The 57,365-nt window shown below is 65.2% G+C and carries 55 protein-coding genes (1 of these 55 running past the window's edge); 33 read left to right on the top strand and 22 right to left on the bottom strand.

The annotated features are described in order from the left end of the window. Positions 1-133, bottom strand: partial view of a PilZ domain-containing protein gene (locus NTV05_01490; protein ID MCX6543068.1) — the 5' portion only. It extends 224 nt beyond the left edge of the window; the window shows 133 of its 357 coding nt (coding positions 1-133); it begins with the start codon at positions 131-133; the stop codon falls past the left edge of the window. A gap of 222 nt (positions 134-355) precedes the next feature. Between NTV05_01490 and NTV05_01485 the strand changes: the two genes are divergently transcribed. The 5 genes from NTV05_01485 (at position 356) to NTV05_01465 (ending at position 4,882) form a co-directional block, all read left to right on the top strand. Next, positions 356-1,417, top strand: coding sequence for an isocitrate/isopropylmalate dehydrogenase family protein (locus NTV05_01485; GenBank protein ID MCX6543067.1), 1,062 nt, complete (start codon positions 356-358; stop codon positions 1,415-1,417). A 136-nt stretch (positions 1,418-1,553) separates the two neighbouring features. Beyond that, positions 1,554-2,738, top strand: a complete 1,185-nt coding sequence (locus NTV05_01480) for an acetyl-CoA C-acetyltransferase (protein ID MCX6543066.1) — start codon at positions 1,554-1,556, stop codon at positions 2,736-2,738. A gap of 45 nt (positions 2,739-2,783) precedes the next feature. After that, positions 2,784-3,635, top strand: a complete 852-nt coding sequence (locus NTV05_01475; GenBank protein ID MCX6543065.1) for a 3-hydroxybutyryl-CoA dehydrogenase — start codon at positions 2,784-2,786, stop codon at positions 3,633-3,635. Between the two features lie 12 nt (positions 3,636-3,647). Further along, entirely contained in the window at positions 3,648-4,199 is a 552-nt protein-coding gene (gene folE, locus NTV05_01470; GenBank protein ID MCX6543064.1) for a GTP cyclohydrolase I FolE, read from the top strand. Continuing rightward, positions 4,199-4,882 carry a hypothetical protein gene (locus NTV05_01465; protein MCX6543063.1) on the top strand — a complete coding sequence of 228 codons (684 nt, stop codon included), beginning with the start codon at positions 4,199-4,201 and terminating at the stop codon, positions 4,880-4,882. Before folE ends, NTV05_01465 begins: the two co-directional genes overlap by 1 nt. A 3-nt stretch (positions 4,883-4,885) precedes the next feature. Here the strand turns inward: NTV05_01465 and NTV05_01460 are convergent, their stop codons facing one another. Then, positions 4,886-5,533 carry an LON peptidase substrate-binding domain-containing protein gene (locus tag NTV05_01460; protein MCX6543062.1) on the bottom strand — a complete coding sequence of 216 codons (648 nt, stop codon included), beginning with the start codon at positions 5,531-5,533 and terminating at the stop codon, positions 4,886-4,888. Positions 5,534-5,671: 138 nt separating this feature from the next. On the opposite strand from NTV05_01460, the gene NTV05_01455 reads away from it, so the two are divergent. After that, entirely contained in the window at positions 5,672-6,673 is a 1,002-nt protein-coding gene (locus tag NTV05_01455) for a threonine dehydratase (protein MCX6543061.1), read from the top strand. Here the strand turns inward: NTV05_01455 and NTV05_01450 are convergent. From NTV05_01450 to lipA, 4 genes are all read right to left on the bottom strand, one after another. Next, complete coding sequence (locus tag NTV05_01450; GenBank protein MCX6543060.1) at positions 6,636-7,892, bottom strand: dihydrolipoamide acetyltransferase family protein; 1,257 nt, start codon at positions 7,890-7,892, stop codon at positions 6,636-6,638. The two genes, NTV05_01455 and NTV05_01450, sit on opposite strands and share 38 nt — an antisense overlap. A 19-nt stretch (positions 7,893-7,911) precedes the next feature. Further along, entirely contained in the window at positions 7,912-8,892 is a 981-nt protein-coding gene (locus NTV05_01445) for a pyruvate dehydrogenase complex E1 component subunit beta (GenBank protein MCX6543059.1), read from the bottom strand. 2 nt (positions 8,893-8,894) lie between these two features. Next, on the bottom strand, positions 8,895-9,935 hold the full coding sequence (pdhA, locus tag NTV05_01440) for a pyruvate dehydrogenase (acetyl-transferring) E1 component subunit alpha (protein ID MCX6543058.1): 1,041 nt from the start codon (positions 9,933-9,935) through the stop codon (positions 8,895-8,897). 64 nt (positions 9,936-9,999) lie between these two features. Beyond that, positions 10,000-10,914, bottom strand: a complete 915-nt coding sequence (gene lipA, locus NTV05_01435; GenBank protein MCX6543057.1) for a lipoyl synthase — start codon at positions 10,912-10,914, stop codon at positions 10,000-10,002. A gap of 231 nt (positions 10,915-11,145) precedes the next feature. Between lipA and NTV05_01430 the strand changes: the two genes are divergently transcribed. From NTV05_01430 to NTV05_01415, 4 genes are all read left to right on the top strand, one after another. Further along, complete coding sequence (locus tag NTV05_01430; GenBank protein ID MCX6543056.1) at positions 11,146-11,853, top strand: metal-dependent hydrolase; 708 nt, start codon at positions 11,146-11,148, stop codon at positions 11,851-11,853. 64 nt (positions 11,854-11,917) lie between these two features. Beyond that, positions 11,918-12,178 carry a ferredoxin family protein gene (locus NTV05_01425; protein MCX6543055.1) on the top strand — a complete coding sequence of 87 codons (261 nt, stop codon included), beginning with the start codon at positions 11,918-11,920 and terminating at the stop codon, positions 12,176-12,178. 81 nt (positions 12,179-12,259) lie between these two features. Continuing rightward, entirely contained in the window at positions 12,260-12,796 is a 537-nt protein-coding gene (locus NTV05_01420) for an NADH-quinone oxidoreductase subunit B (GenBank protein ID MCX6543054.1), read from the top strand. Beyond that, positions 12,796-13,260 carry an NADH-quinone oxidoreductase subunit I gene (locus NTV05_01415; protein MCX6543053.1) on the top strand — a complete coding sequence of 155 codons (465 nt, stop codon included), beginning with the start codon at positions 12,796-12,798 and terminating at the stop codon, positions 13,258-13,260. The genes NTV05_01420 and NTV05_01415 overlap by 1 nt, the downstream gene beginning before the upstream one ends. 90 nt (positions 13,261-13,350) lie before the next feature. Here the strand turns inward: NTV05_01415 and NTV05_01410 are convergent, their stop codons facing one another. Continuing rightward, positions 13,351-16,494, bottom strand: a complete 3,144-nt coding sequence (locus NTV05_01410; protein ID MCX6543052.1) for a hypothetical protein — start codon at positions 16,492-16,494, stop codon at positions 13,351-13,353. Positions 16,495-16,681: 187 nt separating this feature from the next. On the opposite strand from NTV05_01410, the gene NTV05_01405 reads away from it, so the two are divergent. Beyond that, on the top strand, positions 16,682-17,257 hold the full coding sequence (locus NTV05_01405; protein ID MCX6543051.1) for a TlpA disulfide reductase family protein: 576 nt from the start codon (positions 16,682-16,684) through the stop codon (positions 17,255-17,257). Positions 17,258-17,269: 12 nt separating this feature from the next. After that, entirely contained in the window at positions 17,270-17,497 is a 228-nt protein-coding gene (locus tag NTV05_01400; GenBank protein ID MCX6543050.1) for a hypothetical protein, read from the top strand. 233 nt (positions 17,498-17,730) lie between these two features. Here NTV05_01400 and NTV05_01395 read toward each other — a convergent pair whose 3' ends face one another. Continuing rightward, positions 17,731-18,603, bottom strand: a complete 873-nt coding sequence (locus NTV05_01395; protein MCX6543049.1) for an SPFH domain-containing protein — start codon at positions 18,601-18,603, stop codon at positions 17,731-17,733. 316 nt (positions 18,604-18,919) lie between these two features. Here NTV05_01395 and NTV05_01390 point away from each other — a divergent pair, with 316 nt between their 5' ends. The 4 genes from NTV05_01390 to NTV05_01375 all read left to right on the top strand — a co-directional run bounded on the left by NTV05_01390 (position 18,920) and on the right by NTV05_01375 (position 22,475). Continuing rightward, complete coding sequence (locus NTV05_01390) at positions 18,920-19,168, top strand: hypothetical protein (GenBank protein MCX6543048.1); 249 nt, start codon at positions 18,920-18,922, stop codon at positions 19,166-19,168. Between the two features lie 133 nt (positions 19,169-19,301). Further along, positions 19,302-19,604 (top strand): hypothetical protein, encoded by a 303-nt coding sequence (locus NTV05_01385; protein MCX6543047.1) that lies wholly within the window; start codon positions 19,302-19,304, stop codon positions 19,602-19,604. Positions 19,605-19,636: 32 nt separating this feature from the next. Next, on the top strand, positions 19,637-19,966 hold the full coding sequence (locus NTV05_01380; GenBank protein ID MCX6543046.1) for a hypothetical protein: 330 nt from the start codon (positions 19,637-19,639) through the stop codon (positions 19,964-19,966). Between the two features lie 67 nt (positions 19,967-20,033). Beyond that, positions 20,034-22,475, top strand: a complete 2,442-nt coding sequence (locus NTV05_01375; GenBank protein MCX6543045.1) for a TonB-dependent receptor — start codon at positions 20,034-20,036, stop codon at positions 22,473-22,475. A gap of 74 nt (positions 22,476-22,549) precedes the next feature. Here the strand turns inward: NTV05_01375 and NTV05_01370 are convergent, their stop codons facing one another. The 5 genes from NTV05_01370 to NTV05_01350 form a co-directional block, all read right to left on the bottom strand. Beyond that, the gene (locus tag NTV05_01370) at positions 22,550-23,245 is read right to left on the bottom strand and encodes a hypothetical protein (GenBank protein ID MCX6543044.1); all 696 of its coding nucleotides are present in this window, start codon (positions 23,243-23,245) and stop codon (positions 22,550-22,552) included. Positions 23,246-23,251: 6 nt separating this feature from the next. Beyond that, the gene (locus NTV05_01365; protein MCX6543043.1) at positions 23,252-25,492 is read right to left on the bottom strand and encodes an acetate--CoA ligase family protein; all 2,241 of its coding nucleotides are present in this window, start codon (positions 25,490-25,492) and stop codon (positions 23,252-23,254) included. 15 nt (positions 25,493-25,507) lie between these two features. After that, a complete protein-coding gene (locus NTV05_01360; protein MCX6543042.1) occupies positions 25,508-26,086 on the bottom strand; it encodes an indolepyruvate oxidoreductase subunit beta in 579 nt (192 codons plus the stop codon). A 35-nt stretch (positions 26,087-26,121) separates the two neighbouring features. Further along, the gene (locus NTV05_01355; protein ID MCX6543041.1) at positions 26,122-27,735 is read right to left on the bottom strand and encodes a thiamine pyrophosphate-dependent enzyme; all 1,614 of its coding nucleotides are present in this window, start codon (positions 27,733-27,735) and stop codon (positions 26,122-26,124) included. A 221-nt stretch (positions 27,736-27,956) separates the two neighbouring features. Continuing rightward, the gene (locus tag NTV05_01350; GenBank protein MCX6543040.1) at positions 27,957-28,937 is read right to left on the bottom strand and encodes an alpha/beta fold hydrolase; all 981 of its coding nucleotides are present in this window, start codon (positions 28,935-28,937) and stop codon (positions 27,957-27,959) included. 129 nt (positions 28,938-29,066) lie between these two features. On the opposite strand from NTV05_01350, the gene NTV05_01345 reads away from it, so the two are divergent. Further along, the gene (locus tag NTV05_01345) at positions 29,067-30,698 is read left to right on the top strand and encodes an amidohydrolase (protein ID MCX6543039.1); all 1,632 of its coding nucleotides are present in this window, start codon (positions 29,067-29,069) and stop codon (positions 30,696-30,698) included. A gap of 44 nt (positions 30,699-30,742) precedes the next feature. Here NTV05_01345 and NTV05_01340 read toward each other — a convergent pair whose 3' ends face one another. From NTV05_01340 to NTV05_01330, 3 genes are all read right to left on the bottom strand, one after another. Continuing rightward, positions 30,743-32,260, bottom strand: coding sequence for a hypothetical protein (locus tag NTV05_01340; GenBank protein ID MCX6543038.1), 1,518 nt, complete (start codon positions 32,258-32,260; stop codon positions 30,743-30,745). 61 nt (positions 32,261-32,321) lie between these two features. Next, entirely contained in the window at positions 32,322-32,819 is a 498-nt protein-coding gene (locus NTV05_01335) for a DinB family protein (protein MCX6543037.1), read from the bottom strand. A gap of 68 nt (positions 32,820-32,887) precedes the next feature. After that, entirely contained in the window at positions 32,888-35,689 is a 2,802-nt protein-coding gene (locus NTV05_01330) for a hypothetical protein (protein MCX6543036.1), read from the bottom strand. Positions 35,690-35,853: 164 nt separating this feature from the next. Here NTV05_01330 and NTV05_01325 point away from each other — a divergent pair, with 164 nt between their 5' ends. From NTV05_01325 to NTV05_01305, 5 genes are read left to right on the top strand one after another with little or no spacing between them, the layout of a single operon-like run. After that, the gene (locus NTV05_01325) at positions 35,854-37,011 is read left to right on the top strand and encodes a 4Fe-4S dicluster domain-containing protein (GenBank protein MCX6543035.1); all 1,158 of its coding nucleotides are present in this window, start codon (positions 35,854-35,856) and stop codon (positions 37,009-37,011) included. A gap of 10 nt (positions 37,012-37,021) precedes the next feature. Then, positions 37,022-37,483: a cyclic nucleotide-binding domain-containing protein gene (locus NTV05_01320; GenBank protein ID MCX6543034.1), complete on the top strand. Its 462-nt coding sequence runs from the start codon at positions 37,022-37,024 to the stop codon at positions 37,481-37,483. Next, positions 37,467-38,336: an FAD/NAD(P)-binding protein gene (locus NTV05_01315; GenBank protein MCX6543033.1), complete on the top strand. Its 870-nt coding sequence runs from the start codon at positions 37,467-37,469 to the stop codon at positions 38,334-38,336. The genes NTV05_01320 and NTV05_01315 overlap by 17 nt, the downstream gene beginning before the upstream one ends. A gap of 1 nt (position 38,337) precedes the next feature. Further along, entirely contained in the window at positions 38,338-39,117 is a 780-nt protein-coding gene (locus NTV05_01310) for an oxidoreductase (protein MCX6543032.1), read from the top strand. Further along, positions 39,107-40,396, top strand: a complete 1,290-nt coding sequence (locus NTV05_01305) for a Ni/Fe hydrogenase subunit alpha (GenBank protein MCX6543031.1) — start codon at positions 39,107-39,109, stop codon at positions 40,394-40,396. Before NTV05_01310 ends, NTV05_01305 begins: the two co-directional genes overlap by 11 nt. Before the next feature lie 51 nt (positions 40,397-40,447). Here the strand turns inward: NTV05_01305 and glgX are convergent, their stop codons facing one another. From glgX to NTV05_01285, 4 genes are read right to left on the bottom strand one after another with little or no spacing between them, the layout of a single operon-like run. Further along, the gene (gene glgX, locus NTV05_01300) at positions 40,448-42,586 is read right to left on the bottom strand and encodes a glycogen debranching protein GlgX (GenBank protein MCX6543030.1); all 2,139 of its coding nucleotides are present in this window, start codon (positions 42,584-42,586) and stop codon (positions 40,448-40,450) included. Further along, complete coding sequence (locus tag NTV05_01295) at positions 42,583-43,140, bottom strand: LemA family protein (GenBank protein MCX6543029.1); 558 nt, start codon at positions 43,138-43,140, stop codon at positions 42,583-42,585. Before NTV05_01295 ends, glgX begins: the two co-directional genes overlap by 4 nt. Before the next feature lie 56 nt (positions 43,141-43,196). After that, entirely contained in the window at positions 43,197-44,024 is an 828-nt protein-coding gene (locus tag NTV05_01290) for a TPM domain-containing protein (protein MCX6543028.1), read from the bottom strand. A gap of 7 nt (positions 44,025-44,031) precedes the next feature. After that, a complete protein-coding gene (locus NTV05_01285; protein ID MCX6543027.1) occupies positions 44,032-44,766 on the bottom strand; it encodes a hypothetical protein in 735 nt (244 codons plus the stop codon). A 111-nt stretch (positions 44,767-44,877) separates the two neighbouring features. Between NTV05_01285 and NTV05_01280 the strand changes: the two genes are divergently transcribed. Continuing rightward, complete coding sequence (locus NTV05_01280) at positions 44,878-45,885, top strand: YvcK family protein (protein ID MCX6543026.1); 1,008 nt, start codon at positions 44,878-44,880, stop codon at positions 45,883-45,885. Then, on the top strand, positions 45,878-47,134 hold the full coding sequence (locus NTV05_01275; protein MCX6543025.1) for an MgtC/SapB family protein: 1,257 nt from the start codon (positions 45,878-45,880) through the stop codon (positions 47,132-47,134). The genes NTV05_01280 and NTV05_01275 overlap by 8 nt, the downstream gene beginning before the upstream one ends. Positions 47,135-47,332: 198 nt before the next feature. Here NTV05_01275 and NTV05_01270 read toward each other — a convergent pair whose 3' ends face one another. Together NTV05_01270 and NTV05_01265 are read right to left on the bottom strand one after the other, a co-directional pair. Beyond that, positions 47,333-47,521: a type II toxin-antitoxin system HicA family toxin gene (locus NTV05_01270; protein MCX6543024.1), complete on the bottom strand. Its 189-nt coding sequence runs from the start codon at positions 47,519-47,521 to the stop codon at positions 47,333-47,335. Next, positions 47,518-47,733, bottom strand: a complete 216-nt coding sequence (locus NTV05_01265) for a type II toxin-antitoxin system HicB family antitoxin (GenBank protein ID MCX6543023.1) — start codon at positions 47,731-47,733, stop codon at positions 47,518-47,520. Before NTV05_01265 ends, NTV05_01270 begins: the two co-directional genes overlap by 4 nt. A 312-nt stretch (positions 47,734-48,045) precedes the next feature. On the opposite strand from NTV05_01265, the gene cas3 reads away from it, so the two are divergent. The 9 genes from cas3 to NTV05_01220 all read left to right on the top strand — a co-directional run bounded on the left by cas3 (position 48,046) and on the right by NTV05_01220 (position 57,202). After that, positions 48,046-50,652, top strand: a complete 2,607-nt coding sequence (gene cas3 / locus NTV05_01260) for a CRISPR-associated helicase Cas3' (protein ID MCX6543022.1) — start codon at positions 48,046-48,048, stop codon at positions 50,650-50,652. Further along, the gene (casA, locus tag NTV05_01255) at positions 50,636-52,183 is read left to right on the top strand and encodes a type I-E CRISPR-associated protein Cse1/CasA (protein MCX6543021.1); all 1,548 of its coding nucleotides are present in this window, start codon (positions 50,636-50,638) and stop codon (positions 52,181-52,183) included. Before cas3 ends, casA begins: the two co-directional genes overlap by 17 nt. Further along, a complete protein-coding gene (casB, locus tag NTV05_01250; protein MCX6543020.1) occupies positions 52,180-52,701 on the top strand; it encodes a type I-E CRISPR-associated protein Cse2/CasB in 522 nt (173 codons plus the stop codon). The genes casA and casB overlap by 4 nt, the downstream gene beginning before the upstream one ends. Beyond that, positions 52,698-53,324 (top strand): type I-E CRISPR-associated protein Cas6/Cse3/CasE, encoded by a 627-nt coding sequence (gene cas6e, locus NTV05_01245; GenBank protein ID MCX6543019.1) that lies wholly within the window; start codon positions 52,698-52,700, stop codon positions 53,322-53,324. The genes casB and cas6e overlap by 4 nt, the downstream gene beginning before the upstream one ends. 70 nt (positions 53,325-53,394) lie before the next feature. Next, complete coding sequence (gene cas7e / locus NTV05_01240) at positions 53,395-54,516, top strand: type I-E CRISPR-associated protein Cas7/Cse4/CasC (protein ID MCX6543018.1); 1,122 nt, start codon at positions 53,395-53,397, stop codon at positions 54,514-54,516. After that, positions 54,509-55,231: a type I-E CRISPR-associated protein Cas5/CasD gene (gene cas5e, locus NTV05_01235; protein ID MCX6543017.1), complete on the top strand. Its 723-nt coding sequence runs from the start codon at positions 54,509-54,511 to the stop codon at positions 55,229-55,231. The genes cas7e and cas5e overlap by 8 nt, the downstream gene beginning before the upstream one ends. Before the next feature lie 5 nt (positions 55,232-55,236). After that, positions 55,237-56,079 (top strand): type I-E CRISPR-associated endonuclease Cas1e, encoded by an 843-nt coding sequence (gene cas1e, locus NTV05_01230; protein ID MCX6543016.1) that lies wholly within the window; start codon positions 55,237-55,239, stop codon positions 56,077-56,079. Next, positions 56,076-56,405: a type I-E CRISPR-associated endoribonuclease Cas2e gene (cas2e, locus tag NTV05_01225; protein ID MCX6543015.1), complete on the top strand. Its 330-nt coding sequence runs from the start codon at positions 56,076-56,078 to the stop codon at positions 56,403-56,405. The genes cas1e and cas2e overlap by 4 nt, the downstream gene beginning before the upstream one ends. Next, a complete protein-coding gene (locus NTV05_01220; protein MCX6543014.1) occupies positions 56,399-57,202 on the top strand; it encodes a ribonuclease H-like domain-containing protein in 804 nt (267 codons plus the stop codon). Before cas2e ends, NTV05_01220 begins: the two co-directional genes overlap by 7 nt. The last annotated feature ends 163 nt before the right edge of the window (positions 57,203-57,365 follow it).

The raw sequence follows: 57,365 nt of genomic DNA, 5'->3' as shown, positions 1-57,365 counted from the left end.
CGTGGATGGAATTGATGACCAGCGGGAACGCGGTATCGAGCATCACGCCACGTGGGCTGAACTCCCGGATCTCGGCCGGTGCCAGCACACTCACCTCGCCCGGCAAGCCACCGGGCACCTCAACACGCGCCACGGAGCGCTTCTCGTGTTCCATCGGGCCGAATATAGCACGGTGTCATAGGTTTCCGCGCCCATGGAGCGGCTGGCGGATCGGGAGGGCTGCGTCGGGAACTCGACCGCCGGGGCCGGATCCAGGCGTCGTCAGGCCACGCCGTGGATGGGGAAGGCGGGCCGGCCCATTCTGATAAGATGAACCACCCCCGCGATGCGGGTTGCGGCCCTTGAAGAGGATTGGATCATGCGCATTGCAGTCATCCCCGGAGATGGCATCGGCAAGGACGTCACAGCCGAAGCCGTCAAGGTGCTTCGCGCGGTCTCCGACGTGTTCGGTCGCGCGCTCGATCTCGAAATGTTGCCCTATGGCGCCGACTACTTCCTCGAGACCGGCATCAGCATGCCGCCCAACGGCTACACCATGCTGCGCGACGAGTTCGACGCGGTGTACATCGGCGCGCTCGGCGATCCGCGCGTGCCGGATATGCGCCATGCCCGCGACATCCTGCTCGGCACCCGCTTCGAGCTCGATCTCTACGTCAATCATCGCCCGGTCAAGCTGCTGGACGCGCGGCTGTGCCCGCTGAAGGACCGCGGACCGGCGGACGTCAACATGGTGGTGTTCCGCGAGAACACCGAGGGCATGTACGTGGGCATCGGCGGCCGTTTCAAGGCGGGCACCGACGACGAGATCGCGATCCAGGAGGACATCAATACCTACAAGGGCGTGCACCGGATCATCAGGCATGCGTTCGAGCACGCGAAAGCGAACGGTCTGACCCGGGTGTGCATGGCCGACAAGAGCAACGCGCTGACGATGGGACACGCGCTCTGGCAGCGCGTATTCTGGGAGGTGGCGCCGCAGTACCCCGGGATCGATCCGACGCATCTCTACATCGATGCGCTGACGATGCAGATGGTCAAGAACCCGGGGCAGTTCCAGGTGATTGTGACCAACAATATGTTCGGCGATATCATCACCGATCTGGGCGCGCAGCTGCAGGGCGGGCTCGGCATGGCCGCGTCCGGCAACCTGCACCCCGGTCGCACGTCGATGTTCGAGCCGGTGCACGGGTCGGCGCCGAAGTACGCCGGGAAGAACATCGCCAATCCGTTCGGGGCGATCCTGTCGGCGGCGCTGATGCTCCAGTATCTCGGACGAAGCGAGGAAGCCCGGGCGGTCGAAGCGGCGGTCGAACAGGCGGTCGTTTCTGGCCAGGGCCCGGCCGACATTGGCGGCACGCTCGGAACCAGGGAGACCGGGGATTTCGTGGTGAAGACGATTACGAGCCAAAGGAAATAGAGCGCAATACGACGGTAGGACAGCGTCGCGGCGGGCCCCCTTGGCGCGCCGTAGAGGCAGGCGAAGGCGGGCGTGCCCGCCCTGAGACCAGGGCAACCACACGAGGTTGCCCCTAAGGATGCAAGTGGCAACTCCCATGAACACCACACCCGTCTACATTGTGAACGGTGCCCGCACCCCGATGGCCGAGTATGCCGGGGCGTTCAAGGACATCTCCGCGCTCGATCTCGGCGCCCTCGCCTCGAAGGCTGCGCTGGCGCGCAGCGGCGTGGCGCCAGGGCAGGTTCAGCACGTCGTATTCGGCAACGTGCTGCAGACCAGCGCCGATGCGCTCTATGGGGCCCGGCACATTGGCCTCAAAGCCGGCCTGCCGATCGAAGTGCCCGCGCTGACCGTCAACCGGCTGTGCGGGTCGGGCATCCAGGCCGCGGTGTCGGCCGCGCAGCTCATCCAGTTGGGCGAGGCCGACGTCGTACTGGCGGGCGGCACCGAGAACATGACGCAGGCGCCGCACGTGATTCGCGGTCTGCGAAGCGGGCTGCGGCTCGGCCAGGGCAAGCTCGAAGACGCGCTCTGGGAGTCGCTGACAGACACGTACTGCGGCTGCAGCATGGCGATTACCGCCGAGAATCTGGCCGTCAAGTACGGCATTGCACGCGAGGAGCAGGACCGCTTCGCCCTGCGGAGCCAGCAGTTGGCGGCCAAAGCGTGGGAAACGGGACGGCTCGCCGAAGAGGTGGTGCCGGTCGAACTCAAGTCGCGGAAGGGGCCGCAGCAGTTCTCGCGCGACGATCATGTGCGCGCCGACACAACGATGGAGTCGCTGGCCGCGCTGCCGCCGGCATTCCGGAAGGACGGCGGCGTCACCGCCGGCAACGCCAGCGGCATCGTCGACGGCGCGGCGGCGCTCGTGCTGGCTTCCCAGCAGGCCGTGCAGACGCTCGGCCTCAAGCCGATCGGGCGCTTGATTGGATGGTCGGCCGTCGGCGTCGAGCCGAAAGAGATGGGGATTGGCCCCGCTCCGGCCACCCGCGCGGTTCTGGCCCGGACGGGATTGACGCTGGCCGAGATCGATCTGATTGAAGTCAACGAGGCGTTTGCCGCTCAGTATCTGGCGGTCGAGAAGGAACTGGGCCTGGATCGCGAGCGGGTCAACGTCAATGGCGGCGCCATTGCACTGGGGCATCCGCTCGGCGCGAGCGGGGCGAGACTTTTGCTGACCGTCTTGCTCGAGCTGCGCCGGCGAGGCCTGTCGCGCGGTCTGGCCACCGCCTGCATTGGCGGGGGACAGGGCATCGCGGCCATCGTTGAGGTGGTGTAGACGCGCTTGCGCTGGCGGCTAAGGTGGAAGCCGATGGAGGGCATCATGGAGATTCGTACGGTTGGCGTGCTCGGGTGCGGCTTGATGGGCAGCGGCATCGCGCAGGTGTCGGCGCAGGCTGGCTACAAGACTATCGTGCGCGAGGTTGAACAGCCGCTGCTCGACCGGGGTTTTGGGCGCATCCGGAAGTTCCTGGATGGCGGCATCGAGAAGGGCAAGGTCACGCCGGAGTTCCGGGACGCGACGCTCGGGAAGCTGAGCGGCACCACGCGGATTGAGGACCTGGCGTCGTGCGATATCGTGATCGAAGCCATCATCGAGAGCTTCGACGAGAAGAAGAAGACGTATGCCGCGGTCGAGGCGGTTGTCGCGCCGCACACGCTGCTCGCGTCGAACACCTCCTCGCTCTGCATCACCGAACTGGCGGCCTCGACCACGCGTCCGGACAAGTTCGTCGGCCTGCATTTCTTCAATCCGGTGCCGCTGATGAAACTGGTCGAAGTGGTGAAGGCCCTGTCGACGACCGACGAGAGTTTTGCGCGCGCCTACGCGTTTGCCCAGTCGCTCGGCAAGGAGCCGGTGACCGCCCCCGATCGCCCCGGCTTCATCGTCAACCGCCTGCTCGTCCCGTACCTGCTCGACGCGATCCGCGCGTACGAGCACGGGCTGGGCACCATCGAGGATATCGACAAGGGCATGGCCCTTGGTTGCGGGTACCCGATGGGCCCGTTCACGCTGCTCGATTTCGTGGGCCTGGACACCACGTATTACATCGCCAACATCATGTTCGAGGAGTTCAAGGAACCCGCCTACGCGGCGCCCCCGCTTCTCAAGCGCATGGTGCTCGCGGGACGGTGCGGTCGGAAGACGGGCCGCGGTTTCTATAGCTACGCATAGCGGGTACGCGCGATGGAAACGCAGATCAGGCAGCTGCTCGAACAGCTTGGCGAGGACCCCGGCAGGGAAGGCCTGCTCGATACGCCGCGGCGCATGGCTAAGTCGCTGTCGTTTCTGACGAGCGGGTACCGCGAGGACATCGACAAGGTCCTGAACAACGCGCTCTTCACCGTCGACTACAGCGAGATGGTGATCGTCAAGGACATCGATTTCTTCAGCCTGTGCGAACACCATCTGCTGCCGTTTTTCGGCAAGTGTCACGTGGCGTACATCCCGCGCACGCGGGTGATCGGCCTGAGCAAGATCCCGCGGCTGGTCGACGTGTTCTCGCACCGGCTGCAGGTGCAGGAGCGGCTGACCAACCAGATTGCCGAGACCATCCGCGAGAAGATCGATCCGCTCGGTGTCGCCGTCGTCATGGAGGCGACGCACCTGTGCATGGCCATGCGCGGCGTCCAGAAACAACGGTCCTACTGCGTCACCAGCGCGATGCTGGGTGCGTTCAGGGAGCGCGATCGCACCCGGATGGAATTCCTCGACCTCATTCGCCAGAAGAACACCTGATGCGCAAAGTCACACTGTGGCTCGTCGCGTGTGCGCTGATGGCGGCCGGGCCTGCGGGTGCGCAAACCGCCAGGAAGAAACCGGCCCCCGCGGCGCCCCCGGCGCCGAAGATCGAGCCAGCCGAGGTGACGTGCCCGTCGCCGCTCGGGACCGGCGTCAAGACGCTCCGCACGTTCTGCGACGTGCCCGTCGGGCGGACGTCTGCTGACGGAATCCTGATCACCTTGCCGCCGCACAGAGGCAAGGCCGTGCTGACGTTCGACCTGCACAACCGCCAGACCTATTCGGAGGAGCAGGTGAAGGCCCGCCGGTCGTACGCGAAGCTGACGGCCACGGTGGGTGTGATGACGCTCGACAACACGCTGGTGACGCGCGCCACGGTGCAGAACGAGTTTCGCACCGATGCCGATCTGTTCGACCGGATCGGGGGTGGGGCGGGGCCGGGCGGGTTGAAGGCCGTGGCGCCCACCGGCGCGGAGCCGATTCGCGTGGAGCTGCCCGAGGCGGTCAACCAGGTCTACGTGCTCGGAGAGAAGCTGTCCGCGCGGCGCTACGACGTCGACGAGACGTTTGTCGCTCCCGGCCGTCCCATTGCCCTCATCAGCAGCGTCATGGTGGAGTACACGCCCCAGCCGGCTCAGAAGACGCCGGCGAAGAAGCCCGTGCCGATCAAGAAGAAATAGCGCTCAGTGCAGCAGCCCCCGTCCCGGCGGCGCCGACTGGGCCATCGCCTTCATCTCGAGCAGTTCGGCGAGCGCATCGGCCCGGCTCGACACGTTGTGGCATTCGAGAAGCGCCTGACGCTCGATCGGTTCGAGATCGAGGTACTGCGCGAGCGCGTTGATGACGCCTTCGTCAGAGAGGCTGGACGGAAACGGATGGTCGGGGGCTTCGGCCGAGACCGTCAGCAGCCGTTCAAGCCGATGGCGCTGCTGCCGGAGCCCTTCGCGATCGACCGCCGTCAGCGTGTCCACCAGGTAGTCGACCCTGGCCAGCCGATACGAGCGCTCGACGTCCTCCTCGAGGATGCGAAAGCGATCGATGCCGCGGAGCACGATGTTGTACCGGCCGTCGTCCAGGTGTTCGACGTGGCTGATCAGGCCGGCACAGCCGATCGAAAAGACCGAGGGGGATTCGGTCGGTTCGCGGTCCCACCCTGGCTTCAGCAGCACCATGCCGATGAGACGGTCGCCCGCCAGCACGTCGGCCACCATTTCGCGAAACGGTGTTTCGAAGATATGGAGCGGCAGGAACACGCCGGGGAACAACACGGCGTTGGGGAGCGGGAAGATGGGCAACACGGCAGACAGCATGATGATGGTCCCGGACGACATCCGGATCATATCCCGGCCGGGCCACAAAAAGCGGAGCGGCCCGGTGATGCTCGTCCTTCGACCGTCGCCGTGAGAAGATAGCAGGCGGCACCAGGCAGAGCGGCGCGGCCGATTGAGCCGCCACGAGAGGCGACACGGATGGAACCACCGACGCTACACGATATCTACGATGCGCGGCCCCGCGTGTACCGGCATTTGCGGCCCACGCCGCTGTTGTCGCATCCGCTGCTGACGTCGGAAATCGGGACCGCGGTCTACGTCAAGCACGAAAATCACAATCCGACCGGCGCGTTCAAGATTCGCGGCGGGTTGAACCTGGTGGCGACGCTTGGGGCGAGCGAATGTCGCGCGGGCGTGGCGACCGCGTCGACGGGCAATCACGGCCAGTCGCTGGCGATGGCGTGCCACCTGCGGCATGTGCCCTGCACGATCTACGTGCCGGTCGGCAACAACCCCGAGAAGAACGAGGCCATGCGGGGGTACGGCGCGACGCTCGTCGAGCACGGCCGCGACTTCGACGAGGCACGGGTGAGATGCGAGCAGGATGCGCTCGAACGGGGGTACCGGTACGTCCACCCGGCCAACGAGCCGCTGCTGCTGGCCGGCGTGGGCACCTACGCGCTCGAAATCTTCGAGGAACTGCCGCGCGTCGACGTCGTGTTCGTGCCGATTGGCGGCGGGAGCGGGGCGTCCGGGCTGGTGACCGTTCGAACCGCGATCGGCAACTCCACGCGCATCATCGGCGTGCAGGCGGCCAGGGCGGACGCGTTCGCGCGATCGTGGCGATCGGGCACGCGCGTGGTGGGCGAGTACGCTGACACGCTCGCCGAGGGCGTGGCCACCCGCGTCACGTTCGACCTGACCTTCGACCTGCTCACGCGTGAACTCGACGACGTCGTCACGCTGACCGAGGACGAACTGGCCGAGGGTGTCAGACTGGCGCTGCGCGCGACGCACAATCTGGCCGAAGGCGCCGGCGCGGCCCCTCTGATGGCTGCGTGGAAGCTGCGTGGCGAGCTGGCCAACAAGACCGTGGTGTGCGTCATGAGCGGCGGCAACATGGACACCACGGTACTGCGGAGGATCCTGGGGGCTCCTTCCCCTACGCCATCAACAGCGGATTCTCGAGGTACCGCCTGAGCGTCTGGAGGAAGCGTGCACCGCCGGCGCCGTCCGCCACTCGGTGGTCGACCGACAAGGTCGCCTTCATGCGGTAACCGGCTCTGACCTCGCCGTCGACAACCACCGGCACCTGTCGAACTGCGCCGACGGCCAGAATGGCGGCCTCGGGCGGATTGATGATGGCCGAGAACTCATCGATGTCCATCATGCCGAGATTGGACACGGAGAACGTGGCGCCGGTGTATTCGCTCGGCTGAAGCGTGCGCGCACGCGCCCGCTCCGTCAGGATCCGCGATTCTGCGGAAATCTCCTCGATCGGCTTCACGTCCGCATCCCGCAGCACCGGAGTGATCAGGCCATCGTCGAGCGCCACCGCCATGCCGATGTGCACCCGCGCGAACTGCGTGACGTGATCGCCGCCGAATGAGGCGTTGATGTCAGGGTGCTGCCGCAGCGCCAGGGCTGTCGCCTTGATCACGATGTCGTTGATGGAGATGGAGGATCGCTCGGCACGCAACGCCTGGTAGGCGTCCCATACGCGATCCATCGCGACGTCGATCGTGAGATAGAAGTGCGGGACCGGACCCTTGCTTTGCACGAGTCGCTTGGCAATGGTCCGCCGGATCGCCGACAGTTCGATCTCCTGCGATTCTTGCACGGCGCCGGGCGTGTCGAGCGAACGCGAACGCCACGCTGGCCCCGCCGATTCTGTCGCGCCCGTCTGAGGCGTCCCGGCCGTCTGTGCCGCCTCGATATCGCGCTTGACGATGCGGCCCTGGGGACCTGTCCCGTGCAGGTTCCTGAGATCGACGCCGGATTCGGCAGCCATGCGCATGGCGAGCGGGGAAGCCCTCAGATGGCGGCCGGCCGGCGACTGCTCCGCGGGTGCAGTCAGGATCTGAGGAGGCGTCGCGGCCACGAGTGTCGCCGGACTGGCCGACGCGTTCGCGACGGGGGCGGCGGCAGCCGGCCCCGGCAGCAGCGCCGAAATATCCTCGTCGGCCGTGCCAATCACCGCGATCTGCTGGCCTACCTTGACGAACGCGCCCTCGGCCGCCACCAGTTTCCGCACGATACCGCTGGTGTAGGCCTCCATCTCGACAGTGGCCTTGTCGGTTTCCACTTCGGCCAGCGCCTGGCCGGTTTCGACCGGATCACCTTCGTTCTTGATCCACCGGAGGATGCGGCCCTCCTCCATGGTGTCACTCAACTTCGGCATCACGACGCGGGAAGCCATGGAATGAACCTCCTGATCCCTAACTCCGATACAGCACTTCTCGAACGGCCGCCACCACGCTGGCGGGCGACGGCATGGCGAGGTGCTCGAGATTCCGGGCGTAGGGCATCGGCACATCCGCCCCGGTGACGCGCGTGACCGGGGCATCCAGATCGTCGAACGCCGACTGTTGAATCTGGTACGCGATCTGTGCTCCGAGCCCGGCGTAGGGCCACCCTTCCTCGACAATCACGCAGCGGTTCGTCTTGGCGATCGACGCCAGGATTGGGGCGTTGTCGAACGGCCGCAACGATCGCGGGTCGACGATCTCGCACGAAATGCCCTCGGCGGCCAGCTGTTCGGCTGCCTTCATCGCGACCATCACCATCTTCGACCAGGCGACCAGCGTCACGTCGGTGCCCTGGCGCTTGATGTCGGCGACCCCGATCGGAATCGTGTACTCCTCGGCCGGCACCTCGCCCTTCGATCCATACAGCGTCTCGCCCTCGAAGAAGATCACCGGGTCGTTATCCCGGATGGCGCTCTTGAGCAGGCCCTTCGCGTCGTACGGCGTCGATGGCGCCACGACCTTCAGTCCGGGGACGTGCGCGTACCACGACTCAATCGACTGCGAGTGCTGCGCGGCGAGCTGGTGGGCCGCTCCTCCCGGACCGCGCACAACGATGGGAATACTGAACTGGCCGCCCGACATGTACAGCAGTTTGGCGGCGCCGTTGATAATCTGGTCCATGGCCAGCAGCGAGAAGTTCCACGTCATCATCTCGATGACCGGCCTCAAGCCGACCATCGCCGCCCCGATGCCGACGCCCGTGAAGCCTTCCTCCGTGATCGGCGTGTCGATGATGCGGCGCTCGCCGAATTCCTGCAGGAGGTCCTTGCTGACCTTGTATGCGCCCTGATAGACGCCCACTTCCTCACCCATCAGAAACACGTTCGGGTCGCGGCGGAGCTCTTCGCGCAGGGCCTGGTTCAACGCGTCGCGGTAGGTGATCAGCGGCATGGCTACGCTTCACTCTTTCGGAAGGGGCCGTACGGCTCCGCGTACACGTCGGCGTAGAGATCGTCGGCCGATGGTTCCGGGCTGGCCTCGGCAAACCGGATGGCCCGCTCGACCGTCTCCCGCGCCTCACGGTCCAACTCGAGGAGACCGTTCTGGTCAATGAGACCCGCAGCCAGCAGGCGGCCGAAATACGCCTTGATCGGATCCTGCAGCTTCTGCTCTTCGACTTCCTCTTTCGTGCGGTAGTGCCCGTGCACGGGGTCCGACATCGAGTGGCCCATGAACCGGTAGCACCGCGCCTCGATGAGCGTGGGCGCGTGCTCGCTCCGGACTCGTTCGACCGCGCGGCCGACACAGTCCCGAACAGCCAGCACGTCCATGCCGTCGACGGTCTCGCTGGCCATGTCGTAGGCCGACGCCCGCGCGGCCACGTCATAGATGGCCGAGGCGCGCTCGATGGAGGTGCCCATGCCGTACCGGTTGTTCTCGACGATGTAGATGCAGGGCAGCTTCCAGAGGGCGGCCATGTTCAGTGATTCGTGGAAGGCGCCGATGTTGACGGCGGCTTCCCCGAAGAAGCACAGCGTCACCCGGTCGGTCTGCTGGTACTTGCTGGCGAAGGCGACCCCGGTGGCGAGGGGAATGTGACCGCCGACGATCGCGTGCCCGCCATACAGGCCCACCTGGCGGTCGAACAGGTGCATCGACCCGCCCTTGCCCTTCGAGACCCCATCCCGGCGCCCGAACAGCTCGGCCATCACGCGGCCGGGATCGCAGCCTTTAACGATCGCGTGCACGTGGTCCCGGTATGACGTGAAGATGGCATCGTCCGGCCGGAGCGTCGACAGCGCGCCAACCGCGACCGCCTCCTGGCCGATATACAGGTGACAGAAGCCGCCGATGTTCTGAAGCGCGTACATCTCGGCGCACTTCTCTTCGAAACGCCGCCCCAGCAGCATCTTGGCGAGCATGTCGAGGAGCGTCGCCTTCGGCGTGCTGCCCAGCTGTCGGCTGATGTGATCCGGTGTCGTCGTTGCTGCCATGTCGGTCGTCTGTTTCCCTGCTGCCGCCGTGAGCATGGGCCCAGATTCAATCCGAGGCCGTCCGTCAGGCGATGGCCGTCCGGCCTTCCGCCTGGTCGAACGCGTCGGCCTGTTCGTGGGCATGATAGGAACTCCGCACCAGGGGACCACACTCGACGTGCCCGAATCCCATGTTGATCGCCGCCGCCTTGAGCATCTCGAACTCGTCCGGATGGTAATACCGGGCCACTGGGAGGTGTGACGAAGACGGGCTGAGGTACTGGCCAATCGTGATGATGCCGACGCCCACTTCGCGCAGATCGGCCAGCGTCGCGATGAGCTCCGGCCACTCCTCGCCAAGACCGACCATCACGCCCGATTTCGTCGGGATATCCGGGGCGTACCTGCGGGCGCGATCCAGCAGTTCGAGGCTGCGCGGATAGCGGCCGCCCGGCCGCGCCAGGCGGTAAAGGCGCGGCACCGTCTCGGTGTTGTGGTTCAGCACGTCGGGCCGCGCATCGAGCACCGTGAACAGGGCCTGCTGGTCGCCCTTGAAGTCGGGAATCAGGACCTCGATCCGGCACGACGGCCGCCGGGTCCGAATCCCGAGGATCGTGTCGGCAAAGATGCCCGAACCGCCGTCCGCCAGGTCGTCGCGATCGACCGACGTCACGACCACGTAGTTGAGCGCCATGGTGGCCACGGCCTCGGCCACTCTGGCCGGTTCGTCGCGATCGAGCCCGGGAGGGAGCCCATGTCGAACCGCGCAGAAAGGACATGCCCGTGTGCACACATCACCGAGGATCATGAACGTCGCCGTGCCGTGGTGCCAGCACTCGCCGATATTCGGACAGTGCGCCTCTTCGCAGACGGTATGAAGCCCCTCTGTGCGCATCAGCCCCTTCAGCCGGACGTAGTTGGCGGAGCCGGGTGCGCGCACCTTCAGCCATTCGGGTTTTCTGACTGGTGCGACGAGGGGAAGCGGAACCGGGATGCTCATGAAATCGTTATGGGCGATGAACGCCACGCCGCCGGCCCGCCCAAGATCAAGTCGGGACACGCCGAAGCGCAGGGAGCGGGGTTTCTGCCGGGCCCACAGCCGGGCTCCGGCCAGATTCCGATCATACACTGTTCTGACGGTCTCACCTTCGACGGCGCCGCTGCTATACTCTCCCATGGATCCTGCGCCACCGTGGCGCCGCAGGGGTCTCTTCTTCCGCGGGGTGATGCCATGCTGCTGTCAGGGCTGTCGGTGACGTGGTTGGGACATTCGACGTTTCTGCTGGTGTCGCCCGAGGGGCGCCGCATCCTGCTCGACCCCTGGCTGGACGGAAACCCCTCCTGTCCGCCGGCTTTCAGGACAATCGACGCCGTTGATCTGATCCTGGTGACGCACGGGCACTTCGACCACGTGCACGACGTCGCCGCCGTCGCGAAGGCAACCGGGGCAACGGTAGTCGGGATCTTCGAGTTGTGCGACTGGCTCGGCAGGCAGGGCGTGACGAAGACGTCGGGGATGAACAAGGGCGGCACGCAAGAACACGGCGGAGTCAGGATCACGATGGTCGATGCCCGCCACAGTTCCAGCTTCGTGGAAAACGGGGCGGCAACATACCTGGGCGAGGCGGCCGGGTACGTCTTGCGGTTCGGCAATGGCCTCACGATCTACTTTGCAGGCGACACCTCCGTGTTCGGCGATATGCGCCTCATCAGGGAGCTCTACAACCCGTCGATCGCGTTCCTGCCGATTGGCGATCTGTTTACGATGGACCCGGCCGCGGCCGCGAAGGCCGCCGAGTTGCTGGGGGTGCGCGCGGTCTTTCCCATGCACTACGGAACGTTCCCCGTCCTCACCGGCAGGCCTGAGCAGCTGCGCGAGCTGGTGGCGCCGCTGGGTGTCGAGGTCGTCGAGATGCAGCCGGGGCAGACCGTGGCTTGACGGCCGAATGGAGGCCGCGATAGTTTGATATCGTGGTGTGAGGGCGCAACGGAGAAAGGCGAGGATGGCGTACATTATTTGCGAGCCGTGCGTGGGGACCAAAGACACTGCCTGCGTGGATGTGTGTCCGGTTGACTGCATCCACCCGCGGAAAGACGAACCTGAGTTCCAGACCGCGGACATGCTCTATATCCATCCGGATGAGTGCATCGACTGCGGCGCATGCGTGCCGGCGTGCCCGGTCGAGGCCATTTTTGCGCTGGACGAAACCCCCGAGAAGTGGAAGCATTTCATCCCGAAGAACGCGGAGTACTATCAGAAGTAGCCGCGTCTTCCGTCTGGTGTCACGGGCAGGGGCGCCTGTCTTCCCCTCCACATATGGGTCCCCGGCAGCGAGGATGTCGAAATGGGTCTGATCGATCACCGGTTCGCGGACAACATCATCACCACGAACCTCGACAGCGTGCTCGCATGGGCCCGCAAGAACTCGCTCTGGCCGATGGGATTCGGCCTGGCGTGCTGCGCCATCGAAATGATCGCGGCGGGCGGATCGCGCTTCGACATTGCGCGGTTCGGGTCGGAAGTCTTCCGGGCCTCTCCCCGTCAGGCCGACCTGATGATCGTCGCCGGCACCGTCACCAAGAAGATGGCGCCGGTGCTGAGGCGGCTGTACGACCAGATGCCGGAGCCGAAATGGGTGATTTCGATGGGCAGTTGCTCGAATGCGGGCGGGCCGTTTCCGACCTACAGCGTCCTGCAGGGCGTCGACAAGGTGGTCCCTGTTGACGTGTACGTGTCCGGCTGTCCCCCGCGGCCAGAAGCGCTCTTCTACGGGATCATGAGGTTGCAGGACAAGATCCAGAAGGAGAACACCACGCTCCGCAAGCCACGGGCGATCCATCTGGGTGGGACCGAGCCCATTCTCATCGAGGAGCGCGGCTGATGTTCACGGACTTCCTGCGCTCGATTTTTCTGGTGGATTTGGCCAAGGGGTTGTGGCTGACGCTCAAGTACACGCCCCAGCCGGCCTTCACCTTCCAGTACCCGTCCGAACGCCGGCCGGTGGCCCCGCGTTTTCGTGGCGTCCTACGGCTTCAGATCGAGCCCGGCACGGGCGCACAGACCTGCATTGTCTGCGACCAGTGCGCCAAAGCGTGTCCCGACGAGCTGATCTCGCTCGGCGGGCACCGGGAGGCCGGGCTGAAGATCAAGGTGCTGGACTACTTCGACTTCAATCTCTCGCGGTGCAGCTTCTGCGGCCTCTGCTCGGAGGTGTGCCCGACCAAGCCGGTCAAGGCGCTTGTCATGAGCGAGGACTACGAACTGGGCAGCTACAGCCGCGATGCCCAGATCATGCGCGTTGACGACATGTACGACGGCGTCACCATCGAACCCTACACGCACTGAGAGACGACAAAAAGGGGCCGGACCTCATTTCAGTTTCTGCAACCGGCTCGCGGCCTGGCAGAGAACGAAATAAAGTCCGACCCCGTTTCTCTAGAAGTCGTAGCCGATCCAGAACTGGAAGCGCGCCTTTCGGAACGCCGCGCTCCCGCCGCTGCCGGCGAACACGACATCCTCCCACGTCTTGTTGAGGAGCGTTCGCCACGACCAGTCGAAGTGGATCGGGAAGCCCAGCGCAAACGTCTCGAGCCCAATCCCGTACGAGGCCCGGCCATCCACGAGCCGGAATCCTGAAATCGTCAAGGGATCGCCGTAGATCGGGATCGGCGCACCAGTCAACGGATCGAGAATGAGCGAGCCGGTCGCCGCGTCGACCTGGTAGTTGATGATCGGCGTCAGCGTCATCGCCTGGCTCGTCGAAAACTTGTACCCCGCGCCAGAGAACCACGCCCCGCCGAGGTTGGCGAAGAAGACGCCCCGGACGCCGCCCAGGATGCCGACCGGCGTGGCCATCGCGTTAATCAGCGGGAAGCGCAGCTCCACGTTCCCGAAGAACGCGTTCTGGCCGATGAACTGCAGGTAGTCGTAGCCGCGCATCTCGGAGTTTCCGCCGAAGAACGTGTAGCTCGGCGTCGATCCCCAGCTCTTGTAGCCCTTCGCGCGGATCGCGAGCAGGCCCGACGATCCAATCTTGAAGTACTTGCGGATGTCTCCGTCCACCGCCTGCCAGGACAGGTTCTTGGTGACCGGAGGCGCCACTTCGTAGCTCATGCGCATCGTGCTGCCCGCCAGCGGGCCGAATTCCCGGAACACGGTGGTCTCCTGGACGAACGCGAGGGTCAACGGGGCATACCACCCATTCCGGAACAGCGTTCGCCCGAAGGTCTGCTGTTGGTACAAATTGGAGTAGTCTGCCAGCCCCTGGTCGTTGTAGCTCTCCTTGACGTAGGCAAACCCCGCCGATGCTTCCACCCGCGAGTACCGGCTCAGCGGGTAGATGCCAAACGCCGTTACACCGCGGTTTGACCGGGTCGAGGTGGCGTACTTGCGATCGATATACGGGTCGTAGATCGGATCGTAGTAAACCCCCGCCAGCTGAGCGTAATAGAACTCGTCCTGCCAGTATCCCTGGAGCGCGTACTGCAACCGGTGCTCGAGGTTGATCATCGATCCCGCAAATGTGCGGTACTGGGACATCGACGACGCGAAGAAATCCAGCCGCTTGTCGCCGAGCACGTCGGTGAACGAGATCGCGGTCCCGCCGAAGATATTTCCGCCGCTGGTGACGCCGACATTGACGGGCGGACGGCCCTCGAGGAACAACTTGTCCCAGCTGCCCTTGCGCTTGGCGTTTTCCGCAATCAGCGTGTGACTCAGCGGCGCCTGGAAGTCGATAATGGGCCCTGGAGCGCCGAAGTCGCTCGTATTGGCCGTCATCGTGGCTTCCTTGCGGTCGAGCATGTGCAGCTCGTAGTCACCCTTGTAATACGACACGAACGCGGTGCGCGTCGTCTTGCCGTCGCGGAGGATGACGGGCGAGAAGTTGCCCCCAATCGCATCGGTCCACTGCTTCAGCTCGCCGGTCTTCAGGTTGAGCGTCCACAGGTTGTAGATACTGCCGTTGCGGGCGACCTCGGGTTCGATCGCCTTGTTCGGGTCGGTGGCGGTCGACGGGAAGATGATCGTCTCGGCGTCAGCGAACTTCGCGGCCGCGTCGTCATGCGTGCCGAAGGTCAGCTGCGTCTTCTTGCCCGTGGCGATATCGAGCTTGAAGAGCTTCTCGTTCCCGCTGATCCGCGCCAGGTACACCACCGTCTTCCCGTCGGGCGAGAAGGTCGGCGCGTAGTCGGCGAAGTCGTCCTTCGTCAGGTTGTCGATCTTCCCCGACTCGAGATCGATCGTGAAGATGTCGCCAATGCCATTCTGCAGGGCGGCAAACGCGATCCGCCGTCCATCCGGCGAGAACGAGGGCGATTCGGGCTCGTCGACGGACGTCAACTCGAGGCGCTTCTCGATCTTCCGCGTCAGCACGTTCTGGATGACGATGGCCTTGTACTTCTCTTTGCGAACCACATAGGCGAGCCGATCGCCGGTAGGCGCCCAGGCCATCCAGGGAATCGTCACCCAACGCTCGCCCGGCGTGACGATGTAGTCGAACCCCATGCGGTAATCGAACCCGGGAGTCAGATTCCGGATGACCTTCCCGTCCTTGGCCGAGATCAGGACAATGTCCATCTCCCGATCCTTGCGGTTGACGGTGGCTGTCGCGAGCAGGTCGCCCGACGGCGAAGGTTCCAGCGAGAACGCGTCCATGAATGACGATTTCTCGGGTTTCGGAGCCAGGTTCTTTCCGTAGTCAGCTGGTGTTTCCTTGTCTCGGAACGGCTTGAACCGCGCTTTCAGGTATCGGTCGAACTGCTGATCGAAGTCGTCGCCGTCGAGCTGAAACGCCGTCTGAAACGCCGAGTCGCCCCCGCCGATGACGTTCTTGCGCATCGAGAACAGGAACTGGCGCAGGCCTTCCTTGCCCCATTTCGACTCGATGAATTCGAACGCGGCATGCCCCAGGTTGTATACGAGTCTCGGATTGTTGGTGTCCCCGTACCCCTCGAGCTTGCTCATCTTCGGGATGATGTCGGCGGTGGCGGCATCGCGCACCGTCATCAGGTCAATCGGCCGCCACAGACCGGTCATGTAGTCGGACAGCCCCTCGGCCACCCACAGCGGCGTCGACTGCCGCACGAGCGACTGCGGGATGATGTCGAACTCGAAGATGTGCGTGAGCTCGTGGACGATCAAGTGGTAGAGCAGGTCCGGCGGGCTGTCGAGCGGCAGCAGCATCCGGTTCCGCGTCGATTCCGCGAATGCTCCGACGCCCTCTTCCGCCGCGCCGGGGATGACGTTCTCCTGCTCGAATTCGCTGTGTGTCTTGAAGATGATCAGCGGGATCTTGAACGCCAGATCGTGCTTGAGATCGGCGCTGATCTGCTGGTATGCGCTCTCGGCATATCCGGCAATTCTCGCGAGATGCTTCTCTACACCGGTGTAGTAGTAGATCTCGAAGTGATCGGTCTTGTAGATGTGCCAGTCGAAACGATCGTACCGGACGATGTTCTTGCCAAAGTACGGGACGAACGGCGTCTGGGCGGATGCGTCGGCGATCAGGCCCGGCAAAGCCATCGCCACTCCGACCGCCAGCCAGACCGCTACGAGAGTGCGCGTCAGGCGCGTAGGCATTCAATCACCTCGCCAGAGGAAATTTCAGGGGCATGCGGGCATCACGTGACTCCCATGTTACCGTCTCTAAGACGCGGCCTGCAATCGTCCAGATCCGCTTGATTGACCTTTCCTGGTGGATGGGGTTCTATGTAGAGGGAAGAGGCGGCTCCCCGGGATGGTGCGGCGAAGCACGAAGGACCACGAGATGAACATGCGTTGGCTGTTGGCGGCGGTGGCGGCGGCAGGGCTCGCGGCGGCCGTCATCTGGGGCGGGACGACGGCGCCGGCGGGGGGGGGCGCGACGACGGGGCGAGCGGCGTCGACCGGGTCGAAGGCGCTGAGCACTGAGGTGTGCGACGCCGGAGCCAAACCCGCCAATCTGAACTTCACGCTCAAGGACGCCAACGGGGCGGATGTCAGGCTCGCCTCCTTCAAGGGCAAAGTCATCGTGCTCGACTTCTGGGCCACCTGGTGTGGGCCCTGCAAGCTCGAAATCCCCGGGTTCGTCGAGTTGTACGAGAAGTACAAGGACCGCGGCCTGGCCATGGTCGGCGTCCAGGTCCAGGATCAGCCGGAAGGCCTGAAGCCGTTCATGCAGGAGTTCAAGATGACGTACCCCGTGCTGGTGGGGATGGGGCACGACGATCTCGAAGAGGCCTTTGCGCCGATGTGGGGGCTGCCGACCACCTTCGTCATCAGCCGGGACGGCCTGATCTGCAGGAAACGCATGGGGCTGCACGCGAAGGAGCAGTTCGAAAAGGACGTGCTCGGTCTCCTGTAGTATGATCGTACCGTGACCACAAAGGGATTCGCCCATGCCACTCTCGCGTGCGGTTGCCGTCTGGCGTTCCGCGACGGCGTCGAGGGCAGTCCGGTCACGGTCGTGCTGGAGTTGAAATCCTCAGGATGCGCGGTGCCCTGGCACGTGTCGGGGCTCCCGGTGTTCGATCACCGCGAAGCGCTCCGGCCTCCCACACGCCTGCTGCCGGCCAAGGAAGAGGGCTTCGAAGAAGAGGGATAAGGGACCGGTTAACGTCGCACATTGAGATTAGGTTCGCGGGTCGCCGGAGTCACTCCGGCGACCCGTTTTCGTTTCTGGAGCCGGCCGGGCCCGGCCCGCGTTCTGCACCGCCCGCCTGAGCAGAAACTCGATCTGTGCGTTGAGGCTCCGCAAGTCGTCGTTGGCCCACCTCTGGACCAGCTCGAGCAGGTCGGGATCAACACGAAGCAGAAACGCGCGTCGGTCGGCCATCGCTATTGGTAGAGCGTTCCGGTATTGACCACCGGCTGCGCCGCTCGCTCGCCGCACAGCACGACCAGCAGGTTGCTGACCATGGTCGCCTTCCGTTCCTCGTCCAGGTTCACGATGCCCTTCTTGTTGAGCATCTCAAGCGCCATCTCGACCATCCCGACCGCACCTTCGACGATCCGCTGCCGTGCGGCGATAATCGCCCCGGCCTGCTGGCGTTGCAGCATAGCGGCCGCGATCTCCGCCGCGTAGGCCAGGTGGCTGAATCGCGCCTCGATCACCTCAACCCCAGCCTTCGCCAGACGATCCTGGATTTCGGTCTTGAGGTGCGCGGCGACCTCTGAGGTGTTTCCGCGCAGCGACATCTGGTTCTCAATGTGCGTGTCGTACGGGTAGCTGGTCGTCAGGTTGCGCAGCGCGGCCTCGCTCTGCACGTGGACGTAGTTATTGTAGTCGTCGACCTCGAAGCACGCCTCCGCGGTTTCGACCACCCTCCACACGACCACCGCCGCAATGTCAATCGGGTTCCCGTCCCGGTCGTTGACTTTCAGCCGGGCGGTCTCGAAGTTCCGGATCCGCTGCGAAATCCGGCGCTTGGTGAAGAACGGGTTCGCCCATCGCAGCCCCGGGGCCTTGACGGTGCCCACGTAGCGGCCGAACAGCTGCAGCACTTTGGCTTCGTTCGGGTTGACGACGAACAGCCCCGTCAGCATCGTGAAGTCAATCACCCAGACGAGCACCCAGAGCACGATCATCCAGGCGTCGACCGGCTCCTGAACGGCGGTGATGAAGCCGAACGTGCTGCCAATCAGCACAATCAGCAGAATCGGCAGCGCCACCCAGCCCGAAGCCGCAGAACGTTCGATTTCCCTGATCATGATTCCATGTCCTCCATGCTTGCGAAATGATATCACTATGAAATCTTGGTGTCAACAAGCGGTGCCGTGGCGCTTCGCTCCGCGTCCCCGCCCTTCTTCTCTTGGTTCGAGGGGCCGCTACCGCGAATTGCCACGTCACCTCCGAATCGCCGTGTCACCCGCGTAGCGCTGACGCGTTATCATGGAGGCCGTGATCCGAAGTGTCTGCCGTATCGTACCCACGCTCGTCTTGTCAGCCTCGGTCTTGCTGATCGGCGGAACGGCCGCATGTCAACAACGTGAGCAACCGCGTCCGATCATCGTCGCGGACAACGTCGTGACGGTCCAGAATTCGACGGCGGAGGAGTGGCTGGGCGTCGAGGTCTGGTTGAATTACCATTACCGGGTGACGCGATCCTCGATGCCGCCGGGCGAGCGGTTCGGCATTCCGCTGAACGTGTTCGTGGCGGGCTTCGGGCAACGATTCGACGCCAGACGGCAGGTGGTTCAGACGATCCAGGTGAAGGCGATGACTGCGTCTGGTGCGCCGGTCGATCTGATGTTCGGCAGCGGGCCCAGACGTTAACGCGCCCTCGGGACCTGCGCCACGGGCTGTTAGCGGGGAGCGGCCCTGGCACGCCGCAGCCGCCGGCAAAGGCGGCTGGCCACCAGGCCGCTCACGCAGGTCGTGAAACCGTTTCCAGTGAGGGGAGTCCGCGGTGGCAAAAATCAAGTCTGAACTGGAAATCGCGTGCCCGTGCTGTTCGGCCGTGATCGTGATCGACAAGAATCTCGACCGGGTCATCTCGCACCGTGAGCCCCCTCGTGCTGACACCCCTGACCTCGATCACGCCGCGCAACTGGTCGCCGACGAGAAGGCCCGCCGCGAGGCGGCGTTCGAACAGTCGGTGCAGACCCAGAAGACTCGAGGCGATGCGTTGTCGAAGCGGTTCGAAGAAGCCCTGCGCGCCGCACGCGAAGAGCCGATCTCGAAGCCGAAGCGGGAATTCGATCTCGACTAGAGACCTGCTCACCCGTACATATAGAGGCTGACGTGGAACGACGCTGCTGGACCGTTGTCCTATTCGCGATGGCGATACTCGTCGCGGGGAGCGGCGGGTCCGCCCCGCTTCGAGCCCGTACCGCCGTTGCTCCGCAGGGGCCTGGCCAGCAGCCGCCGTCCTTCACCTCCACGACAGTGCTCGTTCCCGTGGATGTACGCGTCGTGGATCGCAAGTCCGGGAAGGCGGTGACCGATCTTCAGCAGGACGACTTCACCCTGCTCGAAGACGGCATGGACCTGACGCACGCCGCCAACGACGCGCTCGTCGTCTACGACTACCGGGCCGATCTGATCGGCAGTGCGGACCGAAGCGTCACCTGACGGGAGACACCGTAGTGGAGAGCCACTTGCCGCCCATCGATCGCCTCCATGCCTGGGAGGCGCAGGCGTGAAGGTTCGATTCGTCGCGGCGGTGCTGCTGTGGCTCGTGCCGCACGCGGCCGGTGCTGCCGCGATCCATGGAACCACGACGGCCCAGCGGGGCGTGACCCTGCTCCCGGGCGTCGAGATCACGGTGACTCGGGCAGACACGGGCGGCCACGCGGGTGGCGTCGTCTCCGATGAGCTGGGTCGCTATCGTGTGAGCGGACTCCCAGCCGGACGCTACGAAATTGTCGCGCGCCTCGCCGGCTTCACCGACGCCAGGTCAGGCCCCATCGTGCTGGCGGAGAACCAGGACGCCGAGGTCAACCTGGATCTCGACGTGGCGGCGGTGTCGGAGACGGTCAAGGTCGTCGGCGAGGCCGGGCTGGCCCAATCCCAGACCAGCGTCTCCCGGGACACCGTGAGCGGCCAGATGGTGGACGTGCTGCCAGTGGCGGGGGATTCCTATCAGACGCTGTTGCCGGTGCTGCCTGGCGTGGTGCGGCAGCCGGACGGGCGAATCAGTATAAAAGGGGCGCGGCCGACTCAGGGGGCGCTGCAGCTCGGCCGGGGCAGCGGGAGCGATCCGTCGACCGGGAACTTCGGCCTCGAGCTGCCCGTCGATGCGGTCGAGTCGATCGATGTGGTGGCCAGCCCGTACGGCGCCGAGGACGGCCGCCTGACCGCGAGCCTCGTGCGGATTGAGACGCGGGCAGGCAACAATGTCTGGCGGGCGATCGCGAACGGCGTTATCCCGGCACTGTGCCTGAAACTGTGCGATGGCGGCACGATGGGCGTCGCCACCTACCAGCCGCGAGGATGGGTCGGCGGCCCGCTCGTGAAGGACCGGCTCTTCATCGCGCAGGGCGTACAGTTTCGGTGGAGCCGGACCCGCGTGCCGAGCCTGCCTGAGCACGCCAATGACACGATCGCCCGGAGCCTCTATCTCTTCACGCGGCTCGACGCGAATCTGACGTCTGGTCACACGCTGACGACCACGCTGGCGTTCTTTCCACGCGCGATCGATGCCGCAAACCTGAACACCTTCAACCCGGTCGGCGTCGCTCCGAATGCCCGACTGGTCGGCTACAACGTGGCCTTCATCGACCGCCTGACGCTGTCGCATGCCAGCTTCCTCGAATCGAACGCGAGCGTCAGCTTCTACCACACTCGCGTGTTCGGCGAGGGCCTGCAGGACATGGAGTTGACGACCGAGGGGAACCGGGGCGACTTCTTCAACACGCAGGACCGCCGAACGGTGGTCCGCCAGTGGACCGAATCGCTCCAGCTCATCCGGCATGCCGCAGGCGAGCACCTGCTCAAGGCGGGCTTCGACCTCATGCACGCGGCCTACACGGGCACCAGCCTGAGCCGGCCGGTGCTGGTCCGCCGTGGTGACGGCACCCTGAGCCAGCGGTTCGACTTCGGCGGCCTGACGTCCCAGCGTGTCAGCGGGCTGGACGTGGCGATGTTCGTCCAGGATCGCTGGCGCATCTCGCCGCGGTTCGTGCTCGAGCCGGGGCTCCGTCTCGATCGCGACGGTGTGCTGGGGCACTTCAACCTCTCGCCCCGCTTCGGTTTTGTCGCGGCGATCCTGCCCCGCGATATCGGCGTCTTCAGGGGCGGTGCCGGGGTCTTCTACGAGCGCACGCCACTCAATGTCGGAGCATTCGAGTCGCTCGAAGCCGCCACGCTCACCCGGTACGCGCCTGATGGCGTCACATCGGCCAGTCCGCCCGTGACCTATGCGCACCGGACGGGCGTCCTCGAGACGCCGCGGGCACTCGCGTGGAACCTCGAATACGATCACCGGTTCGGCTCGGACGTGCTCGTCAAACTGAATCACCTGCAGCGCCGCGGATCGCACGAGGCGGTGCTCGACTCACGCGAATCCGGCAGCCTCGCCGATCTCTTTCTGGACAGCAGCGGCCGCTCTCGCTACGTCGAGACAGAGTTGACGGTGCGATATGGAGCGAACGACAACCGTCAACTGACGCTCAGCTACGTTCGCTCACACTTCGCGCAGAACCTGAATGCCTTCGATCTCTTCTACGGAGACTTCCGCAACCCGATTGTGCGGTCCGACCAGTACGCGACGGGTCCAGCCGACGTGCCGGATCGCTTCATGGCAAGAGGGGTCCTCACGTTGAAGAAGAGGTGGACGCTGTCAACTCTCGTGGAGATCCGCGACGGCTTTCCGTACTCGGACATCAATCAGGACCAGGAGTACATCGGCGTCCGCAACGCGGGCGGAAGGTTCCCGGCGCTGTTCACCTGCGACTCCAGCCTGCTGCGAACCGCCACGGTCCTCAAACGCCGGGTGCGGCTCGGGCTGCGCGTGTACCACATCTTCAACACGTCTTCCCCGCGCGACGTGCAAAACAACGTCGATTCGCCCGCGTTCGGCACGTTCTACAACAGCATGGCGCGCAGGATCCAGCTCACGTTTCAGTTCATCCCTCGGTAGGGAAGATCACTCCGGAGTGAATGTCCGCACCAGGAATCCCGACGACGATCACTCCGGGAGTGATGGTTCGCCGATCACACCCAAGGCCGGAAGTAGCCGCGCCGCGTATAGGGCGCCGGCAACGCCGTCCACTTCTCACAGCCCGGGTAATCGAGGGGCTTCCGGTCGGGATACCGCGCGCGAAACGCCTTGTAGCGTGCCCGGAGACGCCGTTCGCGCCTGCGATCATACGGCAGCGCGGTGTGCGGGTAGTCGATGAGCATCTGCTCGGCCTTCCAGACGTTCTTCTCGGACAGCCGCCAGTCGTATCCGTCGAGTGTCGTCCGCAGGTCCGCCACGGCAAACGCCGTCACGCAGCCGGTGAAATCGATGTACGACTCGAAGTAACTCTGCGCCAGCGCCCGCGCCGTCCGGAAGACGGGCTTGCGCCCGTGCAGCCCCGGATCGCGAGACCGGGCGACCGACCCCCACCGACCGCGATGCCGGTAGACGAACAGCACGTGATCGAGCTTGTCGACCGACTCGAAACTCAGCACGAGCGGTGGATACCCATGCTGCTCGAGAATGACGGCCGCGGCGAGCGCGGCTTCGAGGCAGTGCGCTGTGCGGTGCCGGACGACGCCCCGGAAGCTTCTGAGCGTCTCGCCGAGCGGCCTGGCTTCATTGTTGTACGGCAGCGAGTTGAGAAACCCCTGCACCAGTCGCGGCGTCCGCAATTGGCGGATGAGGCGGCGTTCCTGGGCACTGAAGTCCGCGGGGGAAGGGGGCATGCTTTCCTACCCCGTCATCCTCGCTCCGCAGTATACGTTGAACAACCGCATTGCGCGGTCGGCCGTGCGAAACGTCGGAATGCCCGCCGCGTTCAGGTGCGCCGCCATCGCGTCGTAGAGCGCCCCGGCGTCGACAACGGCAATCCATGGCTTGCCGTTCCTGTCGCGCATGCCGGCGAGGCGGCCGACGATACTGTCCGGCCGGAGAAAGTCCTCCCGATGGCCGTCGCCCGCGGGCAGCGAATTGAGGGCGCCCGTCATCGGCACGCAGCCGACGACGGCCGCATCAAACGTCTCATCGTCGAGCGCCGCCTCCACGACCTCGGCGTACGCCGCGTCACCCATGATCGGCGTGAGGTCGATTGGGTTGTGAATGTCGACGACCTGATCGATGCGGCTTCTCGCGAGGATCTCGCCGAAGGCGCGCTCAGTGGCCGGAGCGTACGGCGGGAGTTGAAACGATCCCAGGTTGTCGGCGATCGCCACGCATTCGAACCCGGCGTTGGAGACGGCGGCAAGGTTCCAACCGGTGAGAGGCGCGGTGCCCAGCAGCGTGAACATCTGCGTGAGGTCGTCGAAATCTGCGAGTGAGTCGGCCACGATCACGCCGGCCTGTCTTGCCAGTGCCACGGTCACCGCGTAATCGCCGGCGATCGACGCAGTGTGGCTGGCCGAGGCCTTCGCGCCGGCTGGTGTCCGGCCCGCCCGATACAGCACCACGGTCCGACCCGAGTCCACGATGGCCCGGGCGGCTTTCAGGAACGGCAGCATGTCGAGCGGCCGGAACCCCTCGACATACACGGCAAAGACATCGATGCCGTCATCATCTTTGAGATACGCCAGGTAGTCGCCCACCGTCAGATCCATCTGATTGCCGAGCGTGATGGAGTACTTCGGGTTGAGCGTCGCCAGCTTGCTGGCGCGGGCGACCGCGAATGCGCCGCTCTGGGAAATCACGGCGAGGCGCGACGGCGCGCCCGTCGGCACGGGCAGCTTGTATTCGGGAATGAACGTCGTGTCGTACCGGCCCGGCATCGACCGGATGCCGAGACAGTTGCCGCCGTTGATGATCGGCCCGCCCCAGAGGCTCTGTCGCGCGTTGATCAGCGCGTCGCGCATCCGGCGTACGATCGCTTCACTGCCCGCTTTCTCTTCGAGCCCGCCGGGAATCAGCACGACGCTCTCGGCCGCCTGCCGCTCGATAATCTCGACCAGCGCCAGCGACGCCCGCGCCGCGTCGATGCACATGACGAACATGTCCACCCGCTCTGGCAGTGACGCGATGTCGGCGACGCACCGGCATCCTTCGAGCCGTTCGCTTCCGGGTTTGATGATGAAGATATGGTCCCGGTCGAATCCCTCGCGGAGGAGGTTGTTGACGATGATGTGGCCGGGATTCAGCCGTTCGGACACGCCCATAATGGCGGCCGTCCGTGGTTCGAGCAGGTGCTTCAGCTTCGCGAGCGGGCGGGGCGGCGCCCCGGTGCCAGCCCTCTGTGCCGGGTCGCGCAACGTGACCAGGACGTCGAGCGCCACCAGACGCCCGTCAGCGGCGCGGACGAACGGATTGACCTCGCACTCCGCGATCTGGTCACCGAACGCGCGCGCCAGGTCCAGAAACGTCAGCGCGACGCCTGTGATGGCCTCCATCCCGATCCTGGCGGGCTGGCCACGCAGTGGACGCGTCGCCAACTGAACGACGGCCACGCGCTCCAGCGCCTGTCGCACCGTGTCAAGTGTGGACAGCTCCGGCGACAGGATGGCGACATCCCGGCCCACCTTGAAGTGGTCTGCCAGAAACTCCGTGTAGATGCCTCCGGCTCCGATTGTCACGACAGGACCCGCGTCTTCGTTCCAGCGGAGGCCGACGAGGAACTCGTTCCCCAGGCCGGTGGCGTGCGCCACGAACTCGCTGATGGTGTAGCCGACGACGCCGTCGGTGCCCAGCCGGGCGTCCATGTCCGTAATCGTGGCGGCGACCGTCGCCACCGTTTTGGCGACGATGGCCACGCCGCCGACGTCGCTCTTGTGCAGGATGTGCGGCGAGACGACCTTGATCACCACCTGCTCGCCGGGCAGCCGATCAAGCGCCGCCGGCGTAACGTCCGCGGCGGACCCGACAAAGACGTGCGCGGGTGCCGGCAGGCCGAGGGCCGCGAGACACTGCAGTCCTTCTGTTTCGATCAGGGCGCTGCGGCCGTTGCGGCGCGCCGTCTCGAACGCGGTCTCGATGAGCGCGATGTTCATTGGCGGGACACCAGACTACCGGCCGACGGCGGCTTCACGCCCCGCCGCCAGCGCCTTGAGGTTGGTTTCGACGACCCTGGCTCCCTTCGCCGCGAACAGCGTGCCGACGAAGTGTTCAATCGTCTCCAGTGTGACCGGCAGCAGGCTGGAGGCGGCGCCGATCATCACCATGTTGGTGGCGCGCGCCGACCCGGCCTGCCGCGCGAGCCGTTCGGCGTCGATCAGGATTGCGCGCGGCAATGTTCTGATCCGGGCCAGCAGACCCTCCAGGTCGGGGTAGTTCGCGAAGTTGGCGACCGCATCGGTCGAGGTCAGCACCGTGCCCGTCGGTGACAGATAGGGCAGGTACCGGAGGCTCTCGAGCGGCTCCATGCTGAGTACGAGCGATGCGGTGCCCCGCGGAATCAGGTCGCTCGCGATCGGCTTGTCGGAGAGCCGCAGGTTGGCCTGGACTTCGCCGCCGCGCTGCGACATGCCATGCACCTCGGACTGCTTCACCGACAATCCCTCGTGCATGGCGCTCGACGCAATAATCGCCGAAACCGACAGCACACCCTGTCCGCCGACGCCCGCAAGGATGATGTCGAACTTCATGATGGCGCCCTCAGAGCCTCAACCCGCTCGAGCGGCTACGCACGTGCGGCCACCTGCTCCTGCTTCCCGCGCTTGATCGTTTCGAGGCATTCGCGCACGGCGATGATCACGGACAGCCCGCGGTGCTCGACCTCGCGTCGCAGCACCGCCGTGTTGTGGGCGTCGTGGCGCGGATGCGCATCGAGCACGTGCAGATGATCGGCCGGAACGCCCAGTCCTCGGACCAGATCCTCCAGCTGGGACGACGGCCGGATCGTCGGCTGGCCACCCGTCATCCCGACGGTCTTGTTGTCGAGGATGAGCAGCGTCATCGGCGTATCTTCGGTAATCGCGTCGAGCAGCGGCGTCACGCCAGAGTGGAGGAACGTGCTGTCGCCAATGACCGCGACCACGGGATGCAGCCCCGCTTCGGCGGCGCCCTTGGCCATCCCGACCGATGCGCCCATGCAGACACACGACTGAATGGCGTTATAGGGCGGCAGCGCCCCGAGGGTGTAGCACCCGATGTCCGAGGTCACGACCGCATCGGGGAACCCGGCCAGCGCGGCCGTCACGGCGTGAAAACTGTCGCCGTGCGGACAGCCCGCGCACAACTGCGGAGGCCGGGGCGGCAGCGTCAGCCCTTCGATCGTAAGCCCCGGCCGGGACTTGAGGCCGAGCGACGCGCGCACGATATCCGGATTCAGTTCGCCGTCCGGCGGCACATGCCCGGATTCGCGGCCCTCGATGTCGACATTCGGCGGGAGGACGCCGCGCAGCGCCCGCTCCAGATACGGATACCCCTCTTCGAGCACGAGAACTCGCCGGAGACCGCCGACAAACTTGCGGATCATGTCGGCGGGGAACGGGTAGGCGCCCACGTGCAGATGCGGAGGCGCCACGCCAAGGTCCTCGATATTCTCGATGTAGTAGTTGCGGGCCAGCCCTGTCGTGATGACCCCGAACGGCGCAGGGGAATCGGCACCCGTCACGGTGTTGTGAGGACACGATGCGGTGTAGCGTCGCATCTCCGGCTGCCGCTCGAGCAGCGCCCGCCACTGCCGCCGCGCGTTTGCCGGCAGCAGGATCCACGAGGCCGGCGTGGCGGACTTCGCCACGGGATTCTCAGGCCGCGGTTCGGCAGTCGTGACGTTGCCTCGGCTGTGGGCGAGCCGTGTCACGAGCCGGATCATGATGGGAATCTGAAAACGCTCCGACAGATCGAACGCCTCGCGCGTCATGTCGTACGCCTGTTGATGAGACGAGGGTTCCAGGCAGATCACGCGGGCGAAGTCGGCGAACAGACGGCTGTCCTGCTCGTTCTGCGAACTGTGCATGCCCGGATCGTCGGCGACGGCCAGGACCAGGCCGCCGTTGATGGTGATGAGCGCCGAATTCATGAACGGGTCGGCCGCCACGTTCAACCCGACGTGCTTCATCGAGACCAGCGCGCGCCGTCCGGCAAACGACACGCCAAGGGCTTCCTCGTACGCCGTCTTCTCGTTGGCGCACCACTGGGCAATCGGCGTCCCGTGCTTCCGCCGATACCGGATCAGGTATTCCGTGATCTCGGTCGACGGCGTGCCAGGATACGCGTACGCGGCCGTCAGGCCGGCATGAACCGCGCCGAGCGCGACAGCTTCGTCGCCGAGCAGGACCGTCTCACTCATGGGGAACTCCTGCGCACGGGTCTGGGGCGTTGGGGGACTCCCGGACGCGAATCGTGCGCCGCCGGGTGCCGGGGCGGGGCTGCTTGATGAGTGCCTCTACATCCCTGACGACCGTGTCAGGGGACCAGTCATTACCCGTGTATGTTTTCACAAGTATGCCCTGGGGGTCCATCAGCACCGTCGGGAGCTTGTGGCCGCTGTTCTCCCTGTCCGCGGACCCGTTACATCCCCGTGTGCGCCGCGGCGAACTCAACAACCTGCTGTTCGGCCCAGTAGCCGTCGTACCCGTCGTTCGCGTTTTCGATGTAACCGCAATGTCCGCCGTGGCGGGTGATCCGCAGTGCGATGTGAGGATTGCCGGTGACCTTCGGATCGCGAAACGGTTCGACCGGAATGAACGGATCATCCTCGGCGGCCACGATGAGCGCGGGAACGCGGATCTGGTCCACCACGCGCATGGACGCCGCGCGGTAGTAGTAGTCAGCCGCGTCCTTGAACCCGTAGTGCGGTGCGGTAAACCGATCGTCAAAGGCCCTGATGCTCCGGATTCGCCAGAGTCCGGTGACGTCGTAGGATCCCGGGTGCATGAGGGCCTTTCGGCGAATTCTCCGGCGGAGACTGCGCATGAAGTCCCACTCGTAGAGGCGGTTCCTGATCCGCTCCATCGCGTCCATGCAGGCGCCGAGTTCGAGGGTGGGGGAGACGGCGCAGATCGCCCGGAGCCAGGCCGGCGCGTTGTCGCCAAGCAGGCCGGCGAGGCGCAGCGCAAGATTGCCGCCGAGCGAATAGCCGGCGACCGCCATCGACGGAAGGCCGTCGGCGTCGGCCAGCTCCGTCAACACCGCCGCCACATCCGCGGTGAGGCCGGAATGGTACAGACCCTCGCACAGATGCTCGGTCCCGCCGCAGTTGCGCTGATTGAGACGGATGACATTGAAGCCGCGTCGAAGCGCCTTGTCAGCGATGCCGAGCATGTAGTGTGAATCGCTCGATCCCTCGAGTCCGTGCAGCGCAACCAGCGTCGGGTGGGTCCGCGGATCGTCCTGCCAGTGGCAGTGCGCGAGGACGCGAGTTCGGGGCTCCACGTCGAAGAGACGGGGCACTGCGGGCGGCAAGTCTGGAAAGTGACGGTCTCGGGCCCACGCGTAGAGGGTCATCCGGTGGCCGCCGCGCAGCCAGCGCGGTGGGTCAAAGTCCTGCATCAGACCTTAGTCTATCGCAGGCACGGTTACGGATACTTCCGGGCTGGAGTAGACTACTGCCGCGATTGGGAACCCCGAACCATCCCGCCGCAGCGATCAACAGACGCGGCCAGACCCGAGGAGCGCAGAATGTTCAGAGCCAACCGGATTGCCTTCACCGTGCTGTGTCTTAGCCTCGGCCCGGGCTTGGTCGGCGCCGCCCCGCAGCAGGCCGCCAAGAAGCCCGCCGTCGATCCCGTCGAGGTGCGCGTGCAGGCACTCAAGCAGCAGGCCATCGCCGCAGTCGACCGTTCGGCGGTGCTGACACAACAGATGATCGATCAGCTGTACAGCTACGGCGAGCTGGGGTTCCAGGAGATCGAGACGTCCCGGTATCTGAAGGGCGTCCTGCGGCAGGCCGGGTTCGTGATTCAGGAAGGCGTGGCGGGCATTCCCACCGCGTGGACCGCGACCTGGGGATCGGGCAAGCCCGTGATCGCGCTCGGGTCGGATATCGACAGCCTGCCGCAGACCAATCAGAAGCCGGGCGTTCCGTGGCACGAAGCCCTGGTGGAGGGCGCACCTGGACACGGTGAGGGTCACAATTCGGGCGTGCCCTTGAATATCACGGCGGCGCTGGCCGTGAAGCAGATCATGGAGCGCGAGAAACTGTCGGGCACCCTCATCATCTGGCCCGGCGTGGCCGAGGAACTCGTAGCCGCCAAGGCGTTCTATGTGCGCGACGGACTCTTCAAGAACGTCGACGTCGTCCTCTTCTCGCACGTGTCGAACAACATGGGCGTGTCGTGGGGGTCGGACGCCGGCAACGGCCTCGTGTCGGTCGAGTATCAGTTCAAGGGACAGACGGCTCATAGCGCCGGCATGCCGTGGCGGGGCCGCAGCGCCCTCGATGCGGTCGAATTGATGGACGTGGGCTGGAACTTCCGCCGCGAGCACCTGCGCATTCAGCAGCGGTCGCACTATGTGATCACCGACGGCGGCGATCAGCCCAACGTCGTCCCGGGAACCGCGTCAGTCTGGTACTACTTCCGCGAGACCGACTATCCGCACATCAAGGAAATGTGGGACATCGGCAACAGGATGGCCGACGCGGCCGCGATGATGACGGATACGACCGTCACCTCGCGCGTGCTGGGCGCCGCGTGGCCCCAACACTTCAACAAGGTCGTGGCCGAGACGACCTACGCCAATATCAAGCAGGTCGGCATGCCGGCGTGGGATGAGGCCGATCAGCAGTTCGCCAAGGCGGTGCAGCGCGAACTGAAGCAGCCCGAGCGCGGACTCGAGACGGCGGTCGGCAGATTCGGCGAGCCGATCAGGGAAGAGGACAAACGGGGCGGCGGGTCTGACGACATCGGTGACGTCTCGTGGACCGTGCCCACCATTACGCTTCGCTACCCCGCCAATATTCCCGGCACCACGGGCCACCACTGGTCGAGCGGCATCGCCATGGCCACGCCGATCGCGCACAAGGGATCGACCGCCGGGGCGAAGGTCCACGCGCTGACGATGATTGACCTCCTACTGAAACCGGCGATCATCCAGCAGGCATGGGAGTACTACAACACGGTTCAGACCAAGGACCAGAAGTACATTCCACTTCTGCGGCCGCAGGACAAGCCGGCGACGTTCCTCAACTCGAGAATCATGGAGCAGTACCGCGAAAAAATGAAGGCGTTCTACTTCGACCCGTCAAAGTACAAGACGTACCTCGAGCAGTTGGGCGTGGCGTATCCGACGCTGTCGAAGCCGGGGAAGTAGGGGCGCGATTCATCGCGCCCTTCAAGGCCTGGAGGAGGCGTCGATCAACGCAACCGATAAATGAGGAACCGCGCGTTGCGGTAGGCGATCGGCAGGTCGAGCGTGTGCTCGCTGACCAGGTAGTCAATCTCGAAGCGTCGAGCCAGATCCCTCGCCGATTGGGGCGTGAGTGCATCAAAGGAACCGAGGGCCCCGGTCCGTTCGGCGACGCGCATCGCCACCCCCCGTGAGTAGATCGCGAGAGCCGCGTCCTTGACCTCTTCCAGATAGACATCGCGTGAGGCCGCCACGCGTACACTGCTCCCGTAGCGCCACGCGTGCCCCGGGTCCGCCAGCACGTGTGTCGCGACCGGCGTCGTCTTCAACCAGTCCATCGCGTCCCGCCAGTCGGTGTGCGGCAGAGACAGTTCGACGACCGGGCGTCCGGGATGTTCAATCCACATCACGTACGCCCCGCGTCCAACCGCCGCGCACACGACGACGGCGGCGACAACCATCGCGCGACGGCTCGTGGACTTCGCGGCGTCGGCTGCCGGCCCGGATCGAGTTCGTGATCCGTCAGCGACGGCCCACGCCATGTAGATCGTGCCCAGCGCGTCCAGCATCCAGAACAGCCTCGAGACCTGCAGTTGCACAGCCAGCGCGATGTCGCGCGCGACCAGCGGGAGCGTGGCGAAGAAGATTCCGACCAGCACCAGCGCGCCGGCGACCAGACCGGTTTCACGCGGGTGAAGCCGCCCGGACGAGCGGCGAACCAGAAAGACGGTGACGACGACCCCCACGTACAGCGCGGCGACGAGCCACATGCTGACGGGCCAGGCGTTGGCGAACAGATAACCCTTGGCGGCGAGCACCGCGAGCCACTCGGCGTCCATCCGTACCAGCCGCTCGGCGAGCGGACCCCATGCCACCGCCCAGACCGTCCCGCCGGCGGCCACGGCAGCCGCCACGGCCAGCCATCTCCGCCATCGCGCGTCGCTGACGTACATCGCCACGCCGATCCAGATCGCAAACCAGACAGCGGTCGTCGGATGCACGACCGCGGTGAGCGCCACGAGGCCGATCGCCACCCACCGCCGGGACCGGAGATACGCGCTGACCGCCGTGATGCCGATGGCGAACGCCAGCATCCTCGGCTGCATGTAACTTTCGAGCGTGTTCACGCCGGTCAGGCCTACGCGATGGCGCAACGTCATCGCCGCGATGAGGGCGACCCGGGCCCAGGGAGACAACCCCAGCTGACGGGCGACGCTGAGGCTGGCGGCCAGAAGCAGTACGAGCGTGAGCACGTAGGCTCCCGCCAATAGCGTCGCCACGGTCATTCCGGTGGTCGACACCGCGAGGGCCGCGATGCGGTTGATGATGGTCAGCCCGTCCTGGGCGTTGAGGACCACGCGATCGCGCGGGAACGACTCGGGAACGAGATGACGTTCGATGGCCGGCAGGTGGAACGCCTGATCGCCTACGCCGAACCGGTAGCCACCGGTGTTGAGCGTGGCCACGAGGCAGAATGCCAGCGCGACCAGACCATCGCGAAGCGGCGCCGACAGCCAGCGCGTCACACGAGCCGTTGACGCCGCGCGCGTCCCGTCAGCGCGTGGGAGGGCGTGCAGATCATCACGATCAGGATTCGTCCGCACTCGGGCCATAGATGCTCGGCACCTTGGAGCCTGTGTGCCGAAGGTAGACGCTCAACTGGCCCCGGTGATGAATCAGGTGACTCATCACCCACGAGCGCCACGCCGCCACGCGCGGCATCGAGAACATCTCCCGGCCGTCCTGCTTGAAGGTCCACGGACTCATCAGGTCCGCGTCGCTCATCCCCGCCAGCAGTCCGCGGATCTTCTTGATGTTGCCGTCGAACACGTCCAGTACGTCGGCCCGGGTCGACAGAGGCCGCGTGACGTGCGGGGCGCCGGACACCATGTTGAACTCCGCCTCCTGGAGGATGGTTTGGCCCCAGGTCGGGATATCGGCCAGGTGTGCCGCCAGACGGCCCAGCGTCATCGACTTCTCGTGGGGCTGGAAGGCGAACCGGTCTTCGGCGACCCGTTCGAGGAGCTTGCGGGTGACGGCCATTTCGTGATCGAACTCCGGGAGCAACCCGTCTCTCATCGCCATGGTGATCTCCTTCCGTCGCGTTTGCGGGGTGAGAATGCGGCTCAGGACCCTGAGTGCCGCCAGGGTTCTTACTCGACAATCCGGACGTAGCAGCCGAGGTGCCGCCGGTCGGTGCTGCCCGGCGTTGAATCAACCGGATAGTAGCCGCGTTCGGCGCTGATGACCAGCCGCACGGTCCCATCGAGTGACGTGGGCTTGATCAGAATCTCCCGTTCCTCGTCTGCCGCCAGTTGTTCAGACCAGACGCGATCCGGCATCTCGATGTGAATCGTGTTCGGTACGACGGTGTGCAGCACGAGTCGCAGGTCTGCGATCAGCAGGCCGGTTCGTGAGACGACCGACACTCTGGCCCGGCCGGCTCCGCGCACCCAGAAGCCGGTCGCGTCGGGATACACGTTATCGTCGTGGAACAGAAACAGCAGGCGGTCGAACGCCGCAGCCGCGCGCACGTGGTCGGCCGCGATCCGATCCAGAAACGGCACGACGCGGTACGGAACGATCCGGAGCGCGGTGACCTGCTTCCCGAGTTTGCCCGAGGTGGCAAAGCTCACCATGCCCATGTCAGCCGGGAGATCGAAGACATCACTCCACTGGCGCGAGTTGGTGCCCTCGATGGCCCACTCCGTCATCGCGCCGCCCCAGGTCCCGGCTCGAAGCGCCAGCCGCCCCGAGAGCGGGCTCTCGTCCGATAGCGACCGACGTCCGATCACCTCGATGCGATACCGTCCCGCGGGCAACGCAAACCGGACGTTGAACTGCGCGTCTTCCTGATCGCCAGCAGCCAGGGCCGCGGGCCTGGCGGACAACTCGAACAGGCTCGGGACCGTTCGCGCGTCGATGACAGAGAGCGGGTCCATCCGCAGGGCCAACGGCCGTGCATGCGGATCGAAACTGTCGAGCATCTCGATATGGCTTCGGTCCCGCGCGTCCGGAGCGGGCTTGAGCCAGGAGCTGATCATGATGGGCATGATGCCGGTGGCCAGCAGGACCGCGAGCAGGAAGCCCGCGTCAGCGCGGAGGAAGGCGGGTCCGCGTCCGATGCGCGAATCGGCCGGCCGCCCGCCTCGCGTCCAGAGCCATCCGACCAGCCCCGTGCCAATCAGCACGGACGCCAGCCAGATCGCGGCCTGCGCCAGGCCGAGCCAGGCCGACTGCCCGATCAGATCCGGTGCGTATGTCGCGAGGTGCCAGTTGGGCGACAACCACTCGATCAGGCGAGAGATGCCATCGTGCCCAAGCGCCATGAGCCCTCCGCCCCGCACGGTCAACGTGGCGACGCTCGCTCCGAGACCCATCAAGAGCAGCAGCCGGTACATAGCCCGGCGTTCCGGGTGCGCTCCGGCACGGCGATACTCCCAGGCCAGCGGCACTGCGGCCACCAGCAACGCGGGCAGCACCAGCTCGCCGGGACGTGACGGCCCTCCTTGCCACGCGCTCAGCACTGCCGCCGATCCGACCAGCGCGCCGAGCAGCAGGCTCACCTCGATCGCGAACATGCGAGCCTGCCCCCGTTGCTGCCACAGGGCCCAGAGTCCGATGATCGCAATGGCGAAAGCCGGCGCATAGCTCATCGCGCCATATTCCTGGTCGACCAGCAGCGCAAACGCATACCGTCCAACCAGAGCAAACCCGGGAAACTGGGCCGCACGTCCAACGTACGCGGGCGACGACCACACGGAACCAGTCGTGGCGACATTGAACGCCAGCCAGCCAGCCACGCTGGCAGCGCAGGGCGCCGCGATCAGGCCGATGCACGCCACCAGCCGCCCTCGACCAGCCGCACGCAGCGCCCGCCAGCAGCGCCACACCCCGACGCCCGCAATGACGCCTGCGGCCGGAAGATATGCGGCATTGAGCCACGGCAGCGCCCCGGCAGCGAGACCGAGCAGAAGCGAGCGCCACAAGCCCAGCGGTGGCCCCGGCGCTGGATCTTCCTGGCTGGTCATCGCCGCGTTCCACAGCGAGAAGGTCCCAACCAGGACGAGGAGCAGCGCCGCTGGAACGTCGGGTGACACGGTGACGCTGCCCACCACCACCGGCACCGACAGCGACGTCGTCGCCCACGCGAACGTCGCGGCGGAGACCGAACCAGTCACTCGCCGGGCCCACACCCAGACCACCGCGGCCGAGAGAGCCGCCAGCAAGCCCAGCAAGAACGCGACACCCGTGTAGCCGGCCACCGAGAAGGCAGGCGCGAGGATCAACGGCAGCCCAATCGGTACGAGCGCGGATCCCCCCGGCGCGGCGCGAGCATCCAGGTCGTTGGCGTAGTACGCCGAGTATGATCGCAGCCGATAGTTGTTCGCGACGTTGAGATCACCATCGGCGACCAGACTCTGTGTGGCGACCAGGTAGTGGGGTTCATCGCCGCCAGGGCGCAATCCGGATGGCGCCATCCCGCGGGAGGCCCCGACCAGCGCGAGCGCGGTCACCGAAAAGACGATGACGAAGGCGCGAAAGGTGGGCAGCGCGTGGAGCGTGGCAACGACCTGGCGCCCGCTGCCCGAGCCGAGAACGGCCCATATCACCTGGGCAAGCACGATGGCCCACACGAGATAGCGGCCCGGGCCCGCGAACACGCGCAGGACAGGCAACCCATCGGCCAGCCACGGCAAGTAGGGGAGCAGCAGCACAGCCAGCCCGTAGAGCGGAACGACGGGATCGGTCGCGTGCCTGCCGGATTCGGCCCGGAGCTCGAACAGTACGCCGAGCAGCACCGCCAGCGAGACGGCTCCAGCCAGTTGTGCGAGCCCCGGCAGCATGGCGATCCTGACGGCACCTGATGGTCCGTCGATCACGTCGAGTACGCCGAGCGAGGTCCACAGCGCCACGCCCGCCGTGGCCCATGCGCCCAATGAACGGAATGTCACGGTGTTCTCTCGCCGAAGCAGCGTCCAATCGGCCTTCAGACCCCCGTCTGGCGTCTTTGAAGCGGGTTGCACGCGCAGGTTGCCAGAATCGCCTCCAGTAATTCTACCCGGGCTGGCGCCGCTGTGCGAGAATCACCGAATGAACGCCTCGCGTCACGTGAGCCATGACTGACGCCACCATCGCGTGCCGGGAGCGGGTGACGCTCGAGCCGGCCGCCGTCCAGCAGATCATCGATACGCTGCGGGCAGCGGGCTATCGGGTTCTCGGTCCCGTCGTCGGCAATGGCGCCATCGCGTATGACGACCTGGCGTCAACAGACCAGTTGCCCGCCGGGAAGACCGACCGGCAGCTGCCTGGATCCTACAAGCTCGTGGCCGGCGAGTCGGACGCGTGGTTCGGGTACGCCTCGAGTCCGGAGAGCTGGAAACGCTATTGCTTCCCCCCGGTCTCGCGGTTGTGGCGGGCGGAGCGGAAGGGGTCGGGTTTCACGCTGGTCGCCGAGACCGACGCGTCCCCGCCGATGGCGTTTCTCGGCGTGCGGGCATGCGACATCGCGGCGATGCGGGTGATGGACCGTGTGCTGCTGCAGGGGCCGCATGCCGATCCGGTGTACCGGCGCCACCGAGAGCGAGCGTTCGTGGTGGCGGTCAATTGCGGCGAACCCGGCGGCACGTGCTTCTGTGCCTCGATGGGAGCCGGTCCTCAGGTCACCAGCGGATTCGACATTGCGCTCACCGAAATCGTCGGCCAGGGCCGTCACTGTTTTGTCGCCGAGTCCGGGAGCGATCGCGGCGCCGCCGTACTCGGCGGCATGGCGCGGCGGCCCGCGACGGTCGAGGAGATCGGAACCGCTGATGCCATCGTGGCCAGGGCCGTCACCCGCATGGGCCGGTCCGTCACCACTCAGGGGTTGGCGGAAAGCCTGGCACGTAGCGCCGAGCACCCGCATTGGGAAGCCGTGGCGCGGCGATGCCTGACCTGCGCCAACTGCACGATGGTCTGTCCCACCTGTTTCTGCGCGACCGTCGGCGACGGGACCGATCTCTCCGGTGCGCACGCGTCACGCGTGCGGATGTGGGATTCCTGTTTCACGCTCGACTTCTCGTTGATTCACGGGGGCAGCGTCCGGCCGTCGCCGTACGCACGATATCGCCAGTGGCTGACGCATAAGTTCAGCACGTGGGTCGATCAGTTCGGCACCTTTGGCTGCGTGGGCTGCGGCCGCTGCCTGACGTGGTGTCCCGTGGGAATCGATGTGACGGAAGAACTGCGGGAGATCGCTGGTGGGAATCCGGCCGAGCCGCCCGCTGCACCTGTGTAAGGAGATGTCGATGCACACACTCGAACCTATCCTCGCGGAGCATCCGTTCCTGAAGGGCCTGCGGCAGGAGCACCTGGCGCTGCTGGTCGGCTGCGCCTCCAACGTGCGGTTCGAGGCGGGCGCGTTCGTGTTCCGCCAGGGCCAGGAGGCCAATCACTTCTTCATTCTCCGCGACGGAAAGGTGGCGGTGGAGGCATTCGCCCCTCAGAAGGGCGCCGTGGCCATCGACACGTACGGAGAGGGTGACGTGCTCGGCTGGTCGTGGCTGCTCCCGCCGTATCGATGGCGGTTCGACGCCCGCGCCGTCGAGCCAACGCGAATGATCTCGCTCGACGCCCGCTGCATGCGGACCAAGTGCGAGAACGACCACGACCTCGGGTACGAACTGATGAAGCGGTTCGCCGGAATCATCGAGCAGCGCCTCGACGCCACCCGCTGGCAACTGCTCGATCTCTATGGCGTGCGTGACTGACGAGGTGCTGGTGATGAACGGAGCGGAACAGAGTCCCATGCTGCCCGATCTCTACAAGGTCCGGCAGGTGCACCGGGAGACCGATGACGCCTTCACGCTCGAACTGGGGCGGGCGGCGGGACACCAGCCGTTCGGTTTCTCGGCCGGGCAGTTCAACATGCTCTACGTCCACGGCATCGGCGAGGTGCCGATCTCAATCAGCGGCGATCCCGGCGGCCAGGCGACGCTCGTGCACACCACTCGCGCGGTCGGGGCGGTGACCCGGGCCATGCGAGCGCTGAGAGCCGGCGACATGCTGGGGGTTCGCGGGCCCTTTGGCGTCGGCTGGCCGGTGGCGCAGGCGGAAGGCCACGACGTGGTCGTCGTCGCGGGCGGGATCGGCCTGGCACCCCTGCGGCCGACCATCTATCACGTGCTCGCCAATCGCGATCGCTACGGCAGGGTCGTCATCCTCTACGGCACCCGAACGCCGGGCGACATCCTGTTCCGCAAGCAGCTCGAAGCCTGGCGCGCGCGACTCGACATCGAGGTCTACGTGACCGTCGATCGCGCCACCGAGGGGTGGAACGGCAACGTCGGCGTCGTCACGAAACTCGTTCCGAAGGCGCCGTTCGACCGGACACGGACGGTGGCGATGATCTGTGGTCCAGAGATCATGATGCGATTCACCGCGCTCGAGCTCGAACGGCGCGGCATCGACGCGGATCACATCTACCTGTCGATGGAACGCAACATGAAGTGCGGCATCGGGTTGTGCGGACACTGCCAGTGCGGCGCCGCCTTCATCTGCAAGGACGGGCCGGTGTTTCGCTACGACGCGATCCGGGAGCTGTTGTCCCGGCGGGAGATCTGATATGGCACGCGGATCCAAACCCAGACTGGCCGTCTGGAAGTTCGCCTCGTGCGACGGCTGCCAGTTGTCGCTGCTCGATTGCGAGGACGAACTGCTCGAGGTGGCCGGCGCCCTGGAGATCGCGAATTTCGCTGAAGTGTCGAGGGCCGTGGCCAAGGGGCCGTACGATCTGTCGCTGGTCGAAGGATCGATTACCACGCCGCACGACGCGGAACGCATCCACAGGATTCGCCGCGCCTCGAAGGTGCTCGTGTCGATTGGCGCGTGCGCGACCGCCGGCGGCATCCAGGCGCTGCGCAACTTCAAGGACGTGAACGACTATGTCTCGATTGTCTACGCCACCCCGGCCTACATCGAGACGCTCAATAAGTCGACCCCCATCCGCGATCACGTCGCTGTGGATTTTGAACTCCGCGGGTGCCCCGTCAGCAAGACCCAGCTGGTGGAAGTGCTGAGCGCGTACCTCAACGGCCGAAAGCCGGACATTCCAAACTACAGCGTGTGCGTCGAGTGCAAACTGAAGGGGAACGTCTGCGGACTCATCGCGTTCGGGCCGACGTGCCTGGGGCCGGTGACGCAGGCCGGCTGCGGCGCGCTCTGCCCGACGTATCATCGCGGCTGCTTCGGGTGTTTCGGTCCGAAGGAGGCGGCCAACACGGCATCACTCGCCGCCGCGTGGCGGGCGCAACAGGTGACCAACGAACAGCTCGTACGGCAGTTCCGCGGCTTCAATGCCTGCGCCGAGGCCTTCCGCAAGGAGAGTGAAGCCAATGAGCGTTAAGACCATCAAGGTCGACATGCTCGCCCGGGTCGAAGGCGAGGGCGGCCTGACGGTGAAGGTGAAGGACGGCAAGGTGACCGACGTCAAGGTCACGATCTTCGAGCCGCCGCGGTTCTTCGAGGCCTTCCTGCGCGGGCGATCGTACGACGAGGTGATCGACATCGTCGCGCGCATTTGCGGCATCTGTCCGGTGGCGTATCAGATGAGCGCGGCGCAGGCGATCGAGGACGCCTTCGGCGTCACCGTGTCGGAGGAGGTGCGGCAGTTGCGCCGGCTGCTGTATTGCGGCGAATGGATCGAGAGTCACGCGCTCCACGTGTTCTTTCTGCATGCGCCGGATTTTCTAGGCTACCAGGACGCGGTCGCGATGGCACGGGACCACCTGCCGGTCGTGCAGCGCGCGCTCCGGATCAAGAAGACCGGCAACGATCTGGTCGCGCTGGTCGGCGGTCGCGAGATCCATCCCGTCAGCGTGCGCGTCGGCGGATTCTACAAGGTGCCGACCAAAGCCGAACTTGCGCCCCTCGCCGAGAAGCTCAAGTGGGCCCGCGATGCTGCGATCGAGGCCGTCATGTTCACGGCCGGCCTGCCGTTCCCCGACTTCGAGCGCGACTACGAGTACGTGGCCCTTCGACACCCACACGACTACCCGATGAACGACGGGCGCCTCGCGTCCAGCAGCGGGCTTGACGTCGCGGTCCGGGAGTATGACCAGCATTTTGAAGAGCAGCACGTCGCCCACTCGACCGCGCTCCATTCCATACGCACTGGACGAGGCCCGTACCTGGTGGGGCCGCTGGCGCGCTACAACCTGAATCACGATCGGCTCTCGCCCATCGCCAACCAGGTTGCCGCCGGGGCTGGCCTCGGGCCCGCCTGTCACAATCCGTTCAAGAGCATCATCGTCAGGGCCGTCGAAATTGTGTACGCGTGCGACGAGGCGCTGCGCATCATCACGTCGTACGAGAAGCCCGCCCAGGCCGTTGCCGATGTCAGGCCCGCGCCTGGTGTCGGCTACGCGTGCACCGAGGCCCCGCGCGGAATCCTCTTCCATCGCTACCGCGTCAATCCGCGAGGGCAGGTGCTGGACGCGAAGATCGTTCCGCCGACATCGCAGAATCTGAAGATGATGGAAGCGGACCTGCGCGAGTTCGTCACGCCGCGCGTCACGACTCCCGTCGAGGCCCTGACGCGGCAGTGCGAGCAGGTCATTCGGAACTTCGACCCCTGCATCTCGTGCGCCACGCATTTTCTGAGACTCAATGTCGAACGCGAGTGACTCCCGGAGTGATTGTGCTCAACACCGCGCCAAGGGGTCGGGGCTAACCCCTCAATCCAGCCTGAGCAGCGCCACAGACTGGGCGCCGAGCGGATAGACGGCGCAATCAGCACCCGCAGGGCCGGCCACAACGGGGATGGCCGGAGGCGCTCCGGCTGTATCGAGCAGGCATGTCCAGCCGCGTCCTGCGGTCGATCCGGGAAGAGTAAAGGGGACGGGCGCCGTGTCGGCATTCAGCAGGATGAGCAGCGTGTCGTCGCGGATCGGCGCGCCCCGGTCGTCGAGCTCCGCGATCGCGTCCCCGACGAGCATCGCGCCGAGCGAACGGGCGTGGGGGGCGTTCCACGTGGCATCGGTCATCTCGCGCCCGGCTGGATCGAACCACAGAATGTCGGCGGCGTCGTGACCGCGGCCGTCGTGTCCGCGAAAGAACGTCCGCCGGTGCAGGGACGGATGACTGATGCGGAGCCGCACCAGATCGCGGACAAACGCCAGCAGGCCGGCCTGTTCGCGGTCCAGGTTCCAGTCGAGCCAGCTGATGTCGTTATCCTGGCAGTAGGCGTTGTTGTTGCCGCGCTGGGTCCGCCCGAACTCGTCGCCCGCGCACAACATCGGCACGCCCTGCGACAGCAGCAGCGTGGCCAGCAGATTGCGCATCTGCCGCGCGCGCAGCGCGAGCACGGCGGCGTCATCGGTCGGCCCTTCCACCCCGTAATTCGCGCTCAGGTTGTTCGGCTCGCCATCGACGTTGCCTTCGCCATTCGCGTCGTTGCGTTTCACCTGATAGCTGACCAGATCACGCAGCGTGAACCCGTCGTGTGACGTCACGAAGTTGATGCTCGCATAGGGACGCCGGCCGCCCTGCGCGTACAAGTCGCTGCTGCCTGCGAGCCGGCTGGCCAGTTCCGGCACTTGATCGCTCTCGCCGCGCCAGAAGCGGCGGACCAGATCGCGGTACCGGCCGTTCCATTCCGTCCAGCCGGCCGGGAAGTTGCCGACCTGGTACCCTCCCTCACCCAGATCCCACGGTTCGGCAATCAGCTTGACCCGCGAGAGCACGGGATCCTGCTGAATGATGTCGAAAAACGACCCGAGCTTGTCGACTTCGAACAGTTCCCTGGCCAGCGCGCTGGCCAGATCGAACCGGAAGCCGTCGACGTGCATGTCGACGACCCAGTACCGAAGGCTGTCCATGATGAGCTGCAGCACGCGCGGGTGGCGCAGATTCAGCGTGTTGCCGCAGCCGGTAAAGTCCTGGTACCGGCGCGGTTGCGCGGGCATCAGCCGGTAATACGACGCATTGTCGACACCGCGCATCGAGAGCGTCGGCCCGGTGTGATCGCCTTCGGCCGTGTGGTTGTAGACGACGTCGAGAATGACCTCGAGGCCGGCTTCGTGCAGCGCCCGCACCATCATCTTGAACTCGCGCACCGCCGCCATCCGGCCCCTGGCCGAGGCGTAGCGGACGTCGGGCGCGAAATAGGCCAGCGAGTTGTACCCCCAGTAGTTGGTGAGGCCGCGGGCGACCAGATGGCGATCGGTCGCGTGAAAATGGACCGGCATCAGCTCCACGGCGGTGACGCCCAGTTCCCGCATGTGCTGCAGCACCGCGTCCGACGACACGCCCAGATACGTTCCCCGCAGCGGCTCGGGCACGCCCGGATGGCGGCAGGTGAATCCCTTCACGTGCAGCTCGTAGAGGATCGTCTTATGCCATGGCGTCTGCGGCCGCCGATCCTCGCCCCACGTAAACGCCGGATCGATGACCGCCGCGAGGGGCGCCACCGCCGCATCGTCGCGCGTGTCGGGCGTCACATCCTGCTGATGCGCGTCACGCCCGAATCCGAAGATCGCGTCGTCCCACAGCAGCTTCCGGCCGATCGCCTTGGCGTACGGGTCGAGCAGGATCTTCGAGGGGTTGAATCGATGGCCGTCCTGCGGCGCATACGGCCCGTGCACACGGTATCCGTACAGCTGTCCAGGCCGGACGTCGGGGAGGTAGCCATGCCAGACGTGATCGGTCCGCTCCGGCAGTCTGACGCGACATGATTCGCGCGCACCGTCGGCCGAGTCGAACAGGCAGAGATCGACTGCTGTCGCGTGTTCCGAAAAGAGGGCGAAGTTGACGCCCAGACCGTCCCATGTCGCGCCAAGCGGATGGGACCGGCCGGGCCACGCACGAAGTGTCATTTTCCGAAATCGACCGTCGGGACCTTCTTCGCCTCTGGGGGTGTCTGGAAGTACGGATATTCCTTGAAGCGGAACATCGCCGCCGTGACGTTCGAGGGGAACGAACGGCGCTTGGTGTTATAGGCCTGCACCTTCTCGTTGTACCGCATCCGCTCGACCGCGATGCGATTCTCGGTGCCGGACAACTCGTCCATCAGCCTGTTGAACGATTCGTTGGCCTTCAACTGCGGGTAGTTCTCCACCACCATCAGCAACCGCGCCAGCGCGGACGACTGCTCGTTGGCGGCGGCGATCTTCGCCTCAGGCGTGGTGGCGCCCGCCAGCTTGGCCCGCGAGGCGGCGACGGCCTCGAACACTTCCTTCTCGTGGCCCGCGTAACCCTTGACGGAATTGACGAGGTTCGGGATCAGGTCGCTGCGCCGCTGCAGCTGATTCTCGACCTGTGACCATTGGCTCTTGATGGCCTCTTCCTGGGTGATGAACGTGTTGTACGAGCATCCCGAGAGCGCCATCGCCGTCAGGACGAGGCAGGTGTTGATGATTAGTCGTCTCATAGTGTCCATCCAGGTGTGGAATGCGTTGATTTTACCCCGGCCGGATCCCCTGCCGGCTACCAGCTCGCCCCGCCGCCGCCCCCGCCGCTGCCTCCGCCGCCAAACCCCCCGAAGCCGCCGCCGCCGAATCCCCCGCCACCGAAACCGCCGCCGCCCCACCCGCTCCAACCGCCGCCGCCCCAGCGATTCGATCGCCGCAGCGAGGACGGAAAAATGAACGACCCCAGTATCCTCGCGCCCGCGAAGAGCAGCACAAGGATGATGACGCCGATCGACGGAAGCCCAGTCGAGCGCGTCGACGGCCTCTGCTGCACGGCTACGGGCCGGCTCACGCCGTCCAGGGAGACCCCTCGCGCATCCGCGATGTGGAGGGCGAAATACTCGACACCCGCGCGCAGGCCCTGGCCATACTCGCCGCGCTTGAAGCTGGGGGTCATGATCTGCCGGCTCACGTCGCCCGCGTACCCGTCAGTGATGATCTCCTCGAGGCCGTAGCCCACCTCGACCCAGACCTGCCGCTCCTTGACCGCGAGCAGCACCAGCAGGCCGTTGTCCTTGTCCTTCTTGCCGATGCCGGCTCCGCGGTTCTCGAACATCTTGACGGCGAGTTCCTTCGCATCAGCGAAGGGCGCCACCGTCTGGACCGTGGCGACAATCAGCGTGTCGCCCGTCGCCGCGAGCAGATCGCGAATGGCGCGATCCATCGCGACTTTGCTCTGCCCGTCGATCACGTTGGCGAAGTCGTTGACCGGAGCCGTGAGCGGCGGGGGCGGCGGTTGGGCGGCGCTGTCGCGAACCGCGCCCGCGCAGACGCCCAGCGTCATCGCGAGCGTCACCAGTCCCGGCGCGAACCAGGGGCATCGTTGTGTCGTGGAGCCGGACATCGTACGCCTACCACGCATCAACGTAGTGCACCAGACGTTCGACCGCCTGAAGGTAGGCCGGATAGAGATCCTGCGCGTCGGTCGCGCTGATGCCCTTGGTTCCGCCAGCCGCGAGGACCTGCCGCACCACACCTGGCGTGAGGCCCACGGTGGCCTCGAGGTGGCCGGCGAACCCCGCGGCGTCCGGGATGTCGACGCCCTCGAGACGGGCCATGCTCACCAGCAGCAGCCGGAACGGGCGCGCCGATGCCTGGATGATGGCCGCAAGCGCCCGAGGCTCTGCCCCAGCCTGGATGTAGCCCTCCCGCAGGTGCAGCAGGTGGCTGCGCGCCTGAACCTCGCAGGCCTGGCGGATGTCGGCCGGCGCGACGCTCAGGCCAGCCAGCACATCAGTGCCGGCGACGACCGTGTGATGGGCGAGGATCTCGCCGAGTTCCAGCGGAAACGCATCGAGGGACCGCGTGAGTTCGGACCCGGGCATCAGGAGAGGCGTGGCCAGTCCACGGCGGTGCCACGACCTGGCGAGGTGAGCGCACGCGCGCAGGTCTTTCGCGTCAATCGACTCGACCACGACCAGTGTGTGGATGTGATCGTCGGCCTGTCCGGCCGCTGCGCCCGTCAGTCGGTCGGCCTCGCCGTTGCCGCCGTACATCGACACGCATTGGAGCCGCTTGCCGAAGATGGAGCCGAGTTCGTGGAGCAGCCGGGCGACCGGTTCGGGAATGGTTTCTGGGTCTGCCATGCGCTCTATTCTACCGGTCTGGCCGCCGCCCCACACGCGGCCTCTTTTCAGGTATACGAGAAAAGACCGCGCCGGGGTTCCAGATGCCGGAAGGACTGGTAGAATCCCCGCATGCGTCTTCGGATGATCAAGGTCGGCTGCTTCGGCGGGGGAACGGGGCTGCCGAGCGTGCTGGGCGGTCTCAAACGGAATCCCTGGATCGACCTCCATGCCATCGTCACGATGTTCGACAGCGGCGGAAGTTCGGGGCAATTGCGGGATGAACTGGGAGTGTTGCCTCCGGGCGACATCCTGAAGTGTGCCCTGACGCTCGCCCGTAACGAACGCGAAGCGCGGCGGGTACTGCTGTCGCGGCTGCCGACGCTCGAGGACTCGCGGCTGGCCGGGCACACCGGCGGCAACCTGCTGCTGTCGATGATGGAGCGCTACAGCGGAGATTTCATGGCCGCCGTCGAAGGCCTGCGATCGCTGCTTGGCTGCCGGGGCCGCGTGTGGCCGGTCAGCATCGACAAGGCGTCGCTCTGCGCGCGGTATGCGGATGGCCACGTGACGAAGGGCGAGAATCAGATTGACGCGCGTCAAACCGAGGGCCACGTCATCGAGGACATCTGGCTCGAGCCCGAGGTCAGCATACACGGACAGGTGGCCGCGGCCGTGCAGGACCTGGACGCGGTCGTGATCGGTCCGGGCAGTTTTTATACGAGTCTCCTGCCGGTGCTCGCGGTGCGGGGCATGGCCGAAGCGCTGGCACAGGTGCCCGGCCCGATTGTGCTCGTGGCCAACCTGCTGACCGAAGGGCGCGGCATGGACGGATTTACGGCGGCCGACGAAGTGAGCCGGATCGAGGGGTTCATCAGGCGGCGCGTCGATGCGGTCGTGTTCAACGACGGGCGGCCGTCGGCCGACGTCCTTGCGCGCTACGATGCAGAACACAAGCGGCCTCTTGATCTCGGATCATTGCCAGACCACTGCCGGCTCATCAGTGGGGCGTTCTGGCGACGTGACATCGCCCGCCACGATCGGCCGCGGCTGGCTCACGCGTTGTGGGCCGTGCTGGCCAACGCGCTGTGGACCGTCGGCGGCGGGGCCGAAGACGAGGCCGCGACTACCCATGGATGAGACCACCCTTCGCGACCTTGGATTGCTGCTGGCGACACTTGGCGGTGCGGCCGTCGGCGTCGAGCGCGAGCGTTCGGGCCGTATCAAGGGTCAGGAGAATCACTTCGCCGGGGTGCGGACCTTCACGCTGCTCGGCGGGCTGGGCGGCGGCGCGGGCTGGCTGTACGCGGCGGGTCTCCCGTGGGTCGGGATCGTGCTGCTGGCGAGCGGAGCGATGGTGGCGCTGCTTGCGTACGCGGCCGGATCGCGCGAGCACGACATCGACGGCACTACCGAGGTGGCCGCACTGGTGACCTTGATGGCGGGCGTGTTTGCCGGCGCCGGGCACGCTCGCCTGGCCGGCGCGATCATCGCGGTCACTGTGCTGATTCTCGCCGAAAAGTCGCGTGTGCACGACTTCGTGGATCGCATGGACGAGATGGCGATGCGCGCCGCTATCCGGTTCACCGTGATGGCCGTCGTGATCCTGCCGATGCTGCCCCAAGGCCCGTACGGTCCGCTCGGCGGATTCCGGCCGCGCGAGCTGTGGCTGCTGGTGCTGTTCTTCTCGGGCCTCAGCTTTATCGGCTACATGGCGCGCATGTTCGTGGGCGCGCGGCAGGGGTACCTGATTGCGGGCCTGCTTGGTGGCATCGTGTCGTCGACCAGCGTGACCCTGACATTTTCGCGGGCGAGCCGGACAGAGGACCGGAAGGTCGGTGCGCCGCTTGGCTACGGCGCGATCGGCGCGTGTACCGTCATGTTCGTCAAGATCGTAGCGGTCACGGCTGTGTTGTCGAGCACATTGATGTTCACGCTGCTGCCGTATATCGCCGCGCCGTTTCTGGTTGGTGTCGCGGGTGTGGCGATCGGCTGGCGGCGGCCGCAAGAAGAACGCCGCGAAATTCAGACACAGCAAAACCCATTGCAGTTCTCGTCCGCGCTGCAGATGGCGGTCCTCTTCCAGGTCGTCATGTTTGTCGTGCACGCGGTTCGCGCGGCGTGGGGCGATTTGGGCGTGATTGTGTCTGGCGCGACGCTCGGCCTGGTCGACGTTGACGCGCTGCTGCTCTCGATGGCGAGGACCGCGTCGACCTCCGGGGTCGCCTCGACATCGGCGCTCGCTGTGGCTGTCGGGGCCCTCTCGAACACGCTCCTCAAGTTGGGTTTCGCGCTCACCATTGCGCGTCCGCCGTTCCGCCGCGTGGTGGGCATCGGACTCGGCGCCATGGCGCTGGCCGCGCTTGGATCGATCCTGCTCATCAGGTAGTCGCGCGCCGGCCCGGCGTACCTCTCTTGCTTGTCGGTGGGGCGTGCACGGGCGGGTCGACAGCCGACCGGATTCTCTACCGTGACGCGCTGGCAAGTCGAGCGGGCTCTGACCGGCCGTCGACCGACGAGCGAACCGTCTGGCGCTTGTTGTACCGGTTCACGCCGCGTCCGTCACGTGCTCAGCAGGCGGCGTCGATCACCCGATGACGGGAACCCCGAGCCCACGGCAGATCTTACGTAAGAGCGTATGTGGAATCTCCGTGTGGCGAGGCACCGCTTCAACGGCGCCAGTTGTGGGATTGTGCCACAAAGAGTGGGATGCGCCTTCGCGCTTCAGCACACACCCATGCTTACGCAGGTGCTGAAGCACGGCGGTGCGTTTCACGCAACGGTCACCGTGTCACGCTCGGCGTCGGGAGGGACTCCGCGCAGGCCGTCCTCGAGACGATCCTGGAGAATCAGGGAGATCGCCCCAGCGAGGCTCTCTCGAGCCTCGTCTTTGGTGCTGCCCTGGCCATTCGCGCCGGGAATTTCCGGACAGTACGCCAGGTACCAGTCCCCCTCCCGCTCGAAAATCGCCGTGAACTGATGGGCCATAATGGTCGCAGTATACCATCCAGCTGGCGTCGCCCGCACCGTCTGGCGAGGCCCGGCTTCTATCGCGTTCGTGGAGCATGGTCTTAGGCGCGAAACCGCGTTCGGTCAGGGTTCTGTCTGTTGTTCTGTCTGTTGTCTTGACTCGAAGTGGGACGAGGTTCACTATGGGCCGCAGGTTACCGAAAGACTCTTGGGCTTGCTCGATTCCCCCAGTCTGACGCCCGTGCATGCGCAGAGCCGCTTCGCTCGATGCGCCGGCGACAAACCGAGCGTCCCTCCCTGCTGAAGGAAGTGCAGTAAGACGGGAGAAGCATGTCTCCGCTCCCCAGATCGGTCCGGCCGCCGATGCCGCCCGCGGCTGTCAGGCATGAGGACTGCTGGGCCAAGACCACGGCGAGCGGCCAACCTGGCATTTCGGTCGCACAGCACTGCCGCACGGCCGGCATCGTAGCCGAACAACTGGCGCGACAGTGGCCGACTTGGCTGGCAGAAACCCTTTGTATTCGGTCGGGAGTCGTCCTCGCCGCGACTCATGATGTCGGTAAGGTCTCGCCGGGCTTTCAAGCTAAGTGCAGTGCGTGGTTGCAGCGCCATGGTCTGACTGGTACGACCTGGCTCGGTCAAGAGGCAGACCACGCGAAGGTCAGCCAGAAGGTGCTGCAGGACATTCTGTCGGCCGACAACCTTCGCTTCTGGGCCGCCATCGTCGGCGCACACCATGGCCGTCTCAAGGATGACCACCTTTCAACTCTCGCTGATGGTGGCGAGGCTTGGACTGCGGAGCGGCGTCGCCTTGTTGGCGAACTGGTCCAGGAGTTCGGGCAACTCCCGGACCAACCCCCGCCGTCGCATGACAGCGCCATGCTCTGGTTCAACGCCGGCCTGATCACCGTCGCCGACTGGCTGGCGTCTGACGAGCGCACCTTTCCCCCATCCGAAGCGTTGGACACGCTGGGCATCCGCCAACGCGCCGAGGCGCAACTCTCCCAAATTGGGTTCCGGCCCGTCTCCTGTGCGCCCGGCAGGGCCTTCGGTGACCTCTTCCCATTCCCGGAGCCGAACGCTCTGCAGGCACGACTTGCTGAGTCGGTTCACAGTCCCGGCGTCTATGTTGTCGAGGCGCCGATGGGCAGCGGCAAGACCGAAGCCGCCCTCATCGCCGCTTACAACTTGTTGACGAGCGGCCAGGCGACCGGCATTTACTTCGCCTTGCCAACCCAAGTCACGAGCAATCGCATCCACATACGCGTTGCGGAGTTCATCGACAGGTTATCCCCAGGTGCCGGCACGCGCCTGATTCACGGCGGTTCTTGGCTCATGGAGAAGACGGACGAGCCTTTGGCCGTCTCCAGCAACGACGAGACCAGTGATCACGCCGGACGTGATTGGTTCGCGTCGTCGCGGCGCGCGCTGTTGGCCCCCTTCGGCGTGGGCACCATAGACCAGGCGCTGCTGGGCGTGGTTGCGGCCAAGCACTTCTTCGTTCGCCAGTTCGCTCTGGCGGGCAAAGTCGTGATTCTCGACGAAGTGCATTCCTACGATCTCTACACAGGCACACTCTTGGAATTGCTGGTTGCGCGACTGCGCGACTTGGGTGCCACCGTCATCATCCTCTCCGCCACCCTCACCGCCGCCCGTCGTCAGGACCTACTGGGTCTGAAGGAAGACGCCGATCTCGCTCTTGCGGCGGACTACCCGCTCCTGTCCGTCAACGGCCCTGATGGATTCCTGCAACAGCCGGTAACGCCCGATGAGCCGAAGATCATTCGAATCCGCTTCAATCCCGCGTTCGCACTTGTCGATGCCGTTCTGGAGCGGGCCGATCGAGGTGAATGTGTTCTCTGGATCCGCAATACGGTCCAGGACGCTCAGGAGACCTATCGGAATCTCTGTGGTCAGAATCAGGTCGGCGGTCCGGAGATCGCCCTGTTGCATGCGCGCTTTCCGCAGTTCCGTCGGGCGCAACTCGAGAACGACTGGCTGGAACGCCTTGGCAAAGACGAGAACCACTCCAAGCGGCCGAGCAACGGTTGCGTTCTGGTTTCGACTCAGGTTGCCGAACAGAGCGTAGACATCGACGCCGATCTACTGGTCAGCGACCTCGCGCCTACCGACATGCTTCTGCAGCGTATCGGGCGTCTCTGGCGTCATCCACGCCCACGCCCAGCCGGTTGTGTGCCCGAAGTATGGATTGCCGCAACGGCACTCGACATGGACGGATTCAACACCGCCACCGCCCGAGAGATCAAGGCTGCCTTCGGACGGTCAGCAAAGGTGTACTCGCCTTATGTCTTGTTGCGCACGTTTGCGTTGTGGCACGGGCGCACGACGCTCGTCCTGCCGGCCGACATTCGTCCGCTCTTGGAGGCGACCTACGCTGACCATACTGGGGAACCGCCCGCCTGGGGCGCGCTGAGCGAAGAACTGAGAAAGCGCAAGAAGGAACTCTGCACTGCCGCGTTCGCCAATAGCAGTCCCTGGCAGGTGGAAATGGAAGATGACGAGGGTATCCAAACACGCTGGAATTCTTATCCCACCGTCCCTGTACTGCCGATGACCCACGTTCGCAGCTGGGACGCGAAGACCGGTGCTCAGTTCGAATTGTTGAACGGCGACCAATGCCAACTCCGACCGCACGAATTCTCCGTGGCGGCAGCTCGATCCATCCACCGCAATCTCGTTAGGGTCCCGCGCTGGTTTGTCGCAAAGCACTTAGGTTCGATCCCAACCTGGCTGGGTCAGTACGTCGCCAGTGAGGCGTTACCGTGCAGGTTGGTTGAAGGAAGGCTCGTGGTGTTGAGAAGCGGCGATGATTCCGGACTGACCTATCGAGACGACCTGGGCGTCGTCATTCCAACACGGACGGTGCAATCGAGCGCCCGACCTGCCGGGGAGGATGACAGTGAATCTTACGACTGACACGTGGATTCCGATCATCTGGAACGACGGCATTCCAGACAGGGTCAGCCTGTTGGACGCCTTTCTCCAGGGCGACAAGATCCGCGACCTCAGCGTGCGCCCGCACGAGCGAATCGCCCTTATGCGGCTCCTGATCTGTATCTCCCAGGCCGCGCTAGATGGTCCCATGGACCGGTACGACTGGCAGACTTGCCGCGACCGGCTGCCGCGTGCGGGTGCCGACTACTTGGCGAGCTGGACGCACGCTTTTGAACTCTTCGGCGAGGGGCAGAGGTTTCTGCAGTTTGCAAACGTCGTCCGTGCGAGGGAATCGAGGGATGGGGACGGCGATGGGAATTCGCCCAGCAAACTCGACTTCTCTCTTGCCACCGGCAACAACTCCACGTTATTCGACAACGCCGGAGGATCCGCTCGTGTCTTTCGTCCTGACGCACAGGCGCTGATGCTCCTCGTGTTCCAGACTTTCTCGCCGGGCGGCCTGATTGGTGACGTTAAGTGGGACGGCGTCTCGATGGGACGATCCAGTCACCACGCTCCTGCTGTTGTCAAGTCCATGCTGCATGCATACCTCACGAGATCGTCCCTTGCCGACACATTGCATGCCAACCTCTTGACCAAGGACCGCATAGCCCTGCTCGACAGACCGTGGGGGAGGCCGGTTTGGGAAGATATGCCCGCTGGGCCGTCATCGTCCGGTGCCGTGGCCAATGCCACAAACTCCTATCTGGGTCGGCTCGTGCCCGTCAGCCGGAGTATCAGGCTGTCAAGAGATGGGCAAGACTTGGTCTTGGGAGAAGGCGTTCGCTATGACCCGGACTGGCGGGAGGTTGCCGCGACGGTAGTCGTCCGAGACCGCGACGGAAACCCTGAACGGACTGTTCTCAGCGCCTCGCTCGTGAAGAGCGTGTGGCGGGAAGCCCACTCAGTCGCCGTGCTGGCGACCGCGTCGAACAAAATGCTGGGCGGTCCATTGGCGCTGGCCTCGTTGGGAGACCACCAGGCCGCGGACGTGTGGTGTGGGGCTCTTGCGGCCAATAAGTCCAAGTTGCTCGACACCGTGGAATCGCTTCTACACATTCCAGCCGCCATGTTCGCTGACGCTGGACAGCAACTGTACGCGCGGGGCGTGCAGCAGGCGGATTGGTGGGCCAGCAGGCTCAACCATGCCGTGTCTGCCTTCCACCGTGAATGTAATGATGATCTCGACCAGGCTGAGTTCAGGAAGCGTGGGAATCTCGTCAAGCGAAAAGCGGCCTCCCATTACTGGACGGCAGTCGAGCAGCGGGTGTCGTCGCTGTTGGCCCTGGTCGAGGACCCTGCCGCACTCTATTCCGAATCGTCAGCCAAGGCGAACTGGACCAATACCAACTGGGGCAAGGCGCTGGCTGGTAACGCGGTCGGCGCGTTCCAGATAGCCTGCTCGCACGAAACTCCCCGACAGTTGAAGGCCTATTCGCTCGGGATGAGCGCCCTCTTCAAACCTGTTGAAACAACCGAGTCAGCGTCTGTCGCCGAGGAGACTGAAGCATGAGCACGAAACCGCGACCGCCACTACCAGTTGCCGTCAGGTTCCTCTCGTACCTGCAGCGTTACCGCAAGGACCGGGGCGCGATGGCCAATCTGAGGGGGGCGCTCAGCGATACGCGCCGGCCCAACGCTTGGCCGTTGCTAGCAGGGTTTCCCGACGCCATCGGGTCGTCGGCCTTCGAGACAGTCGCCGCGCTCTGGGCGAGCGGATCGGAACTCTCGGCCGATGGCGGCGATCTCGGCGACACGATGGTTGTACTCATGAAGGGAAACAACTCGTTCGAAGGGCGCTTCAAGCGACTCCTGACGTGCGACCGCGACGAGATCGCCGCCTACGTCGCCCCGGTGATTCGAACCGCGCAAGCCAGGGGCCTGCGGGTCAATTACACGCAACTGCTGTCGGACCTCCTCTGTTGGGGCGACGACGTCAAGGTCCGGTGGGCGAGGTCGTTCTGGGGGAACACAGAAGCTGGTCGTGATATCGATCCGAAGTTGCTGGATGTCGAGGAGTTGCCGGCATGATCTACCTCACCCAAGCCCTGCTCGACTTCGACGCCGCCGCTCGTGGAAGGATCTGCGACGTCTATGATTGGCACCAACTCGTCTGGAACGCCTTTCCCGGCCGTGACGGCCAGCCGCGAGACTTTCTAACGCGTCTTGACCGCTTCGAGCGCGACCGTCAGTTCCGCCTGCTGATCGTTTCCCCACGAGGGCCGGTCCGCCCAGACCTGGGGCCGAACGCAGCGGAATCGTGGCAGACACGGGAGATCAAACCGGCGTTCTTTTCCCATGGCACGTACCGCTTTCAGCTCCGGGCGAATCCCACAAAACGCGACAACGTGACCCGTAAACGCCTGCCCCTACGCACGACGGTCGAACAGACCGCCTGGTTCCACCGCAAAGCCGCACACTCGGGCTTTGCCATCGACGACGAATTGCTGCGCCTGTTTCCCGAGGGACGCGAGTGGTTCCGGATTGAGAAGCGCGGGCAGTCCGGCTTCCACCACGCCGTTGAGTTCGAGGGCGTACTTACGGTTACCGACGAGAACGATTTTCAGGCGGCGTTCAGCAAGGGGATCGGTTCTGCCAAGAGTTTCGGCTTTGGCCTGCTGTCGCTGGTCCCCGTGCGCGGGTCGGCACCGTGAGCAAACGACGCAAGTTCGCCTGTGGCATCTCGGACCAAGTTCACTCATCTGCGGACGAAGGGGAATCCCAATGAAGCTCATCGAACTGCACATCCTCCAGTCGTTTCCGGTCTCCTGCCTCAATCGTGATGACGTCGGCGCACCGAAGACAGCCGTCTTTGGCGGCTGCACACGTGCCCGCATCTCCAGTCAGTGCCTCAAGCGGGCGATTCGCGAGATGGCGCATGACGAGGCCCCGACGCTGTTTGCCGCCAACCGGAGCCGCCTGATCATCGAACCGTTGCGAGACGCGATCAAAGCGCACGGCGTGGACGAGATCAAGGCGTTGGACGCGGCCAAGGCGGTCGGCGAGTATCTGGCCACGTTTGACGCAGAAAAGGAGAAGGTTGGCAAGCTACAGGTCAAGACGCTGATGTTTCTTTCGCCCGCTGAAATCGGGGAGATTGCGAAGAGCGTTGCCGCCGCGATAAAGGCGGAACCGGCACCAGCATCGGACGGCAAAAAGGGCAAGAAGAGTGACGCGGCCAGCTCAGGGAAGGCACTGGAGAAAGCGTGCCGGGACGCTTGCAAGTCCGTCCAGCTCAAGGACGCGGCCGATGTTGCGATCTTTGGGCGTATGGTGGCCAGCGACCATTCGCTCACCGTTGAAGGTGCCGGCATGTTCAGTCATGCGTTGTCCACGCACAAGGCCAACACAGACATGGATTTCTTCGCCGCCGTGGACGACCTGCAATCGACCGACGAGGCTGGCGCCGGGATGACGGGCACGCTGGAGTTCACCTCCGCCTGCTACTACCGGTACGCTGCGCTGAACCTCGACCTGCTGTTCGACAGTGATCATCTGGCATCGATTGGGCCGGCGGAACGCAGGCGGGTGGTGGAAGCCTTCGTTCGAGCCACGCTGCTGGCCGTGCCGGGAGCACGCAAGAACTCGATGAACGCCAACACGCTGCCGGCCTACGTCCTGGGCATTGTCAAGGAGCAGGGGCAACCGATCCAACTCGTGAATGCCTTCGAGAAGCCGGCCAAGCCGACGAATGCGAATGATGGACTCGTCGCTGCATCCATCAGCCTTATGCAAGAGCATCACGAGGACCTCAAGAAGACATGGAGCATCGAGACGGCCATCGAGGTCGCCATCCCGGACAAGCCGCTGGCCGCGTTCTGCAAGGAGATCCTGGAACATGTCTGAGCAGGTCTACCTTGCTTTGATGCTCGACGCTCCGCTCATGAGTTGGGGATTCGCCAGCCGCTTCCAGCGGCGTTCCACCGCCCTGCACCCCACACGCAGCGGCATCCTCGGCATGATCTGCGCGGCCTTGGGTGTTTCCAAGGGGTCCCGCGCCGAGGAGGACTGGCTGGCGCGGTTGGAGCCGACGAGCCTGACGGTATTCGCCATCCCGAGGCGCCCCGAGGGCTGTGTGCGGCCGCTCGAAATCCGGCGACTAGAGGATTACCACACCACAGGCGGCGGCTACGACAAGAAGACCCACGCGTTGTGGATTCCTCGGAAGGCGAGTGGTGGTCCATCCGACAACGCCACATTGAGTAGCCGTCAGTATCTGCTGGACGCCAGGTTCGGCGTAATCTTGTCTGGCCTGCGATCCACCCTGGAACCGGTGGGGGAGGCATTGTGCAATCCACGCTGGGGCATCTGGTTCGGTCGCAAGAGCTGCCTTCCTGCCGCGCCGGTGTTGCGCGGCGGCGGCGTAGTGGTGACGTCCGACCAAGCGTTGGTCGCGTTGGGATTGGCCGACAGGAATCTGGCAGAGTTTGCACGCGTTGATGAGGCCGCGTCCTTCGCCGATGGCACCGACACACTGATGGACGCGCCGGTGAACTTCCTCACCCGCGAGTTCAAGCCGCGCCGGATTCGACAACAGGTACCCGAGTTGTCGGAGGGCTGATCTCCATGCCCATCTTCGAACGTCCGCCGCTCGAAACACTCATGCCCGCGCGCGAACGGTGGACGCCTATCTATCTCGAACACGGCCGGATCGAGGTCGACGACTCGAGCGTCAAGTGGATTGGGGCCGACCGCACCGTGTTTCGTCTGCCGGTAGCGAGCCTGAGTGTGCTCATGCTTGGTCCTGGCACCACGGTGACGCACGCCGCCATGAAGGCTTGCGCCGAAAGCAATACCCTCGTCTGCTGGGTCGGCGCGGAGGGGCTGCACTTCTACGCCGCCGGCGTTACTCCGACCCACGACAACGAACGCGCCCGGCGCCAAGCTGAGCTCGCCTGTGTGCCCAGCAAACGCGACGCCGTTGCGCGGCGTATGTTCGCGTTGCGCTTCGGGCCTGATGTGCCGGTGGACCGCGCGGCGGTCAAGGAACTGCGCGGCATGGAGGGGCGACGCGTCAAAGCACTGTACGCCGAACTTGGCACGAAGTATGGGGTCACCTGGAAGGGTCGCAACTACACCCCTGACAACTGGGATCTAGCTGACGGCATCAACCGGGCCGTGTCGGCCGCCAACGCTGCGCTTTACTCGCTCACCACGGCGGTCGTCTGTTCGCTCGGCTACCTGCCAGCTCTGGGTTTCATTCACACGGCCTCGATGCGAGCTTTCGTGCTCGACATCGCCGACATCTACAAGCCGGAGACGTCCTTGGTGGCTGCTTTCGAGACGTTCGGTCTCAATCCCCAGGCGACGGAAGACGATGCGATCGCCCGGCTCAAGTTCCACATCGAGGATCGGCGAATGCTGGCTCGTATGCCGAGCGACATCGAGAAGTTGCTAGAGGGATCATGACCGTCATCGTCGCCAACGACACGCCGCCTGCCATTCGAGGTCTTCTGAAGCGCTGGTTCATCGAACCACGTCCGAACGCGTTTGTCGGCAGCGTCAATGCCCGCACACGCGAAAAGACGCTGGCGTATATCCGGCGCAACGCGCCGGGACTGGGAATGCTGGTCATCGCTGCTGAACGCTCGTCTCAAGGGTTCAGCGTCGAGTGCTTCGGGGAGACGCCCCGTCGGCCGGTGCGCCTCTGTGGCCTCCAGGTGCTCGCGGAGGCTTGGGACGACTCTGAGGAGCCCTCGGGAGAGACGCCCTCAGGGGAGACGGCGCAGTGCTGACGTGTAGCCTCTGCTGTTTCAGGGGCATCTCTACTGGGGCCGAGCGCAAGCTCTGGCGCGCGGGGTGTCTGGGATGGGACTGTCTACCATGGGCCGGTCAAGTCCTCTCGCCGCGAAAGGCAGCGGATCTGGCCGCGCAACTGCCAGTCCTGCGCGCCGCGCTGGATGGCGGCGTTGCCGACGTCTTCCTCCAGCGGCTACCGGTCGGGCATCGTCTGCGCGTCTGGCCGGACTTCGCCAGTGGGACGACGTTCCTAGACGTCGAGACAACCGGCTTGGCGCTGCGCGACGAACTAACGGTAATTGGCGCGTACCGCGACGGGTGCCTGCGGACATTCGTGCGCGGCCGCAATCTTGAGGACTTTCTGCGGATCTGGCGGCAGACGAGCGTGCTTGTCAGTTTCAATGGCGCGCGCTTCGACTGGCCTATCCTGGCGCGGGCGTTCGGCTTGACATCACTGCCGCCACACATCGACCTGCTTGTTGAGGCGCGGGCGTTCGGCTACGCCGGAGGGTTGAAGGCGATCGAACGCGCGATTGGTATTCGCCGCTCATCAGACGAGACGGGCGATGGCGAACGGGCCGTCCATTTGTGGCGGCAATTCGAGGACGAGGGCAACGAAGCCAGCCTCAGGCACTTGCTGCGCTATAACTCGCAGGATGTCCGGTCGTTGGTGGTTCTCGCCCGCGAGCTTCTACGCCGGTCTATGGATTCCTATCCGGGCCCGAGGCCGGCTGTGCCTCCCTTGTCACTTCCTGGAGGCAAATGGGACGAGGGCACGCTGTTGACTCCTTGACAACTGGAGACACACAAGAGATGGTGTAGCGCTCCAGGAGCGACCGCAGAATGTTGGTGTTTTCCCCACGCGCGTGGGGATGGTCCCACGATGGGTGGGAGCCGTACGAATCCGACACGGTTTTCCCCACGCGCGTGGGGATGGTCCGTGAGAATCCGTCTCG

The sequence above is a fragment of the Acidobacteriota bacterium genome, assembly GCA_026393755.1.
GTDB lineage: Bacteria > Acidobacteriota > Vicinamibacteria > Vicinamibacterales > JAKQTR01 > JBAXOX01.
This window is presented reverse-complemented; position numbering and strand designations above follow the sequence as displayed.

Coding starts and splice junctions, on each gene's coding strand:
- NTV05_01480 (MCX6543066.1), top strand. CDS start 1,554: ATGAACACCACACCCGTCTACATTGTGAACGGTGCCCGCACCCCGATG.
- NTV05_01475 (MCX6543065.1), top strand. CDS start 2,784: ATGGAGATTCGTACGGTTGGCGTGCTCGGGTGCGGCTTGATGGGCAGC.
- folE (MCX6543064.1), top strand. CDS start 3,648: ATGGAAACGCAGATCAGGCAGCTGCTCGAACAGCTTGGCGAGGACCCC.
- NTV05_01465 (MCX6543063.1), top strand. CDS start 4,199: ATGCGCAAAGTCACACTGTGGCTCGTCGCGTGTGCGCTGATGGCGGCC.
- NTV05_01460 (MCX6543062.1), bottom strand. CDS start 5,533: ATGTCGTCCGGGACCATCATCATGCTGTCTGCCGTGTTGCCCATCTTC.
- NTV05_01455 (MCX6543061.1), top strand. CDS start 5,672: ATGGAACCACCGACGCTACACGATATCTACGATGCGCGGCCCCGCGTG.
- NTV05_01450 (MCX6543060.1), bottom strand. CDS start 7,892: ATGGCTTCCCGCGTCGTGATGCCGAAGTTGAGTGACACCATGGAGGAG.
- NTV05_01445 (MCX6543059.1), bottom strand. CDS start 8,892: ATGCCGCTGATCACCTACCGCGACGCGTTGAACCAGGCCCTGCGCGAA.
- pdhA (MCX6543058.1), bottom strand. CDS start 9,935: ATGGCAGCAACGACGACACCGGATCACATCAGCCGACAGCTGGGCAGC.
- lipA (MCX6543057.1), bottom strand. CDS start 10,914: ATGAGCATCCCGGTTCCGCTTCCCCTCGTCGCACCAGTCAGAAAACCC.
- NTV05_01430 (MCX6543056.1), top strand. CDS start 11,146: ATGCTGCTGTCAGGGCTGTCGGTGACGTGGTTGGGACATTCGACGTTT.
- NTV05_01425 (MCX6543055.1), top strand. CDS start 11,918: ATGGCGTACATTATTTGCGAGCCGTGCGTGGGGACCAAAGACACTGCC.
- NTV05_01420 (MCX6543054.1), top strand. CDS start 12,260: ATGGGTCTGATCGATCACCGGTTCGCGGACAACATCATCACCACGAAC.
- NTV05_01415 (MCX6543053.1), top strand. CDS start 12,796: ATGTTCACGGACTTCCTGCGCTCGATTTTTCTGGTGGATTTGGCCAAG.
- NTV05_01410 (MCX6543052.1), bottom strand. CDS start 16,494: ATGCCTACGCGCCTGACGCGCACTCTCGTAGCGGTCTGGCTGGCGGTC.
- NTV05_01405 (MCX6543051.1), top strand. CDS start 16,682: ATGAACATGCGTTGGCTGTTGGCGGCGGTGGCGGCGGCAGGGCTCGCG.
- NTV05_01395 (MCX6543049.1), bottom strand. CDS start 18,603: ATGATCAGGGAAATCGAACGTTCTGCGGCTTCGGGCTGGGTGGCGCTG.
- NTV05_01370 (MCX6543044.1), bottom strand. CDS start 23,245: ATGCCCCCTTCCCCCGCGGACTTCAGTGCCCAGGAACGCCGCCTCATC.
- NTV05_01365 (MCX6543043.1), bottom strand. CDS start 25,492: ATGAACATCGCGCTCATCGAGACCGCGTTCGAGACGGCGCGCCGCAAC.
- NTV05_01360 (MCX6543042.1), bottom strand. CDS start 26,086: ATGAAGTTCGACATCATCCTTGCGGGCGTCGGCGGACAGGGTGTGCTG.
- NTV05_01355 (MCX6543041.1), bottom strand. CDS start 27,735: ATGAGTGAGACGGTCCTGCTCGGCGACGAAGCTGTCGCGCTCGGCGCG.
- NTV05_01350 (MCX6543040.1), bottom strand. CDS start 28,937: ATGCAGGACTTTGACCCACCGCGCTGGCTGCGCGGCGGCCACCGGATG.
- NTV05_01345 (MCX6543039.1), top strand. CDS start 29,067: ATGTTCAGAGCCAACCGGATTGCCTTCACCGTGCTGTGTCTTAGCCTC.
- NTV05_01335 (MCX6543037.1), bottom strand. CDS start 32,819: ATGGCGATGAGAGACGGGTTGCTCCCGGAGTTCGATCACGAAATGGCC.
- NTV05_01325 (MCX6543035.1), top strand. CDS start 35,854: ATGACTGACGCCACCATCGCGTGCCGGGAGCGGGTGACGCTCGAGCCG.
- NTV05_01320 (MCX6543034.1), top strand. CDS start 37,022: ATGCACACACTCGAACCTATCCTCGCGGAGCATCCGTTCCTGAAGGGC.
- NTV05_01315 (MCX6543033.1), top strand. CDS start 37,467: ATGGCGTGCGTGACTGACGAGGTGCTGGTGATGAACGGAGCGGAACAG.
- NTV05_01310 (MCX6543032.1), top strand. CDS start 38,338: ATGGCACGCGGATCCAAACCCAGACTGGCCGTCTGGAAGTTCGCCTCG.
- NTV05_01305 (MCX6543031.1), top strand. CDS start 39,107: ATGAGCGTTAAGACCATCAAGGTCGACATGCTCGCCCGGGTCGAAGGC.
- glgX (MCX6543030.1), bottom strand. CDS start 42,586: ATGACACTTCGTGCGTGGCCCGGCCGGTCCCATCCGCTTGGCGCGACA.
- NTV05_01295 (MCX6543029.1), bottom strand. CDS start 43,140: ATGAGACGACTAATCATCAACACCTGCCTCGTCCTGACGGCGATGGCG.
- NTV05_01290 (MCX6543028.1), bottom strand. CDS start 44,024: ATGTCCGGCTCCACGACACAACGATGCCCCTGGTTCGCGCCGGGACTG.
- NTV05_01285 (MCX6543027.1), bottom strand. CDS start 44,766: ATGGCAGACCCAGAAACCATTCCCGAACCGGTCGCCCGGCTGCTCCAC.
- NTV05_01280 (MCX6543026.1), top strand. CDS start 44,878: ATGCGTCTTCGGATGATCAAGGTCGGCTGCTTCGGCGGGGGAACGGGG.
- NTV05_01275 (MCX6543025.1), top strand. CDS start 45,878: ATGGATGAGACCACCCTTCGCGACCTTGGATTGCTGCTGGCGACACTT.
- NTV05_01265 (MCX6543023.1), bottom strand. CDS start 47,733: ATGGCCCATCAGTTCACGGCGATTTTCGAGCGGGAGGGGGACTGGTAC.
- cas3 (MCX6543022.1), top strand. CDS start 48,046: ATGTCTCCGCTCCCCAGATCGGTCCGGCCGCCGATGCCGCCCGCGGCT.
- casB (MCX6543020.1), top strand. CDS start 52,180: ATGAGCACGAAACCGCGACCGCCACTACCAGTTGCCGTCAGGTTCCTC.
- cas6e (MCX6543019.1), top strand. CDS start 52,698: ATGATCTACCTCACCCAAGCCCTGCTCGACTTCGACGCCGCCGCTCGT.
- cas7e (MCX6543018.1), top strand. CDS start 53,395: ATGAAGCTCATCGAACTGCACATCCTCCAGTCGTTTCCGGTCTCCTGC.
- cas5e (MCX6543017.1), top strand. CDS start 54,509: ATGTCTGAGCAGGTCTACCTTGCTTTGATGCTCGACGCTCCGCTCATG.
- cas1e (MCX6543016.1), top strand. CDS start 55,237: ATGCCCATCTTCGAACGTCCGCCGCTCGAAACACTCATGCCCGCGCGC.
- cas2e (MCX6543015.1), top strand. CDS start 56,076: ATGACCGTCATCGTCGCCAACGACACGCCGCCTGCCATTCGAGGTCTT.